Annotated in this window: 46 protein-coding genes and 2 tRNA genes (1 of these 48 running past the window's edge); 12 read left to right on the top strand and 36 right to left on the bottom strand. The window is 57.6% G+C overall.

Annotated elements, in window-relative coordinates; translation table 11 throughout:
- The 8 genes from ELR57_RS23905 to ELR57_RS23870 form a co-directional block, all read right to left on the bottom strand.
- Positions 1-779, bottom strand: the 5' portion of a protein-coding gene (locus ELR57_RS23905; protein WP_158630145.1) for an MFS transporter. It extends 544 nt beyond the left edge of the window; only the first 779 of its 1,323 coding nucleotides appear in the window; the start codon lies at positions 777-779; its stop codon lies beyond the left edge, outside the window.
- Between the two features lie 54 nt (positions 780-833).
- Complete coding sequence (locus ELR57_RS23900; protein WP_238162668.1) at positions 834-1,625, bottom strand: 2-keto-4-pentenoate hydratase; 792 nt, start codon at positions 1,623-1,625, stop codon at positions 834-836.
- A 23-nt stretch (positions 1,626-1,648) separates the two neighbouring features.
- Positions 1,649-2,500, bottom strand: a complete 852-nt coding sequence (locus tag ELR57_RS23895) for an alpha/beta fold hydrolase (RefSeq protein WP_126961742.1) — start codon at positions 2,498-2,500, stop codon at positions 1,649-1,651.
- Positions 2,501-2,525: 25 nt separating this feature from the next.
- Positions 2,526-3,458, bottom strand: a complete 933-nt coding sequence (locus tag ELR57_RS23890) for a DODA-type extradiol aromatic ring-opening family dioxygenase (protein ID WP_126961740.1) — start codon at positions 3,456-3,458, stop codon at positions 2,526-2,528.
- A gap of 26 nt (positions 3,459-3,484) precedes the next feature.
- On the bottom strand, positions 3,485-4,351 hold the full coding sequence (locus tag ELR57_RS23885) for an FAD synthetase family protein (protein ID WP_126961738.1): 867 nt from the start codon (positions 4,349-4,351) through the stop codon (positions 3,485-3,487).
- Positions 4,352-4,376: 25 nt separating this feature from the next.
- On the bottom strand, positions 4,377-4,850 hold the full coding sequence (locus tag ELR57_RS23880) for a flavin reductase family protein (RefSeq protein ID WP_126961736.1): 474 nt from the start codon (positions 4,848-4,850) through the stop codon (positions 4,377-4,379).
- 25 nt (positions 4,851-4,875) lie between these two features.
- On the bottom strand, positions 4,876-6,060 hold the full coding sequence (locus tag ELR57_RS23875) for an acyl-CoA dehydrogenase family protein (protein WP_126961734.1): 1,185 nt from the start codon (positions 6,058-6,060) through the stop codon (positions 4,876-4,878).
- Between the two features lie 233 nt (positions 6,061-6,293).
- A complete protein-coding gene (locus tag ELR57_RS23870) occupies positions 6,294-8,141 on the bottom strand; it encodes a XylR N-terminal domain-containing protein (RefSeq protein ID WP_126961732.1) in 1,848 nt (615 codons plus the stop codon).
- 211 nt (positions 8,142-8,352) lie between these two features.
- Here ELR57_RS23870 and ELR57_RS23865 point away from each other — a divergent pair, with 211 nt between their 5' ends.
- Genes ELR57_RS23865 through dmpG form a run of 3 tightly spaced genes read left to right on the top strand, consistent with a single transcriptional unit; the run spans position 8,353 to position 11,067 of the window.
- Positions 8,353-9,123 (top strand): IclR family transcriptional regulator, encoded by a 771-nt coding sequence (locus ELR57_RS23865; protein WP_126961731.1) that lies wholly within the window; start codon positions 8,353-8,355, stop codon positions 9,121-9,123.
- A 16-nt stretch (positions 9,124-9,139) separates the two neighbouring features.
- Positions 9,140-10,045 (top strand): acetaldehyde dehydrogenase (acetylating), encoded by a 906-nt coding sequence (locus tag ELR57_RS23860; protein ID WP_126961729.1) that lies wholly within the window; start codon positions 9,140-9,142, stop codon positions 10,043-10,045.
- A 5-nt stretch (positions 10,046-10,050) separates the two neighbouring features.
- Entirely contained in the window at positions 10,051-11,067 is a 1,017-nt protein-coding gene (gene dmpG / locus ELR57_RS23855; protein ID WP_126961727.1) for a 4-hydroxy-2-oxovalerate aldolase, read from the top strand.
- Positions 11,068-11,286: 219 nt separating this feature from the next.
- On the opposite strand, the gene ELR57_RS23850 is transcribed toward dmpG, so the two are convergent.
- The 4 genes from ELR57_RS23850 to ELR57_RS23835 form a co-directional block, all read right to left on the bottom strand.
- Positions 11,287-11,373: transfer RNA gene (locus ELR57_RS23850), tRNA-Leu, on the bottom strand.
- Positions 11,374-11,568: 195 nt separating this feature from the next.
- Positions 11,569-12,360, bottom strand: a complete 792-nt coding sequence (locus ELR57_RS23845; protein ID WP_126961725.1) for an ABC transporter permease — start codon at positions 12,358-12,360, stop codon at positions 11,569-11,571.
- A 34-nt stretch (positions 12,361-12,394) separates the two neighbouring features.
- Positions 12,395-13,183: an ABC transporter permease gene (locus tag ELR57_RS23840; protein ID WP_126961723.1), complete on the bottom strand. Its 789-nt coding sequence runs from the start codon at positions 13,181-13,183 to the stop codon at positions 12,395-12,397.
- Between the two features lie 2 nt (positions 13,184-13,185).
- Positions 13,186-14,178, bottom strand: coding sequence for an ABC transporter ATP-binding protein (locus tag ELR57_RS23835; protein WP_126961721.1), 993 nt, complete (start codon positions 14,176-14,178; stop codon positions 13,186-13,188).
- 738 nt (positions 14,179-14,916) lie between these two features.
- Here ELR57_RS23835 and ELR57_RS23830 point away from each other — a divergent pair.
- On the top strand, positions 14,917-15,567 hold the full coding sequence (locus ELR57_RS23830; protein WP_126961719.1) for a transcriptional regulator: 651 nt from the start codon (positions 14,917-14,919) through the stop codon (positions 15,565-15,567).
- A gap of 290 nt (positions 15,568-15,857) precedes the next feature.
- Here ELR57_RS23830 and ELR57_RS23825 read toward each other — a convergent pair whose 3' ends face one another.
- From ELR57_RS23825 to ELR57_RS23800, 6 genes are all read right to left on the bottom strand, one after another.
- Positions 15,858-18,143, bottom strand: coding sequence for a beta-glucosidase family protein (locus ELR57_RS23825; RefSeq protein ID WP_126961717.1), 2,286 nt, complete (start codon positions 18,141-18,143; stop codon positions 15,858-15,860).
- Between the two features lie 393 nt (positions 18,144-18,536).
- Positions 18,537-20,141 carry an alpha-L-rhamnosidase-related protein gene (locus ELR57_RS23820; RefSeq protein ID WP_126961715.1) on the bottom strand — a complete coding sequence of 535 codons (1,605 nt, stop codon included), beginning with the start codon at positions 20,139-20,141 and terminating at the stop codon, positions 18,537-18,539.
- Positions 20,142-20,164: 23 nt separating this feature from the next.
- Positions 20,165-21,031: a carbohydrate ABC transporter permease gene (locus tag ELR57_RS23815; protein ID WP_238162667.1), complete on the bottom strand. Its 867-nt coding sequence runs from the start codon at positions 21,029-21,031 to the stop codon at positions 20,165-20,167.
- Positions 21,028-21,909, bottom strand: coding sequence for a carbohydrate ABC transporter permease (locus ELR57_RS23810; protein ID WP_126961713.1), 882 nt, complete (start codon positions 21,907-21,909; stop codon positions 21,028-21,030). Before ELR57_RS23810 ends, ELR57_RS23815 begins: the two co-directional genes overlap by 4 nt.
- Before the next feature lie 100 nt (positions 21,910-22,009).
- Positions 22,010-23,383 (bottom strand): ABC transporter substrate-binding protein, encoded by a 1,374-nt coding sequence (locus ELR57_RS23805; protein ID WP_126961711.1) that lies wholly within the window; start codon positions 23,381-23,383, stop codon positions 22,010-22,012.
- A gap of 385 nt (positions 23,384-23,768) precedes the next feature.
- Complete coding sequence (locus ELR57_RS23800) at positions 23,769-24,002, bottom strand: hypothetical protein (protein ID WP_126961709.1); 234 nt, start codon at positions 24,000-24,002, stop codon at positions 23,769-23,771.
- Between ELR57_RS23800 and ELR57_RS23795 the strand changes: the two genes are divergently transcribed.
- Positions 23,993-25,624 (top strand): S-layer homology domain-containing protein, encoded by a 1,632-nt coding sequence (locus tag ELR57_RS23795; protein ID WP_126961707.1) that lies wholly within the window; start codon positions 23,993-23,995, stop codon positions 25,622-25,624. The genes ELR57_RS23800 and ELR57_RS23795 overlap by 10 nt on opposite strands.
- Positions 25,625-25,688: 64 nt before the next feature.
- Here ELR57_RS23795 and ELR57_RS23790 read toward each other — a convergent pair whose 3' ends face one another.
- Entirely contained in the window at positions 25,689-26,693 is a 1,005-nt protein-coding gene (locus tag ELR57_RS23790) for an oxidoreductase (protein ID WP_126961705.1), read from the bottom strand.
- A 144-nt stretch (positions 26,694-26,837) separates the two neighbouring features.
- Here ELR57_RS23790 and ELR57_RS23785 point away from each other — a divergent pair, with 144 nt between their 5' ends.
- The gene (locus ELR57_RS23785; RefSeq protein WP_126961703.1) at positions 26,838-27,284 is read left to right on the top strand and encodes an Lrp/AsnC family transcriptional regulator; all 447 of its coding nucleotides are present in this window, start codon (positions 26,838-26,840) and stop codon (positions 27,282-27,284) included.
- Here ELR57_RS23785 and ELR57_RS23780 read toward each other — a convergent pair.
- The 5 genes from ELR57_RS23780 to ELR57_RS23760 all read right to left on the bottom strand — a co-directional run bounded on the left by ELR57_RS23780 (position 27,281) and on the right by ELR57_RS23760 (position 34,634).
- Positions 27,281-28,510, bottom strand: a complete 1,230-nt coding sequence (locus ELR57_RS23780) for a M20 metallopeptidase family protein (RefSeq protein WP_126961701.1) — start codon at positions 28,508-28,510, stop codon at positions 27,281-27,283. The two genes, ELR57_RS23785 and ELR57_RS23780, sit on opposite strands and share 4 nt — an antisense overlap.
- Positions 28,507-29,838, bottom strand: a complete 1,332-nt coding sequence (locus ELR57_RS23775; RefSeq protein ID WP_126961699.1) for an LLM class flavin-dependent oxidoreductase — start codon at positions 29,836-29,838, stop codon at positions 28,507-28,509. Before ELR57_RS23775 ends, ELR57_RS23780 begins: the two co-directional genes overlap by 4 nt.
- 212 nt (positions 29,839-30,050) lie before the next feature.
- Positions 30,051-31,343 (bottom strand): ABC transporter substrate-binding protein, encoded by a 1,293-nt coding sequence (locus ELR57_RS23770; protein ID WP_158630144.1) that lies wholly within the window; start codon positions 31,341-31,343, stop codon positions 30,051-30,053.
- Positions 31,344-31,378: 35 nt separating this feature from the next.
- A complete protein-coding gene (locus tag ELR57_RS23765) occupies positions 31,379-32,857 on the bottom strand; it encodes a response regulator (RefSeq protein WP_126961835.1) in 1,479 nt (492 codons plus the stop codon).
- Positions 32,850-34,634, bottom strand: coding sequence for a sensor histidine kinase (locus ELR57_RS23760; RefSeq protein WP_126961695.1), 1,785 nt, complete (start codon positions 34,632-34,634; stop codon positions 32,850-32,852). The genes ELR57_RS23765 and ELR57_RS23760 overlap by 8 nt, the downstream gene beginning before the upstream one ends.
- 280 nt (positions 34,635-34,914) lie before the next feature.
- Between ELR57_RS23760 and ELR57_RS23755 the strand changes: the two genes are divergently transcribed.
- On the top strand, positions 34,915-36,414 hold the full coding sequence (locus ELR57_RS23755) for a hypothetical protein (protein ID WP_126961693.1): 1,500 nt from the start codon (positions 34,915-34,917) through the stop codon (positions 36,412-36,414).
- Entirely contained in the window at positions 36,411-38,354 is a 1,944-nt protein-coding gene (locus tag ELR57_RS23750; protein ID WP_126961691.1) for a TOMM precursor leader peptide-binding protein, read from the top strand. The genes ELR57_RS23755 and ELR57_RS23750 overlap by 4 nt, the downstream gene beginning before the upstream one ends.
- A gap of 93 nt (positions 38,355-38,447) precedes the next feature.
- Here ELR57_RS23750 and ELR57_RS23745 read toward each other — a convergent pair whose 3' ends face one another.
- From ELR57_RS23745 to ELR57_RS23710, 8 genes are all read right to left on the bottom strand, one after another.
- Positions 38,448-38,579 carry a sporulation protein YjcZ gene (locus ELR57_RS23745; protein ID WP_126961689.1) on the bottom strand — a complete coding sequence of 44 codons (132 nt, stop codon included), beginning with the start codon at positions 38,577-38,579 and terminating at the stop codon, positions 38,448-38,450.
- A gap of 273 nt (positions 38,580-38,852) precedes the next feature.
- Entirely contained in the window at positions 38,853-40,673 is a 1,821-nt protein-coding gene (locus ELR57_RS23740) for a multicopper oxidase domain-containing protein (protein WP_126961687.1), read from the bottom strand.
- A 62-nt stretch (positions 40,674-40,735) separates the two neighbouring features.
- A complete protein-coding gene (locus ELR57_RS23735) occupies positions 40,736-41,962 on the bottom strand; it encodes a stalk domain-containing protein (RefSeq protein WP_126961685.1) in 1,227 nt (408 codons plus the stop codon).
- Positions 41,963-42,106: 144 nt separating this feature from the next.
- Entirely contained in the window at positions 42,107-44,197 is a 2,091-nt protein-coding gene (locus ELR57_RS23730; protein ID WP_126961683.1) for an ATP-binding protein, read from the bottom strand.
- Between the two features lie 209 nt (positions 44,198-44,406).
- A tRNA-Leu gene (locus ELR57_RS23725) sits at positions 44,407-44,494 on the bottom strand.
- 136 nt (positions 44,495-44,630) lie between these two features.
- The gene (locus ELR57_RS23720; protein ID WP_126961681.1) at positions 44,631-44,843 is read right to left on the bottom strand and encodes a hypothetical protein; all 213 of its coding nucleotides are present in this window, start codon (positions 44,841-44,843) and stop codon (positions 44,631-44,633) included.
- Between the two features lie 89 nt (positions 44,844-44,932).
- Positions 44,933-45,262, bottom strand: coding sequence for a hypothetical protein (locus ELR57_RS23715; protein WP_126961679.1), 330 nt, complete (start codon positions 45,260-45,262; stop codon positions 44,933-44,935).
- Positions 45,263-45,376: 114 nt separating this feature from the next.
- Positions 45,377-45,946 carry a xanthine phosphoribosyltransferase gene (locus ELR57_RS23710; protein ID WP_126961677.1) on the bottom strand — a complete coding sequence of 190 codons (570 nt, stop codon included), beginning with the start codon at positions 45,944-45,946 and terminating at the stop codon, positions 45,377-45,379.
- A 417-nt stretch (positions 45,947-46,363) separates the two neighbouring features.
- Between ELR57_RS23710 and ELR57_RS23705 the strand changes: the two genes are divergently transcribed.
- Positions 46,364-47,158: a hypothetical protein gene (locus ELR57_RS23705; RefSeq protein ID WP_126961675.1), complete on the top strand. Its 795-nt coding sequence runs from the start codon at positions 46,364-46,366 to the stop codon at positions 47,156-47,158.
- A gap of 14 nt (positions 47,159-47,172) precedes the next feature.
- Here the strand turns inward: ELR57_RS23705 and ELR57_RS23700 are convergent, their stop codons facing one another.
- Complete coding sequence (locus ELR57_RS23700) at positions 47,173-48,477, bottom strand: ArsB/NhaD family transporter (RefSeq protein ID WP_126961673.1); 1,305 nt, start codon at positions 48,475-48,477, stop codon at positions 47,173-47,175.
- Positions 48,478-48,778: 301 nt separating this feature from the next.
- Between ELR57_RS23700 and ELR57_RS23695 the strand changes: the two genes are divergently transcribed.
- Entirely contained in the window at positions 48,779-49,840 is a 1,062-nt protein-coding gene (locus tag ELR57_RS23695; protein WP_126961671.1) for a YkvI family membrane protein, read from the top strand.
- Here the strand turns inward: ELR57_RS23695 and ELR57_RS23690 are convergent.
- The 3 genes from ELR57_RS23690 to ELR57_RS23680 are packed head-to-tail and all read right to left on the bottom strand — an operon-like array spanning position 49,785 to position 55,696.
- On the bottom strand, positions 49,785-53,192 hold the full coding sequence (locus ELR57_RS23690) for an AAA family ATPase (RefSeq protein ID WP_126961669.1): 3,408 nt from the start codon (positions 53,190-53,192) through the stop codon (positions 49,785-49,787). The two genes, ELR57_RS23695 and ELR57_RS23690, sit on opposite strands and share 56 nt — an antisense overlap.
- A 41-nt stretch (positions 53,193-53,233) precedes the next feature.
- Complete coding sequence (locus ELR57_RS23685) at positions 53,234-54,511, bottom strand: metallophosphoesterase family protein (protein WP_126961667.1); 1,278 nt, start codon at positions 54,509-54,511, stop codon at positions 53,234-53,236.
- A complete protein-coding gene (locus ELR57_RS23680; protein WP_126961665.1) occupies positions 54,512-55,696 on the bottom strand; it encodes a glycosyltransferase family 4 protein in 1,185 nt (394 codons plus the stop codon).
- A 90-nt stretch (positions 55,697-55,786) separates the two neighbouring features.
- Between ELR57_RS23680 and ELR57_RS23675 the strand changes: the two genes are divergently transcribed.
- Both ELR57_RS23675 and ELR57_RS23670 read left to right on the top strand, forming a co-directional pair.
- Positions 55,787-56,953, top strand: a complete 1,167-nt coding sequence (locus tag ELR57_RS23675) for a GGDEF domain-containing protein (protein ID WP_126961663.1) — start codon at positions 55,787-55,789, stop codon at positions 56,951-56,953.
- Between the two features lie 529 nt (positions 56,954-57,482).
- Positions 57,483-57,671 (top strand): transposase (locus tag ELR57_RS23670; protein ID WP_148125561.1); only part of this gene is annotated, 189 nt, incomplete at its 3' end.

Genomic DNA, 57,671 nt, shown 5'->3' with positions numbered 1-57,671 from the left:
CTAAGATGCCGTACCTTGGCGAAATAATTCGGAAGCCAGACGAGTCCGACCGTATACGACCAGTACGTCGCGAAGCCGCACAACGCGACGAGCAGGAAGCTTCGCGAGAACACGATCTTGAGGAACTTCGAATCTTCGGCCGGATGGCGGGCTTCTACGGCCGCCGACGAGAGATTGTCGGGGGATGCCGGGCGATCCTTCGCGAACAGAAGCCAGAGAACGACCCAAACGACGCCGATGATGCCCGTTGCCAAGAAAGCGGAGCGCCAGCCGTGAGACGAGATCAATTGAATGAGCGGAGGAGCGGACATGGCGACTCCGAGCGGACCGCCGATGGAGACGAGAGTGAGGCCGAAGCCGAGCTTGCCGCGAGGAAGCCACTTCGCCGCGGTCGTCATCGCGAGCGAATAAGACGGCCCTTCGCCGGCACCGAGAATCAACCGGGTGATCAGCAGGAACGCGAAGCTATGGACGAAGAGGGTCGAGAATTGAACGGCGGCCCACACGAGGGCCATGATCGTGATGGCGAGCTTCGTGCCCATTTTGTCCGAGAAGATCCCCATCAAGACGGCCGACACGGCGTACAGCCAGAAGAACACGCTGCCGACGAGCCCCCACTGTGTCGCGTTCAGGCCCAATTCGTCCATGATCTTCACGGAAGCGAACCCGATTACTGCCTTGTCGGTATTGCTGATGACGGTCAGTACGAACAAGAAGGCGATCATCATCCACACGGTACCTGTCATGCGAGAATTTGAATGCGCTTTCAATTTTTCCATGAGCATCGCTCCACTCTCTTGGATGTCTGTTCCGGGGCACAGCTATAGCAATGTTTAGACAAAGCTGACTTCGACGTCTCCGAGCTCCGTGAAGGAAGCCGTGAATCGATCTCCCTTCTCCGCGTTGACGGCGGCCGACAAGGCTCCCGACAGAATAACCTCGCCCGCCCGAAGGATAACGCCGTATTCGTGCAGCTTGTTCGCCAGCCAAGCCACGCACGTTGCCGGGTGGCCAAGCACGGCGGAGCCATAGCCGGTGTTCATATGCACGCCGTTGCGGAACAGCTTCATCTCCAGCTTCGTCAGATCGAAGTCCGATGGCGAGAACCGTTGCTCCCCCAAGACGAACAAGCCGCTTGAGGCATTATCCGCCACGGTATCCTCCAGCTTGATGCGCCAATCCGTGATTCGGCTGTCCACGATCTCGATCGCGGGGACGATGAATTCGGTTGCGTCCATGACATCCTCGAGCGTTACCGACGGGCCGGACAGATCTTGGCGAAGAATAAAAGCGATCTCCGCTTCCGCCTTCGGCTGGAACAGTCGGCTCATGGGGACGCTCCCGCGGCTCTGTACCTCCATCGTTCCGAGCAGATGCCCGTAATCCGGCTGGTCGACGCCGAGCATCTCCTGCATGGGAAGGGACGTCAAGCCGATTTTTTTGCCGACGATGCGATCTCCTTGCTCCACCTTGCGGGCGATAGCCGTTAATTGCGCTTGGTAAGCTTCGTCGATCGTAAAGCCCGGGAACCGCTCGGTGAGGGGAGCGACCGAACGCCGCTCCTCCTCCGCAGCCAGAAGATGCTCGTATGCGAGTTGAATCCGTTTAGGAGCTTCTGCGTTCAAGGTAATTTCCTCCTTCGTCTGGATCAGCTTGAATGACGCTTCATGAAGGTAATCATGACTTCGTTGAACTCTTCCGGCTTCTCCCATTGAGGCCAATGACCGGCATCCTGGATGACCGTCAGCTCGCTGCCCGGGATCATATCCTTGATCGGCTGCGCTTCCTCGACGGTCGACGTCGGATCATGGTCCGTCCACGCCAGCAGCGTCGGAGCGCCAATTCGGCCGCACCAGGAAGGATCCCAGCTGTATTGCTTTCTGGCCTCGATGTCTTGGAGGTAGACGATATGATGGACGGCGTTCCGGTAGGAAGGCTGCGTATAGATGTTGTAGCGCGCTTCGATCAGCTCTTCGGTCACCTGGCTCTTATCGTACATGAGCCATTCCAACCGGGTCTTGACGTTCTCGTAGCTCGCTTCGACGACCGCCTTGACCGTCGACTCCTTCAGGCGCTGCATAACCTCCGGCTTGTTGTTCACATTGCCGGGGGTATTGAGCACGAGCGCTTTCACGTACTCGGGATGATAAGCGCCGAACCATGCGGCGACCCAGCCGCCCAGCGATTCTCCGGAGAGGAATACCTGTTTCAGACCGAGAGCTTGAATGACCCCGAGCAGATGGTCGCTGTAATAATCGATGCCGTACGGGCGATCCGGCTTGTCCGTATACCCGTGTCCGACCATGTCGATGCAGATGACCCGGAAGTGCTCGCTCAGTCCTTTGATGTTCCGGGCGTACGCTTCGATATGCCCTCCCGTGCCGTGCAGCAGGATAAGCGGATCTCCCGTTCCGGCCTCCAGCACCCGGGTGCGGATTCCGTTCGCGTTGACATAGTGAAGCTTGAATTCGAGATTCGCCAGTTCGGTCCAGATCGACATGAGTTTCTCTCCTTTAATGAAGTAATTAAGCGGTGAATTGGACGACGGCCATTCCCGTGACCCATTCCGGAATCGGCTCATAGCAGACAACCTTCGGTTCGAAGCTCTGAAGAGCTCCCAGCAGCACGAGCCAATTGTGAATTTCCTGGCCGCCGTTGCCGAATTTCTCCTCGATCAGCTCCGCGCTCCAGCCTCTCAGCGCCGCGTAATCCTTCGACACGATCAGCTCCAGCATTTTGCGGTCCCACTCTTCGTTAACCGGTCCGGACTTCAGATTCGTGACGCGAGTCTCGCGGTTCTTGAGATAGGCGTCGAGCTCTTCGATCTCTTCCCGGCCTTTCTTCAGCACTTGGATCAGCTTCTGATCCTCCGGCTTCTCGCTGTCGATCTTCGGAATCGGCACCCAGTGGGACAAGCCGCCCGATGCGACGATCGCCACCTTCAAGTCTTCGTCCCAGGATTCGATGGCGCCTCGCAGCATCTCGCCGACTTTGAAGCAGCGATCCATGGTCGGCAGCGGCGGCGCGGACGTGTTGACTGCGATCGGCACGACAGGAATGTCCAGGTCCGGGTTAAGGAAGTAGATCCCTTGCGTATGGCCGTGGTCAACCTTCATCGACAGCGTGAAGGCGAAGTCCACGTGGTGGTCGAGGCCGGTCTCGAGAATATGCTTGGCCAAGCTCTGCTGCACGGGAATCTTGTACTTCGGCAGCTGCCAGTCCCCCCAGCCCTCGCACTCCCCGATTCCGATCGTGAAGGAAGGCATATGGTTATAGAAGTAACTGTTGAAGTGGTCGTCCGAGACGAGCACGAGCACATCGGCCCCGACTTGCTTCAGCCAGTCCTTCATCTCGGCCGCGCTAGCCAAGAAGCGCTGCCCTCTCTCTCCCCCGCCTGCTTCGTTAGTCATGATCATCGGGCTGTGCGACATGGCGACTCCCGCAATAATCTGTGCCATCTTCGTTCCATCTCCCCTTCGGATTGTTAGGCAAAGAGATAATTCAAACGATAAGAGCCCGAACCGGCGAACTCTCCATCAAGCTCATTCTCCGGCTCCTCGATTCGGCGAAGCCATTCGACGGCGGCTTTCCCTAGCGGAACAGGTCCGCGGTCGACCTTGCACGATACCGATTGGCCTTCCCTCGTCTCCGTCACTCTGATCTCGGAATTTACCGCTTGCCATGCGTTCTTCAGACGAACCTCATAGCAGCCGGCCGCCGGGACTGTGTATCCGGGTTCCGGGAGGAAGCTCCGTCCTTCGAACCGTCCTCTTATCTCGTAGTTCCGGCCGAGGAAAGGCGGCAGCTGTTCCACCTCTCCGCCGAGCAGCCTCGTCCGGATGGCGGTCGAGCTGATTTTCTCCCCCCGATAATCGACTTCCGCCACCTTCGTCGCTTCAAGAAGCCCGTTCGAATCGCTCGCCAGCCGGTCCATATGACCCGCGCCGCGGCTGCCGTACTTGAAGTCGAATCCGGCAACCGCGTGAACGGCGCCGAGTCCGGCCACATAATCGACGGCGAACTGCTCCGGCGCCAGAGCGGCGAATTCCTTCGTGAACTCCACGAGGTAGAAGAAGTCCACCCCCAGCTTGCGAAGCTCGTCCTCCTTCTCCTCTAGCGGCATCAAGCGAGGAACCTTCACCTTGCCGTCCGACAGCACCGTTCTAGGATGAGGCGAGAAGCTCATGACCGATAGCCCGATTCGTCTCCTCTTCGCAATCTGCCGCGCGATGCGTATGACTTGACGATGCCCCAGGTGGAGCCCGTCGAAGCAGCCGATCGCCATTACATTCGGCATCACGGCTAGCTGTCGATCCCGAAGCGTATCGGTATTCACTAGGATGGTTCTCATGGCTGTCACCTCATCTTTCTGGTCGTTAAACGGTCGGCTCGGCCGTCAGCGAACGGTATCGCCCGCTGTAGAAGATCAAAGGCTCGCCTTCCTCCAAGCGGATATCCGTTACCCTGCCGATAAAGAGAGTATGATCTCCCTCTACGTATTCCGCGGCTACTTCGCATGCGATCTGGGCCAAGGCGCCCGGAATGGCCGGTTTGCCGTCCAACCGATCGAACTCGACCTCTTTCGGTTCCTTGATCTGTCCCGCGAACACCATCGAGAGCTCCTTCTGATGATCGGCAAGGAAATTAACCGTAAAAATGCCGCTTTGTTTGATTTTTGGCAATATTCGCGCTTTTTGTCCGATCGAGATGACGACCAGCTTCGGATCAAGCGAGACCGACATGAACGCATTCGCCGTCATGCCGTGAACCGTTCCTTCCTCTTCCGTCGCGATTACCGTGACTCCGGTCGCGAACCTGCCCATTGCCGTGCGAAATTGACGATCATCCATGTTTTGTTTTCCCCTCTCGTCGTGTTTATCCCCGAACTCCACCGTCGAACCCGAACAATTCTTTGCCGTAGGCGGCGACGGAATCTTCATACAACGACGTCTTGTGCGTGGCGACCGACAGAATGTCCCGGATGAACAATTCGATCACTCCGCCTTTATATAGAGCCCCGCCCCCGAGCGTCAACAGCGCTCTTACGGCGATATCGGTGCAGATCTTGATGATCTTGGTCCGGATGGAGAAGAACTCCGCCCGCGATGTCTTCCGGCCGTCCCGTTCGTAATTCTCGAGGAGCTGGATATACTTCATCATCAAGCCTTCCGCGACGTGGAAGTCCGTCGTCATCTCCGCCAGCACCCGTTGGCTTCGCGGCGATTCGCTCTCCCGGATCCCGTCGACCAAGCGGACGCGCTTCTCGGTCAGCTTCTTGAACTCGGAGAGAATTCGTTCGGCTCCGCCCATCGCGACGTTCGGGAACCCTAGATAGAAAGCGGGATAGAAGGGTACATTATAGAAGATATAATCTTTGTCGTAGTCTTCCTCGGGAGGCTTGCCCGTCTCGTCGACATCTCCAAGCCTAAGGATACGCTCCATCGGAACGTACACGTTGTCCGCGACAACCTGATTGCTTCCGGTGCCGCGAAGCCCGAACGTATCCCAATTCTTGTTGACGGTTACTTCGGATAGGCGAAGAATCGGCATGAACATCTCGGGCTTCGAACGGCCCGGCAGCTCTCCGACGACGCCGAGGCCGATCCAGTCCGAATAAAGGACTCCGCTCGCGAAATCCCACTTGCCGCTTATCCGGTACCCGTCTCCATCCCGCACCGCCGTGCCGACGGCCGCGAAGACATCGCAGATGAGGCCGCCCTGATGAACGATCTCGTCTCTTCCTTTGGGCGGCAGGAAGGAGGGCAGCGTATTATGGAGCGGATACAAGTAGGTCAGCCAGGCGGCGGAGATATTGTGGTAAGCAACCTTGCGGATGATTTGCGCGAACGTGCTCAAGTCGACCTGCGGACCGCCGTATTGACGGGGCAGCAGCAGCTTGGCGATGCGGGTCTCTCGTATCAAGTTCACGACATTCTCGGAGATGGTCGCGTTCGCCTCGGCCGTCTTCGCTTCCTGTTCGGCTAGTAGTCCGATCTTCTCGGCACCGTCCAGCAGCTGCTTGATCACATCGTTGTTCTCTTGAATGGCAACGTTCTCCATCAGGGTCACCTCGTTTGGTTAGCGTTAATTAACGATTCGGCTTAACTTCATGCGGTTAATGAACGATTCTCGACAACGGAGGCGAAGGCGATTCGTTTTGCAACCGCTTTCATCTCTCGCAACTAGTGTACTAAGCTTAGCCGCCTTCGAACTAGAGCATCTTTTGTCCATTAATTCGCGCTAACTTAGATAACTTTTGTCCTTCCGCCTGACTAGAAGCCTGGCAGGAACGGCTATTCGACCTGTAATTCCCCGACGGCGATCAGATAGTTCAGGATCAGCCACAGCTGGTGCATCTCGGTCGGGTTGCGCAGATCCTTCTGCAGCTTCTCTTCGATTCTCGCGATCCGATGCCGGAGCCCGCTCATCGACAGGGACAGGTCGCTCATGGTCTGTTCCAGCTTGCCCCCGTTCAGCAAGTAGCTGTGCAGGGTCAGCAGGAGCTCGACCGATTTGGGATCTTGAAGGTTATAGAGCGAGCCGAGCTCCCGCTTCACGATCATGCCGATCTCTCTCTCGTTCCGGTTATCGATGAGCAGGCCGAAGATGCCCAGCGAGCGAAACGGCACGATGGCTTTGCGCCTGGCCAGCCTTAGAGCGACCGACGCCTCCTCGTAACGCTTGCTCGCGCTGCCGATATCGTCGCCGACGCCGCTGATTCCGAATCGGTAATCTCCTTGCGGGTATAGCCGGGCAAGCTCCTGCTGGAATGGCTTCAGGAGCTCGGCGGAAGATTGCTGGTCAGCCCCCAGCGTAAACAATAGGACCATGCGGCCGTTGCGATGCCCGATCAGAACGGAACGATGCTTGCTCTTGAAGTAACGGACGGCCGCTTCGTAGAGAAGCTCCTGTTGGCGGAATTCCTCTTCGAGGGTCAGCTTGGCCTTGGCATAGTCCATGACGACGATCTCGTACGGGAGCCTCAGGTCCAGTCCGGCATAGGCTCCTCTCTGAACGATCTCGCTCTCCGGAAGCTTGCCGTCCAGCAGCTGGTCCAGAAAATTCCCCTTCATCCGCTCGAACGAATCGAACCTCGTTTTCTCGTTCAGAAGAATAAGAGAGGCTGCGCTGACGAAACGGTCGAGCAAGAGATCGTCCTCCGAGCGCTTGCTCCGGATGCCGTCTTCGTACAAGAAAGCGCAGTACCCCATTATCTCCTTCTGCACGGGAATCGAAGCGATGAGCAGCTCCTTGCCGTCCGTCGTCCGGATTGCTTTTCTTCCGAAGGGGCTATGCTCTTTGACGGCTTGCCGAAGCTGCTTCTCCAGCTCGGCTACGGCCTCGTCGGGCAAGCCGGATGACGCGACGATCCGCTTGCCGAAGCCGTCCGTCATCGCGACAGGAATGCCCAGCATGCGATAGACCCGCTCGACCATTGCCGCCAGGTCGATGCCGCCGATGACCGCTTCCGTAAGCTTGTGGTGAAAATCGGCCATGCGGGTAACGATGTTTTTCTGCTCGAGCAGCTGGTCGTAGGTATACTCCAGTTCTTTGACGATTGGCGTATGCGCGTACTCCAGCCGTTCCTCGCGGATCTCCTGCTCCGCCCATTCCCGCTCCAGCTTGATGACCCAGCGGCATTCCGCGTCTCCCTTGCCGACGCAGGAGATCTCTCTGGCCAGCAGCGGCTGCCCGAAGATCGTCGTCATGAAGCCGCTCGAATACCCGATCAGCGTATGGCAGACCGGCGCAGTCGAGACGCCATGCCGCTTCAGGTGCTCGGCCGCTTCGTAGGAATCCAGCCAAACGCCTTGCCCCAATACGGACACGAGCCGGCCCTCTTCCTCCCGCACGACCGAGCATTCATGCTTGAACCCGCGAATCTGCCCGCTCTTGGCATGCAGAATCGGCCCGTACTTGATGAGTTCGTCCAACGGCATTCCGGACTGCATCGCTTCTTTGGCGTCGTTGACGCCCATCTCCCAGCCGAAGTGAAAAAGAAATCCTCGAATGCGGTCTATTCCGATATTTTCCAAAAGTTGCTCTCTCAAAATGCCGAAAGCGGAGGATGAGGTCTGGATGCGGCGGTGTTCCCGTTCGGCTTCGTTGCTCAAGCCTTCTTCGGAGATATGGATACGCATGGCGGATCAACGTCCTTTTGTCGTCGTATTTGTCGAAAAATAGGATGGCGCTCACTCTAATCATAAGCATGATGCTCCTTAAGTCCAAGTCTTCCCGACAACGAAAAAAAGAATAGCTATTGACAGCCGAAGATAGAGCTCGTTAAGATTAGGGCAATCTTGATCCTATATTTACGAATGGCGTTCGATATTATCGAACAATGGAGGGGACATGACCGAGAAATCGATTCAATCCGTGGATAGGGCGCTGGCGATTCTGGAGCTGTTTCTCGGTTCTTCGCCGGAACTAAGCGTCAAAGAAATCAGCCTCGCGACAGGCTTGTCCAAGAGCACGGCTCACGGAATCATCCGGACGCTGGAGCGCGGCGGTTACCTGCAGCAGAACCCGGCCGACCTGAAGTACAAGCTCGGAATGAAGCTGTTCCGTCTGGGCAACGCGTTCGCCGGTTCGCTTGAGATCGGGGGCATCGCACGCCCGATTCTTCGGGATCTGGCCGACCGGCTTAAGGAGACCGTTCATCTGGTCGTACGGCAGCAGGACGAAGCGATCTACGTTGACAAAGTGGAAGGCCCTCAATCCCTTCGGATTTACTCGCACGTCGGCAAGAGAGCTCCATGGCATTGCACCGGCGTCGCCAAGGCGATCCTTGCGTACCAAGACGAAGACACCGTCGACCGACTTCTTGCGCAAGCGGAATTGCAACCGTTTACAAAATTCACGATTACCGACGTCGACCAGTTGCGGGAGCAGATGCGGCACATTCGGGAGAACGGCTTCGCGCTCGACAACGAGGAGATCGAGCTCGGGCTCAGATGCGTGGCCGCCCCTATCTTCGACCATCAAGGACAGGCCGTCGCCTCCGTCAGCTGCTCGATTCCTTCCTTGCGGCTGGACGAGACGAAGCTGCCGGAAGTCGTTCGGACGATCACTCGCGCGGCTGCGGGCATCTCCCGCGGCATGGGCTACCTAGAGCAACCATAACAAGGAGGAGAACGCGATGTCGAAAGTGAAAGTCGCCATACTGGGCTCGGGCAATATCGGCACGGATCTCATGATCAAATTAGGCCGCTCCAGCGTGCTGGAGCTGACGACGATGATAGGAATCGATCCCGAATCGGACGGCTTGCGCCGCGCCCGCGATCTCGGCTACGTAACGGTCGATTCGGGACTCAAAGGGTTCCTGGAGCAGCATCCGGATTTAGCGGATATCGTGTTCGACGCCACATCGGCGAAGGCTCACGTGAGGCACGCCAAGATGCTGAGGGAAGCCGGCAAGAAAGCGATCGACATGACTCCGGCGGCGATCGGCCCCCTCATCGTTCCGGCGGTCAACCTGGACGCCAACCTGGACGTCGACAACATCAATCTGATCACCTGCGGCGGCCAGGCGACGATTCCCATGGTCCATGCGATCAACCGGGTCAGCCCGGTGGCCTATGCCGAGATCGTCGCGACGATCTCCAGCCGAAGCGCGGGTCCCGGAACCCGGGCGAACGTGGACGAATTCACCCAGACGACGGCGCGGGCCATCGAGGAAGTGGGCGGAGCCAAGAAAGGAAGAGCCCTAATCCTGCTGAATCCCGCGGAACCACCGATCCTGATGAGGGATACGGTCTACGCACTCGTCGAAGACGGAACGATGGACGAGGCAGCCATCGCGCGCTCGATCCGGGAGATGGCCGCGGTGGTCCAGGCTTACGTGCCGGGGTATCGACTGCGCTCGGAGCCTCAGTTCGAAGGCAACAAAGTCACGGTATTTCTGGAAGTGGAAGGCGCCGGGGATTATCTTCCGACCTATTCGGGCAATCTCGACATCATGACGGCCGCCGGGGTCAAGGTCGCCGAAGAGTTCGCCAAGAATCTGCTATCTAGAACGAACGCGCAAGGCGCAGACAGGAGCTGATGAAGATGACAACCCCTAACGTCTTGATTACGGAGGTCGCGCTGCGCGATGGAAGCCATGCGGTCGCCCATCAGTATACGGTCGAACAAGTGCTGAAGGTGGCCAAAGCGCTGAACGACGCCCGCGTGCCGTACATCGAAGTCTCGCATGGCGACGGCCTCGCCGGATCGACGCTGCAATTCGGCCTGTCTCGAACCGATGAGTTCGAGCTGATCGAAGCGGCCGTCTCCGTCTCGGACGTCTCCAAGATCGCCGTGCTTCTCATCCCCGGCATCGGAACGGTGAAGGAACTGAAGCAGGCGGCCAAGCTCGGAGCGAAGATGGCGCGGGTCGCGACCCATGTGACGGAAGCGGACGTCGCCACGCAGCATATCGCCGCCGCGAAGGACCTTGGCATGGAGACGGTCGGCTTCCTGATGATGTCGCATATGGCCGATGTCGCCACCTTGGTTGAGCAAGCGCGCAAAATGGAGAGCTACGGAGCCGACACCGTCTATGTCGTCGATTCCGCCGGCACCCTTCTTCCGCACCAGGTGCGCCAGCGCATTCGCGCCTTAAGGGAGCATATCGGCGCGAACGTCGGCTTCCATGCCCACAACAATCTGTCGCTGGCGATGGCGAATACCCTGGTCGCCATCGAGGAAGGCGCGACCCGCATCGACGGCAGCGTGCGCTGCCTCGGCGCAGGCGCAGGCAACACCCAGACGGAGGTGCTCGTGGCCGTGCTCGAGCGACTGGGCATCCCGACCGGCATCGATCTGTACCGGATGATGGATCTCGCCGAGGACATCGTCGCTCCTATCCTACCGACGCCTCAGGAGATAACGAAGGACAGCCTGGTGCTCGGCTACGCGGGCGTGTATTCGAGCTTCGCGCTTCATGCGAAGCGCGCCGCGGCCAAGTTCGGCGTCGACTCCCGGGATATCCTGATCGAGCTGGGCAAGCGCAAGGTCGTCGGCGGCCAGGAGGACATGATACTCGACGTCGCCGCGGAGCTGGCGAGAGCTGCGACGAGCCGTTAATTGAAGAGTCGCGCGGCAGCGAGCTGAAGCAAGAGTCGGACTTTTTCTGCAGATGGACCTCTTCTCCCTCTACTAGCGGAGATGGAGGTCTTTTTTTATCGTGCATGGGGAGTCGGATCAGGGGCAGGCTGATATTTCCCTTAGAGCTTCGTTCGGGGGATCTCCATAGCGAAAACAAAAAGAAGCCTTGAATCTCAAGGCTTCTCGGGTTTAAGTAGGTGGTGCGGTCGAGAGGACTCGAACCTCCACGGTATTGCTACCACTGGAACCTGAATCCAGCGCGTCTGCCAATTCCGCCACGACCGCATGTGTCTCGCTTCAAGGCCGAAGCCTCTCGAAGACGACAAGGCTTATTATAGATCGTCATCGGCGCCGTGTAAAGCGATTCTTGCTTTTGCTTACTTTTGTCCTAATACGGTTGCGCGCTTAGAATCGAGCCTTCGTTCATCCATGGGCCGGAAGCCGAGCTCTTAAGCCCTCTTCACCGCTTCCGCCAGCCGATCAATTCCCCGTACTGGAGAAAGAGCTAAGGCCCCTCTTCCAGAATAGATAGGCAATCGTTAAGCTGGCGGCGGCGACGGCCGGCGACCATGCCGCGATGCTTCTATCTCCGGAGCCTTCCATGAACAGCGTGGCGGGATAGTAAGCGGTGAACCCGTACGGAATAAGCCATGTCAGCACGTAACGAATTCCTTTGCCGTAAATGTTCATCGGATACCTCGCAAAGTCGCTCGTCCCCTGCACCGTCGCCATGATCGGCAGGCTGTCGACCATCCAGAAGGAGAAGGCCGCGAAGAAGAGATTGACCGCCAGGAAGATCGCCGCGCTGGAAGCAATCATCAAGAGCAGAAGCATCACTTCCGCCGCACCCCAGCTTATATCCAGTCGAGGCGCCGACGTGAAGAGCACGACCAGTCCGACCAACAGGCTGCCGAAGCCGTCCTGCTGCACCCGGTCGGCAATCAAGTGGAACAGCGGATTGACGGGACGTATCAGCAGCCGATCGAAGTTGCCCGGTCGAATATATTCCATGCCAAGCACCCAGAGATTATCGAAGAAAATGTGCTCGATCGAGCGTCCCAGCATGGCGATCGCATAGATAAACAACAATTGGTGGAAAGTCCAGCCGTGCAGCACGTCGATATGATCGAACACGATCCGGACGAACATGACGGACGTCGCTTGAACCAATAGGACCGAAGCGACCCCGATGAGAAAGTCGACGCGGTATTCCATCATCACCTTCAGCCGAGTCTTGAAGAACTGCCAATACAGCTTGACGTATCGCCTCATGCTTCTCCGCTCACCCCTTTCCCGACAGACGGGCTTATCCCCCGAAAATAACGACTTTGCGTATGGCGAGCTTCCAAGAGAATCGAATGGCGGCGTAGATAAAGACCAGCCAACCCGCTTGGACGAGAATCGCCGTCAGTGCGTCGCCGCCTGCCAATTGGCCGGTATAGATGGCCGCGGGCACATAAACCATCGATTGGAACGGCATGAAGCCGCTCGCCGTCCGGAGCCAATCCGGGAACATCGAGACCGGCGCCAGCGCGCCGGTGAAGAACAGCAGGAACGCGCTTCGGAGCGTGTGCAGACCCCAGATATAATGCAGCCAGAATGCCGCGACGCCGAGCACCAGATCAAGCTGAGTCCCGATCAACACGCCCATGGCGGCGCTTGCGATGCTCAGAGGCAGTGCGGTCCAGGTTGCCGGGGCGTCGATGCCGATGAACAAATAGGCGATCAGCAGCAGCGGAAGTCCTTCTCGTATCGTCCCCGTGATTTTCGTGCCGAGATCGAGCGCCACCAGTTTATCCAGCAGGTTGTAAGGCCGCATCAGCTCGATCGCCACGCTGCCGTCCCGTACCTGGCCGGCCAATTGGACGCCTACTCCCGCAACGTAATTGTTCAGCAGCATCGCCAGCACGACATAGGTGATCATGGCATGCAGCGGCATATCGTTCACGGAGGCGCGATTCTCGTAAACCGCATGCCAGAAAGCATAGACGAGCAGCATCTTAAGCAGCATCGAGACGGTTCCCGCCCAGTACCAGGCCGAGTACGTAGTGTCGATCTTGATCTGCGACTTCATCATTTCCCAGTATTTGCGCATCGTCAGATCCCTCGCTCGTAGAGTTCCTGAACGATGGACTCGATCGTCGGGTCGGCGATGGTCAGATCCCGAACCCGATACGATTGCATCATCGCCGAGATGACGTCGGCCGCCGTGACCGCCTGATTGCTGAACGTCAGGCTGACCCGGCCTTCCTCGCCTACGGCGGACTCGGCGAGCCCGATCAGCGGTTCGGGGAGCTCGAAGGCGAAGCCTCCCTCCGCCTCCAGTTCGAAATGCACGACTCGCTTGTGGCCGAAGCGGTCTTTGATCGATTGAATGCTTCCGTCGTACAGCACCTTGCCTTCGTCGATGATCAGAATCCGCTTGCAGATCTCCTCGATATCCTGCATGTCGTGAGTCGTCAGGATAACCGTCGTCTCGCGAAGCCGGTTCATCTCTTTGATGAACTCGCGGATCCTCGCTTTAACCGCCACATCCAATCCGATCGTCGGCTCGTCGAGGTACACGATCGACGGGTTGTGAAGGAAGGCGGCAGCCAGCTCGCACCGCATTTTCTGCCCGAGCGACAGCTGGCGGGCCGCCATGCCCATCAAGGGCTCCAGCTGCAGCACCTCGGCGAACATCGCGATCGTCTCTTTGAACTCCCGCTCCGGAATCTCGTAAATATGCTTCAGCAGCTCATAGGACTCGCGCACCGCGATGTCCCAGAACAGCTGGGAGCGCTGCCCGAACACGGCGCCGATCTGGCTCGCGTTGCGCTTCCGGTCCCGGTACGGAACAAGCCCGTTGACGGTCACCTCGCCCGAGCTCGGCGTCAGGATGCCGCACAGCATCTTGATCGTCGTCGATTTGCCCGCTCCGTTCGCGCCGATGTAGCCCACCATCTCCCCCTGTTCGATCCGGAAGCTGATGTCGTCGACCGCTCGCTTTATCGTATATTCCCGCGAGAAAAGTCCCTTTACGGCGCCCGTCAGCCCGGGCTCCCTGCTTGCGATCCTGTAATGCTTGGACAAGCCGTTAACGGAGATCATAGAGGGCCCCTTCTTTCGATTGATTCTCTGTCGACTAGCTGGCTTTGGATTGAGTTGCTTTGACTGAGAAGCTTTGATTGAGTAGCTTTGAGTAGCTTTCAGTAGCTTTCAGTAGCTTTCAGTAGCTTTCAGTAGCTTTCAGTAGCTTTCAGTAGCTTTCAGTAGCTTTCAGTAGCTTTGAGTTGCTTTGAGTTGCTTTGAGTTGCTTTGACTAATGCCGCTCGCGCCTTGCGCAAACGTTTGCATAAACAGGCGACAGCCTGCATGAAGGAGCCTTAATGTCTTCATCATTGCAAAATTAGAAAATAATTGCAATATAAATCGCCCGGAATCTCTAACGGAAATTTGAGACGCTTATAAGCGGTTTCCGGTCCTTTTTAAATTCTAACGGATCGTAGAGACCTTATTTATGCTATATCCCCCCATTTAACCGCGATTTCCATCAAATAAGGGCTGTGAGTTCCGTTAAAAATAAAAAGGGATGTTTTAAGGCCAAATAAGGGCCGTGAGTTCCGTTAAATTTCGGGAGAGCAAGTTACACTCCGAGTTAGAGCAAGCTCTGCCCCGGCGCAAGAGGCCGCGGCAAGTTTAGGTGGCTTTCTCGTTCAAATTATGGTAATTTATACCTATTCAATAGGCGTGAAGCACATGCCGCTTGGATCCCTAATCGCTCAGAAGCGAGTGATGTGGATCCAGGCGGCTTTTTGCGCGATCTCCATATAAAAAGGTGGAACGAAGATGCGTCCTTTCGATGATGTCTACGCCCAGTGGCTGGACAAGCAAATTACCGAGGAGAGTAATCCCCGGAGAAAAGAACGGCTGCGGCGAGGACTAACCCACGGTACGGTTGTTTTTCTCCGCGAAATATGGTTTCCGCTCGTCGCCAACCTGGATCATCTCCATGCGGAGTACGAGGTCCGCGATTGGCAGAACGGCTACCGATACTTGGATCTCGTCTTCTCCCCTCTTGGCGCCAAGGGATGCATCGAGATTCAGGATTATCGGTCGCATGCACGGGACATCGAGATCGGCCGCTTCAAGGATCTATGCATGAAGCAGGCATTGCTCGGACTGGATGATTGGTTGTTTCTCCCGATCGCCTACCTGTCCATTCGCGAAGATCCGGGAGTGTGCAAACAACTAACCCTTGCCTTTATCGGCAAGTTCCTGGCGGTCGAGACGCCCCCGGAGCTGAATTGGGCGGAAGCGGAGACCATTCGCTTCGCACGTCGAGCGGTTATCCCGTTCGCTCCAGGCGATCTTGCCGCTCATTTGCGCCTGACGGACCGCCATACACGAAAGCTTCTTCACCGCATGGTAGACAAAAAGCTCCTGGCAGTCGCGAACGGACAGAAGAGATATCGGACCTATCGGCGCGTGGATCAGTAATAAACTTATCCGCTAAGCCGCCGATTGAATGACCAACATGCGGAACGTTAACGTAACTGGTTATTCAGCAAAAATAGGAATTCGCCTGTGGGCGAATCCCTTTCTCAGCAGATAATGTGTTCTTCGTGCATGGCAATTTCTTCGTGCATGGTGATTCTTCTTGCATGGCGTTTCTTCGTGCATGGCGTTTCTTCGTGTATGGCGTTTCTTCGTGCATGGCGTTTCTTCGTGTGGTGTTCTTCGTTCATGATGTTCTTCTTGCAAAGTCCCGCCTATCCTCAATCGCCGTGTTATCCCGCCCGGTTCAACTGAGCGATCAGACCATCCAGCATCTCTTCCGTGAACGCGCCTTGGCTGAAAGAGACCAGGTTGCGCAGCGGCAGATATCTCATCATGGCGGAGAACATGTCGCCCATGCCTTCTCCCCCTGCAGGCTCTCCTTCGGACATTCCCATTCCGGCTTGGAACTGCTGCAGCAGCCCGCCGACTAGCGGCGCGGTTCTCGGATCGTTCAACAGGTCGCCGAGGAGCGAGTTGCGATGAACCGACAGAGGCAAGGCGACCGTCGACTCGACGCGAACGGTCCCTGTCAGAGCGATGTCCTGAGACGAACGGCCGATCAGCAGCTCGAACTCGCCGGATTCGACGTGCCAATCGTTAATCCGGGTATTGTAGTACGCGAACGAACGTTTATCCAGCGTGAACGTGACGGTCTTCTGTTCGCACGGCTGCAGCTCGATCTTGGCGAAGCCCTTCAGCTCTTTGGCAGGCCTGATGACCGTGCTCTCGACATCCCGAACATAGAGCTGAACGATCTCCTTGCCGGGGCGGGTCCCCGCGTTGCGGATGTCGACCTTCACTTCCAACGTATCCGTGTCGAGGATGCTGATCTTGCTGAACTTCAGCCCCGAATAGTCGAATGTCGTGTAGCTGAGCCCGTGACCGAACGGGAACAGCGGCTTCACGTGCTTCGAATCGTAGTACCGGTAGCCGACGAACACGCCTTCCCGGTATTCGACCCTGTCGGCTTCCCCGGGGAAGAACAGGAAAGAAGGATTGTCGCTCAGCTTCACCGGGAAAGTCTCCGCCAGCTTCCCGCTCGGGTTCGCCAAGCCGTACAGCAGGTCCGCGATCGCGCCGCCGACCGCTTGCCCTCCGAGATACGCTTCGAGCACCGAGCGGACTTTGCCGAGCCACGGCATCTCGATCGGGGAGCCGTTCATCAGAACGACGATGACGTTCTTCTGCACGCCGGCGACAGCCTCGATCAGTTCTTCTTGATTGGCCGGCATCCGCAGATGAGTCCGGTCATAGCCCTCGGACTCGTACCGGTCCGGCAGGCCGACGAAGAGGATCGCGGCATCCGCCGAAGCGGCAGCCATCTTTGCTTCATCGATCAGCGCGGCGTCGGAGATATCGCTGTCGATCGAATATCCTTGCGCATAAGCCACGGAGGCCGATGAACTCGCCAGCTTGCGAATCTCCGCGAGCGGCTCATCCAAGCGAGTCGGATGGATATGCGAACTGCCGCCTCCTTGGAACCTCGGCTTCTTCGCGAATGCCCCGATGACCGCAACGTTGTCTCCCGGCGACAGCGGCAGGAGCGAGTTCTCGTTCTTCAGCAGCACCATCGACTCGGCGGCCACCTTGTGGGCCAAGGCATGGTGATCGTCCCGATCATAGCTCGCATTCAGCTTTTTGGCGTTCACGCTCTTGAAGATCAGCTGCAGCAGCCGATAAACTGCGCGATCCAGAGCCTCCTCGGACAGCATTCCGCTCTTGACGGCTTCAACGATCTTCCGGTCGCCGTAGCCCCCGCTGCCCGGCATCTCCAGCTCGTTGCCCGCGGCAAGGCTGTCGACGCGCTCGTTCGTCGCTCCCCAATCGGTCACGACGACGCCCTCGTGCCCCCACTCTTCCTTCAGGATCCGAGTCAACAAGACTTCATTCTCGGAAGCGTAAGTCCCGTTCACTTTATTATAGGAGCTCATGACCGTCCACGGCTGACCCTTCTTCACCGCTCCCTCGAAGCTCGCCAGATAAATCTCTCGCAGCGTTCGTTCGTCGACGACGGCGTCGACCGACATGCGGCGATGCTCCTGATTGTTCACGGCGAAATGCTTCAACGAAGTGCCGACGCCTTGGCTCTGAACCCCGCCGATGTGGCTAGCCGCCATCTCGGACGATAAGTAAGGATCCTCGGAGAAATATTCGAAGTTGCGTCCGCACAGCGGCGAGCGCTTGATGTTCGCGCCGGGTCCGAGCAGGACGGCGACGTCCTCCGCCTGGCACTCCTCGCCGAGAGCAACCCCGACGCTGCCGATGAGTTCGCGGTCCCAAGAGCTCGCCATGCCAGCCGCCGATGGGAAACAGGTAGCGGGAACGCTGTCGAACAGCCCCAAGTGGTCGCTGCTGCCCTGCTGCTTGCGAAGTCCGTGCGGACCGTCGGTGACCATGATCGATGGGATGCCCAGCCGCTCGACTCCCTTCAGCCGCCAGAAGTCCTGCCCGGAGCACAATCCCGCTTTTTCTTCCAATGTCATCCGGGAGAGTAACGCTTGAATATCCCTGCTCATGATAGAGTAGCCTCCTCAACGATTGTAATCGTTTCCTATTCTCATTATCGCACGGTCTTCCCCGCTTCGCATAAGAACTATATTCAGAAGGAGTGGACCGAAGAAGCTAAGAAACTGGTGGCGGATCCTAGGAGCTCGATCTCGGAGAACGGGTTCCGCCTCGGATTCTACGATTACGTCCACTTCGTCAAATCGTTCAAGCGCCGCGATGATTCCGAAGCAGTATCGGGATCGGAGTTTAACATGACAAAAATTGCGGGACAGCTTGCGAATGTAGTGCACCTGGCGCATCACATTGGCGAATTGCGGGGGTGTCTTGCTAAAGTAGTGCACCTGGCGCATCACTTTGGCAGAAAGACCGCCCCAAGGGCGGCCTTTCTCCTGCAAACTCGGTCAAACGAAGTGCTTCCGGATAAAATATGCCGGAGTACAGCTCCAAGCATGGCAGTAGCTGTTGATCAGGTTGCTGCCATAGGGAGAATTGTTCTTGTCCGAAGGGTTATATACCTCCCAGAACGTGTCGGCGCCGTCCCGCGCCATCTCTCCCCAGTACGAGCGCATCTGCTCCAGCGCTTTCTCCCGGCGTCCCGATTCCAGCAGAGCCTCGACGAGGTGGTGGAACATGTAAGGCGTCATCGGGCGAACGGACGGATTCTCCTCGAACAGCCGATCGAGCAGAGCCGCGTTCTCATCGCGTCCCAGCACGCCCGCCAGTACCATCCACACCTGCGAAGCCCAGGAGACCTGCCGGCCCTCTCCGCTCTCGAAGAAGCCCGTCTCGGCATTCCGAAGATGCTTAAGTGCCGCCTCGCTCACCCGGCCAATCTCTCCGCGAAGCCGCTCCGCCTCTGCCTTCGCCGACCTTCTCCTCTCGATCTGCTCCTCCGAGTCGTCGGTCGTCTCCTCCGAGAGCCATTCGGCAAGGGCCAGCGCCTGCTTCATGCCATAGATCAGTACGGCTTGAGCGGAAGCCTGCTTGTTCAGATCGTCATGCCAGTCCGTGAAGCAGTACCAGGAAGGGTCATCCTTGACGATTCCCCTATCGTCCAACCGTTCGAGCGCGAGACGCACCTGCTCCAGAGCGATCGGCCACAGCTCTTCGAGAGTCTCCCGATCCTTGGAGGCCTCGTAATAATCGCGCAAGGTCGCGAGGAAGAACAGCGAGTAATCGTACAGGTAGATATCGTCCGCGGCCGGCTCCGGTTTCTCGTACACGCACGCGCATACTTGTCCTCCAGGCAGCCGAAGTCCCGCGAACAGGTAGAGGCATCGCTTGACGAGATCGAAGTTGCGGAACGTCACGTAGTTCACCTGGGCCTGCAGCCGCAAGTCGCCGATCCAGAGGCGGCGGTCCCGCTTCGGGCCATCCTCGAACACGGTCTGCATGCAATCCTGCAGCGTGCGGATGCCGATGCGGTCCAGCTCGCGCAGATCTTCCGGCACGCTATCCGGCAATGCCGGCACCGCCCCCAATTCCGCCGAGCTGACCGCCGTGACATGCAGGTCGTCGAACGCGACCTTGAATTTGCGGGCCGGCGTCAGCACCTCGACCTTCAGATACCGGAAGCTGTATCGGCGAGGCAGCGTATACGTTCCCGGCACCGTATCGAGATTGACGATCTCGTCTTGCAGCCAAGAGCGATCGAGCCAGCCGTCATACGTATCGAAGCTCTCCCCGATCTCGACAGGCATCTCTCCGAAGATCAGCTTGAGGCGCACCGGCGCATCCGCCCGGGCGTCCTCGGAGCGAACGGTAAACGTTAGATACCCGACCTGGTGGTCGCCGAAATCCACGACGAAGCTGTCTCCTCTGGACAAAGCCCGCTGTCGCAAAGCTTCGACCGTTCCCGTCTCCCGAACCTTCCACCCATGCAGCGAAGTCGGATCGGCCTCCACTTCAATGGTGCGAACCGGCTCTACGCGGCGTTCATGCAGCGTCGGCGTCAGGCGCTCCGCCTTTTCCACGAATGCCTTGTCTACGCTCGATGGTTGAATCATGTTGTCCAGCCTCCCTTTCCCCTTTAGCCCTTAACCGATCCGACCGTCAAGCCCCCGATGAAGTATTTCTGCAGGAACAGGAACGCGGCCACGAGCGGGATGACGCACAGGATGCAGGCGGCGAACAGCACGTTCCATTGCGCCGGGTTCTGCTGGTCCCCGAGGAAGCCGAGCATCGCGACCGGAATCGGCGACTCCGCCGCCTTGGTGATGAACACCATGTTGAAGAAGTAGTCGTTCCAGATCCACACGCCTTGCGTGATCACGACGGAGACCGTCACCGGCAGGATCAATGGGAAAACGATCTGCCAGAAGCGGCGGAACAGCCCGGCTCCGTCCAGATGCGCCGCCTCTTCCATCTCCTCCGGCACGCTGCTGCGAATGAAGCCGGTATAGAGGAAGGTCGAGAACGGCAGGCTGCACGTAATGAACATGAGGATCGGCGTGTATTGGTTCATCGGAATGCCGAGATCCTTGATCATCTGGATGATCGGAATGAGCACCATCTGTCCCGGAACGACCAGCCCCGAGAGGAAGAACAGGTACAGGAACTTGCTCGTTCTGCTGCGGATGCGCGCCATCGGGTAAGCGGCCATGGCCGCCAGAATCACGACGAAGATAACGGAGACCGCCGTCAGAATAACGCTGTTCAGCAGCGCCTGCGGGAAGTGCATCCGATCGAACGCGGTGTGGAAGCTCTTGAAGGAGAATTCATTAAACCAGTTCAGCGGGTTGGTCATGTTGTCGGGCGAACGCAAGGAGCTGGACAGCACGATCAGGAGCGGAGCCAGGTTGACGAAGGCAACGATTATGATAAGCAGATGGGTGAAAATGCTCTTCGAGCGATTCACGGGCTTCATGCGGTTTGCGTGATTAACCGAGCTTGTCATGCGGATACCTCCCTGCGATTGAGCGTAAGAACGAAGACGGCGGTGATGACGATGATGATCGCGAAGGAAATAATGCCGAGCGCGGAGGCTTTGCCGAACAACTGCTCGGTGAACGCCATCTTGTAAATCGCGAAGATGAGCGTATTCGTCGACGTTCCCGGTCCGCCGTTCGTCATGATATACGAGTAGTCGAACGCTTTGAGGCCGTTGATGATGCTTAGCGTCACGTTGATCGTAACCGAGGTGGCGAGCAGGGGAAGCTTGATGAAGCGCACGAGGTTCCAGCGGCCCGCTCCGTCGATCTTGCCCGCTTCGATCAGGTCTTGAGGAACCGTCTGCAGCCCCGCCAGGAAAATGATCGTGCTCGTGCCGATGTTTTTCCAGATGTCGACCGCAATGATGGAATACAGGGCCTTGTCATAGCTCCCCAGGAAGTTGGTGTCGAGGCCGGTCATGCCAAGCTTATTCAAGAGAGAGGCGATCAGTCCTTCGTCGGGCATATAGATGTAGCTCCAGATAAACCCGACGACGATGGCGCTGAACAGCGTGGGAATGTAGAACGCCGAACGGTACAGACCTTTCGCTCGAATATTCGCGTTTAGGAGAAAAGCAAGCGCCAGGGCGATGATGTTCCCGAGAATGACGCTGATAAACGTGTACAGCAGCGTGTTCTTGATCGAGACGCCGAGAATCTCTTCGCGGTACAGGGTCTTGAAGTTGTCGAAGCCGATATAGTTGAACGATTGAACGTATCCGTTATAGTCCGTGACGCTGTACTGGAACAGCTTGAGAATCGGGAAGATCCAGAACAACAGGTAGAAAATAAGCGCGGGAAGGACGAAGAAATACATCGTTTTTTTCATCACGGCGCGATTCATGGCGGGTTCCTCCTAACCTTACTATCCATCCGGGGAATGGAATCAAGGGAGGATGCCCTCCCTTGACGTTCCTTCTCTATTTCGCTTTTATAGGCTCTGATTAGTTCTTGTTCAGCTCGTCGTACTTGGATTGCATTGTCTTGGCAACGTCCTCGGCCGTCGTTTTCTTGCCGCCGATGATCTCGGAGAACTTCGTTTGCATGGCGTCGCTGACGCCGGCAGGCCACATCTGGTTGGAGAAGTAGAACGCATGGCCGGTCGATTGGATGTCGGCCAGAACGTCGTTGAACATGTCGTTGTTCGGCTTCAGGCCGGCATAGACCGGAATGGACGTATTGGATTCCGCCCATGCTTGGAACAGCGGAGATTGCCCGTCGAACATGTACTCGAACACCTGCTTGGCGACATCCAGGTTCTTGGACTTCGCGTTGATCGCGTAGCCTGCCGCCGTCGAAGCCGAAGCGTATACCGGCTGGCCGGCGTCATTGCCCGGAAGCGAGAAGAATCCGCGTTCGAAGTCGACGGCTCCCTTGGCCGTTACGCCCGGCAGGTCCCACGTTCCGGTGAAGGTCATCGCGGCCTTGCCGTCGACGAATTGCTGCATCGCCTGCGCGCTTGCCATGCCGAGGGAGTTCTTGGAGACATAGCCCTTGTCATAAAGCTCCTTGTACTGGTTGATCGTCTTGATCCAGCCCGCATCGGAGAAGTGCGTCTCGCCCGTCTGCAGCTTCGTGTCGAATTCCGGATCGGACGGGTAGACCGAGTTCGCCGCCAGCTGGTACATGCCGAACTGGATGACCCACGGATCCTTGTCGCCCATCGCGATCGGCGTGACGCCCGCCGCCTTCAGCTTCTCGGAAGCCGCCAGGAAGCTCGGCCAATCCTTCGGAATCTCGGTGATGCCCGCCTTGGCGAACAGGTCCTTGTTGTAGTAGGCGCCGAGAATGTCCATTCCGCGGGATACGGCGTACGGCTTGCCTTCGTAGCTCATGTCGTTCTTCGCCGACGGGCTGAAGTTATCCCAGAAGCCGAGGTCGGACAGGTCCGCCGCGTAGCCGGCTTTGGCGACTTCGATCGCGCCCATGTTCGCGAGCTTCGGGAACACGAGGAAGAAGTCCGGACCTTCGCCGGATGCGAGCTTCGCTTTGACCGCCGTGTAGTACTGGTCATCCGGAAGCTTCTGAACTTCCACCGTCACGTTCGGGAACTTCTCCTTCACGAGCTTAGGCAGCGTATCGAGCTCGAAGTCGGGACCGTTCGCCGCTTTGGAGCCGGACAGCAGCATGGTCAGCGTAACCGGCTTGGAGGCGTCCGTTCCTGCGCCGGCGCTTGCCGATGCCGAGGAGCTTGGCGATGCCGCCGGGCTGCCCGAAGCCTCGGAGTTCGAATTGTTGTTGCTTCCGCATGCGCTGAGCGATGCGACGGCAAGGGAGGCCAAAGTGAGACCGGCGACTTTCTTTTTCCAGCTTGTCATTGCAAATCCCCCTATGTTTTGAGTTGATGTGACCTACTTGACAACTCTAATTGTAAGGGGTTGCAAGACCGCTCATAAGCGCATGCTTTTTTGGTTCCGCACCTGATTTTTTGGGTGGATGGGGGCAGCTACTCGCCGATTTGTTGCACCACGTACCGCGCTTCGGATCCGTTCGCCGGCTGCTCGCCGATTTTGTTGCACGAAGACGCTTCCCGTAACTGGCTTTGAAGCCTGACGCTTCTCGCTGCGCTCGCTTTATTCGCTAAAAATCGCCATCCATTAACTTTCGTTAATCGGCAACGGAAGGAGCTTCTGATAGAATAGCATCGCTAGAAATCGGCTTTACATGGAGGCTGCTCAAGATGCTATCGATTCCGTTAAAACGCTATACGGCTATTCTTCTAACCGTTCTTCTTCTCGCAACCCTTGTTCCGATCCACTCGAGAGCGTATGCGGCCTCGAACGAACCGCCCGTTATCTCCGTGGAAGATAACCCCACTATGAAGCTGAATGGCACGGACGCCGCCGCCCAAGCGCAGAACGTTACGACGGCCTTGAATTTGACCTTCGAGCTCTGGGCGAGATCGGAGACCGACACTTGGAACGAGAATGGAACCAACCGGAATCTCCGCCGGACCCGAGGACGAGGCGTCGCAGCAGCTTGCCTTCCTCGTCGGCAATGATCATCATGAGTTGTTCGAAGAGCAGCCTACGGTCGATAGCGACGGCACCCTGCGCTATAAAGCGATGCCCGGCGCAACGGGCAAAGCCGTCGTTACCGTTGCGCTGCAGGACGATGGAGGAACGGCGCTTGGAGGGATCGACACTTCCGCAAGCGTAACGTTCTCCATTACAGTCGTGCCGAGAGTCGCCAGGCTGACGCTCGGCGCTCCGGCGATCGCGGAGTCGAGCGCCAACGACGGCAGCTTCGATGCCGTGCAGACGGTAACCCTCGTGAACGGTACGTTCACGGAGGATGCATCGGCAAGCGTGACGGTAACTCGGCTGCCGGTCGGACTTGGACTTAACGTCACGCGAGACAGCGACACGCAGTTGACGATCGCATTCACCGGCCGCGCGCTCAAGCATGCGAGCGCCAATGACGTGAACAACGCGACCGTCGTTATCGCGCAAGAGGCTATCATCGGGGCGACGGGACCGGTAACCTCCGGCCTGTTCGCGTTCGACTTCGCGAATCCGGAAGGTTCGACCGTCCCGACGAACCCGTCGACTCCAGCCGTGCCGTCAGAGCCGTCGATACCGACCGACCCGACGGAGCTCTCGAATCGGTTTAGCGTTTTCTCCAATCAGCTCTCGGAGTGGTCGCTTCAAGGGCGGGTTAAAGTCGTTGTCCCTGCGGGAGCCGTGAGGCAAGACGGTACCGTGAAGGTAAGCGTGGTCCCTTCGGAGGAGGCTCCCGCGCTGCCGGCCATTCCGCTTATCAGCGATATTCTCGACTTCGCAAGCTCGACGGGCCGAACCTTCCTGAAGCCGATTGAACTCACGTTCGATTACGACTTGAGCTCGAGCCCTAGCGGCAATCGGCCCGCCGTCTATTATTACAATGACGAATCGAAGCGCTGGATCTACCTCGGGGGAATCCTCAACCCGGATGGGACCATTACCGTCAAAGTCAACCATTTCACGAGATTCGCCGTCTTCTATGATCAGATCGCCGGCTTCGACGATCTGACGGGACACTGGGCAGCCGAATCTGCGGACCGCTTGATCGGCATGAAGGTTATCGAGGGATATTCGGATGGGAAGTTCCATCCGGACGACCCTATCACCCGAGCCCAATTCGCCAAAATGATCGCGGGTGCGCTGATGCTTCAAACGAACCCTTCCTCGTCCGAACGAGTCTTCGCAGACGAAAGTACGATTCCGGCGTGGGCGCAAAATTCGGTAGCCGCCGTAACGCAAGCTGGGCTGATGCAAGGAACCCCGGAGAACGGTAATTGGAGCTTCAAGCCTAATGCAGTCTTGAGCCGTGCGGAAATGGCCGTCATTGCGGCTAACGCGTTGAAGAACAGACAGGCGGAGACGGCGAATGCGGACGCTCCTTCCGCCTACGCGGATTCCTCGAGCCTACCCGACTGGGCGAGACCCTCGATAGAGGCCGTCCGGCTTGCCGGCATCATGAGAGGCGACGATAAGAACCTGTTCCGTCCATTCGGACAGGCTACCCGCGCGGAGGCGGCCTCGACTCTCTATAAGCTAGTAGAATCGTTGTACCTCTAACGTTCTCGCCCAAATCAATAGAAACGGCAGCCGATCTTCTGGTCGGCTGCCGTTTCTATTGGATTCAACTTTGCCCGCTTAGCTCGCGCTCCCGGGGAACCAAGAGTCCTTCCGCGTAGTCCGGGTCTTCCAGCAGCGGCGATCCGACGGCAATGCAATCGGCCAAGCGATCTTGAAGGATTCGATCCGCGAGACTTCGTCGGTGAATCTTGCCGACGGCGATAACCGGTATCTTGAAATGCTGCTTGATCGCCGTTGCATGCGGCAGTTGGTAGGCCGAGTATACATCGCTGGGCTTAACGGGGAGAAGCCCTCCGCTGGAGACGTGGATGGCATCCAACTCGGATTCTAGAAGCTTCAGCATGCGTACCCATTCCTCGGGATGGAGCCCCCCTTCGCTGTAATCGGTAGCGGATATACGGACGATAACCGGGTAATCCCTGCCAACCTCCTCCCGCACCGCCGCGACGATCTCCTGCAAGAACCTCGCCCGATTCTCGGAGCTGCCGCCGTAAGCATCTTCCCTGGCATTGGAGAGCGGGGATGCGAATTGATGAATAAGGAACCCATGAGCCGCATGAAGCTCGATTCCGTCGAACCCCGCTTGGATGCTCCGAATAGCGGCCAGCCGATATTCATCGATTACGTTGGTTATCCCCTTCTGCGTGAGCTCTTGCGGAGTGCCGTAATGATCGTCGAAGGCAATGGCGCTCGGGGCGACCAAAGAGCTCGTTACAAGCGGAGAGGATTTGCGGCCTCCATGGGACAGTTGGATAAAGACGGGAGTCCCCTGCTCGTGAACGGCATCCGTAATCCTCTTTAAGGGTTCGACGTGGCTGTCGGTATAGATTCCGATGTCGTTCTCCCACAATCTCCCGTTCGGAGACACGGCGGTAGATTCCAGAATGATGAGCCCCACATGCCGCGCCCGCCGCCTATAATGCTCGGTATGATGGCTTATGGCGAATGCCTCCGGCGTCCCTTTGTATTGCTGCATAGGCGCCATGATCAAGCGGTTCTTAATCGTTAATCCGCCCAATGAGATCGGATCGTTTATGGTTATAGCCATGCGCAGCCCCCCCTTTGCTTGATGACATCATTTTATAATGGAAAATTTGACATTTACATATTATTATCAAGTTGTATTGGCATTATCTGTTTTGTATTAACGGAATTTACGCTGCATTCGCCTTTATAATTAAGGAGGTTCACTATGGATGAGATCGATGTACGGATTCTAGGCTTGCTGCATGAGAACGCGCGTCTCCCGATCGCCGAGATGAGCAGACAGATCTCCTTGTCGCAGCCGGCTGTCACCGAGAGGCTGCGCAAGCTGGAGGATCGGGGCATCGTCGCCGGCTATCGCGCCCAGCTCTCTCCTTCCAAGCTAGGCAAGCATTCCACGGCCTTCATTCTGTTTCGAACGAACCGCTGCACCGACTTTACGGCCTTCTGCGGGACTTCTTCCGAGATTATCGATCTGTATCGGATCAGCGGCGAGAATAACTTCTTGCTGAAGGTCGTGACCGAATCCACGGAATCGTTGACCGTCTTCCTCGATTCCTGCAACGCATACGGTTTCTCGACGGTCCTGATCGTTCTCTCGACCGAATTCGAAGACAGAAATCTTGCCGCCCAATCGAACAACGTCAACGGTTAATAGAGGAGTCGCCCTTCGTATCCAAGGGCTTCCAAGGCAAACGAAACGTGCAGGTTAGCTCCGATCTTGAGAGCCCGCTCATCCACCTCGAAGCTTGGGTGGTGCAACGGATGAACGATCCCCTCCCTTTCGTTGCGGATGCCCAAGAAAGCGAAGGCGCAAGGAATTCTCTCCGCATAGAGAGCAAAATCCTCGCCGGCCAGGCTCGGCGACTCCAGCCAGCGAACCTCCGATTCGCCTTCCTCGGCTGCCTTGGCTGCGAGCTTCACGACGTCCGAGTCGTTCTTCAGCGCTGTACCCAAGCGATAGCTTGAGGTGTAGGTTCCGTTGAACGAGCTTGCCGCGGATTCGGCTCGCTGATCGAGCAAGCTCTTTATTCGGAGAACGGAATCGCGGCCGAACGTGCGATAGGTTCCGCTCACCTTGCCTCGGTCGGCGATCGCGTTCGCTACCGTTCCTGCCTGCATTGCTCCGAAAGCGAGCACCGCCGGCACGAGAGGATCCCATTGGGAAGCGATGGCCGCCTTGGCTTCGATGACGAATTGGGCGGTCATCATCAGAGCATCCGCCGCCAGGTGCGGAGCGGCATGATGCCCCGATAAGCCGTTAAATTCATAGGTAAAGTGAGAGGAAGCCGCCATTGCGTATCCGTGCTTGAGGCCGATTGTGCCCGTTGGCAGATCCGGCCACACATGCAAGGCGAAGCCTGCTTCAACCGACTCCAACACCCCGTCGTCGATAAGATCCCGGCTGCCGCTCACGAGGCTGCCGTCGATCGGACAAGGGCGGGCTCCTTCCTCGGCAGGCTGGAACACGAAGCGAATCGTACCGGGCAGGCTTTCCCTCTCGCGGCTAAGGGCATAGGCAGCCGCTAGCAGCATGGCCGTATGCGCGTCATGCCCGCAGGCATGCATCGCTCCGTCCTTCTGCGAGCGGTAAGGCGCGTTCGTCTGTTCTTGAATGGGAAGGGCGTCCATATCGGCACGCAGCATGATCGTTCGGCCAGGCCGATTGCCCCTAAGGATCCCGACGACTCCCGCTTTGAATCGCTTGCCCGCGCCGCGCTTCACTTCCAATCCCCACTCTTCGAGCAAACGAGCGACTAGCTCTGCCGTTCTCGAGGTTTCGAACATGCACTCCGGATGGCGGTGAAGGTCGCGCCTTACCGCAATCATCTCATTCTCCCAGCGATCCACGTGATTCTTAAGCTGTAGTTGCAGGCTCATTGAATCTCCTCGTACGCTCGAAGCGTATTCCGATTCTCCGGTATCGGAAGACCAAGATTGCCTCGCAGAGTGTCGGCTTCATACTCGGTACGGTAAAGGCCTCTCTGCTGAAGCAGAGGAACGACATGCCGAACGAAATCCTCCAGGGAGGTTGGCGTCACCGATTGAATCAGGAAGCCGTCCGCTGCCTCCTCCTCGAACCAGAGCTGGATCAGATCGGCGATGCGCTCCGGCGTTCCGACGAATTCCCCGGGAGGCGTGACGGCGAGAAACGCGACTTCCCGCAGCGACAGCTTCCTCTCGGCCGCAATGCGCTTGATCCGATCGGTCGTTCCTCGGAAGCCGTTGCTTCCCAAGTCTCCCAGGTCAGGGAACGGGCCGTCCAACGGGTAAAGCGAGAAGTCGTGATGCTCGAAAAATCGGCCAAGATGGTCGAGAGCCGCTTCGATCGTAACGAGCATCGCGATCTCTTCCCGCTTGCGCTCCGCTTCCTCTTGGGTACGGCCCACGATGACGCCGATGCCATGCATGATTTTGATCGCCTCCGCGGATCGTCCATGGGCTCTAGCTCGATTTTTCACGTCGCGGTAGAACGCTTTTGCTTTCTCGAGATCCTCATGCTCCGTCAAGACGGCATCCGCCGACTCGGCTGCCAGCGCTCTCCCGGCTTCAGACGAACCGGCCTGGAAGATGACCGGCTGACCTTGCTTGGAACGGGCGATATTAAGAGGTCCTTGGACTCGGAAGAACTCGCCCGAATGCCGGAGGGCATGAAGCTTCGTTTGGTCGAAGAACGCCCCCGTCTCTTTGTTCCGAACGAAGGCATCGTCCTCCCACGAATCCCACAGCCCTTTTACGACCTCGATATACTCCTCCGCCATGCGGTAGCGTTCGGAATGATCGGGATGCTTCTTGCCGTAATTCAGAGCAGACCCTTCCAAGGGCGAAGTGACGACGTTCCAGCCCGCCCTGCCTCCGCTAATATGATCCAAAGAGGCGAATTGCCGCGAGGCGTTGAATGGCTCGCTGTACGTGGTCGACAACGTCCCGACCAGTCCGATGCGGCTCGTCACGGAAGCAAGCGCGGAGAGTATCGTGATCGGCTCGAAGCGGTTCAAGAAGTGGGGAATGGACTGAGCGGTAATGTAAAGCCCGTCGGCAATGAACGCAAGATCGAACTTGCCGGCTTCGGCGATTTGAGCCTGCCGTCGATAGAACGCCAGACTGACGCTTGCATCCGACGGCAGATCCGGATGCCTCCATAAGCCGACATGAGCCCCTACTCCTTGAATGATGGCTCCTAATCGAAGCTTTTTTTGTCCGGTCACCTCGAACCCCACCTTATCTCCATTTATCCCATAGAAACAATAGGATTAACCTTTAATTAGAGATTAGCATTGTCTTTCCCTTCCAGTCCATGAAGAAACAACGGAAATGGCTCGATTTTTCCTTTAAATCCTCCGATAATCAGAAAAGCCCAGGAGCTCCTGGGCTTTAGGACGATAATTGAAGTTCTCCGGATCGCGCTCTTACTCTGCCCCTATTGCCCCGAATCGATCGCCCGCTGCAGCTCCGTCATATACCGCGTCGGCGTATACGCGGGATTCGTGACCAGCAGTTGGGCATTGTTCCACGCGAGCAGCTGAGCCTTCGTGCCGAACTTCGCTTCGAACCAGCCCGACGCTTTCTTGACGCGGTTGATCTTGTCCTGGACCATTCGGGTCAGAGGAGGCACGTTCTCCGGCACGCTCTCCACGTTGAAGCCCGTCACCATGCCGAGCTCGCTCATCGCGCGGTCCCCATAGCCTCCGAACACGTACCTCATCCAGTCTCCGACCTCTTCGGTATAAGCCGCCTTGGAGAAGGAAGTCGTCAGCCCCGCGTTCATCGGATATTCGTCCAGACGGCCCTCGCCGCCCTCTACTAGCGGAATGCTGAAGAACCCGATGTTATCCGCGCCGACCTTATTGCGTTCCGGCACGTTGAAGTCCCGCAGCAGCCAGCTTCCCGAATAATAGATCGCCGCTTTGCCTTGAAGGAACAAGTCGGTCGCGGCGTTGACGTCGAGCGTATTCAGCGCCTTTCCCAGGTATCCTTTTAAACCCATGCTTTGTACGACAGCCGCCGCTTCGATGAATCTCGGGTCCGTCAGCTTAAGCTTCCCTTGATCCACCTGCTCCATCGCGTCGACGCCGATCTTGCGGATCGCATAGCCGTTGATCAGCCGGGTAATCTGCCACTTGTCCTTGCCCGCGACGGAGAACGGCTGAACGCCGGCCGCCTTCAGTTTCGCCGCGATCTCCATCATCTCGTCCCAGGTCTGCGGCTCCTTCAGCCCGTACTTGGCGAAGATCTCTTTGTTATACCAGAAGCCCTCGATGTTCATCTCCAGCGGCAAGGCATAAAGTCCCGCTCCGTCCACGTTCGACTTGAGAAGCTCGACCGCCGCCGGATTCAATTGTCCGTAGAGTCCCAGCTCTTTGAACGTCTCCCCCAGATCGAGCACGGAGTCGCTTCGGATCAAGTCCAGCAGCGGCCTGCCCGATTGGTACCGGAACAGCGCCGGCAGATCGTTGCTCGCCGCGAGCAGCGTAATCCGCTGGGACAAGTCTCCCTCCGGAATGGCTTCTATCTTGAAGCGGACATTCGGGTGATCGGCCTCGTATTCCTCGGACAGCTGCCGGATGATCTCGACGCTGGAGCCGACCTCCATATTCGAGATATAGACGATATCCGTCGGCTTCTCCGACCGCGACTCGGTCCCGTTGCCGGCTTTGCCGCAAGACGCGAGCAGCAGGATCGAGAGGATCCCGGCGATCGCTAGCTTCTTCATGATCTTGCTCCTCCCTTCTCCACCCGGCATTCGGCTTAGGAGGGTCTCCCTTGCTGCCGGAACTGCCCGGGCGTCACGCCCGCATATTTCTTGAACACTTCCGAGAAATGCCGCGCGTGCTGGTACCCGACCTTCTCGCTGATCTCCTGGATCGATTCTCCGGCCCCCAGCAGCAGCTTCGCTTTCTCCATTCGAACTTGGGTTAAATATTTGATATAGGAAATGTCCATCTCTTCTTTGAAAAGCAGGCTGAAGTACGTGGCATTCATCTGAACGTGATCCGCGACTTCCTGCTGGGTCAGGTCCCTGCCGTAGTTCTTGCCGATGTACCGGAGCGCTTTCTCGATCGCCGCATGCTTCGAACGATGGCGGACGCCGAGAATCCAATCCATGATCGTCTCCATCTCCTTGCGCAGCCAATCGGCCATCTCGCCGGGCGTATGCAGGTTGCGGATCTCGAGCTGCGGCCAATACCCGGCAGGGTAGATATCCGACGGATTGCCCCCGGTCTCCTTGGCGACGTCGAGCCCGTGCGTCAGAATCTTCAGCAGCTCGACCTCCGCCGCTTCGGGCGTCAGCTTCGCCCCCCGGAACTCCTCGAGATAGCGGTCCAGCTTCTCCATCAGCCCGTCCTTATCGCCGATCCGAAGGTCGAACAGCATCGCTTCCTCCCATTCGGGAAGAAGCGGACTTTCCGCATGGCTCTCTCCCAGGTCCTCGAATCGAACCCAGCCCTTTCCTTCGAGGAATTTGCCGTAACGAAGCGCTCTCTGGGCTTCTTTATAGCTCTTCGGCGCTTCCGCAACGGAAGAATACGTACGGCCGGAGCCGATCAGCTCTTGCGTCCAAGCGGCGAGCGGACTTGTCCACTCTTCCGAAGAGGGGCGGAAGTGGAATACGACTCCGATGGATTCGCCGCCGCGACTGACCCGAACGAGTCGATACTCCTCGCTGTCCGGCACAACCGGCGCTTCGTTTTTGCTGACCAGGACGGTTACGCCTTCGACTTTTGCCGCGTCCGGGCCGAAGGATTCGGCCCACTCCTCCGCTGCCGACGGCCCGCCCTCCAGAAGCTGAAGCACGGATTTCTCCAGGAGGCCCTGCTGCCATTTGCGCTTCAGGGAAGAATAGTCGTTCAGCTCCTCGATCCGGGCGACCGCCTTCGAGATCCCTTCCCGAATCTTCTCGATATTGACCGGCTTCTCCAGGTAATCGACGACGCCCAGCTTGATGGCGCTCCTCACGTATTCGAATTCGTTGTACCCGCTGAACACGATGCACATCGTGTCCGGAGCTTCCGCGCGGATCGTCTCGATCAGCGTCAAGCCGTCCATGCCCGGCATGCGAATGTCCGTCAGGATGATGTCCGGCTTCATCTCCCGGAACAGCCGCAGCGCCGACAGGCCGTCCGCGGCCGTGCCCGCCAGCTCGATTCCGTATTCCGGCCAATCGATCAGCTTCTCCAGCCCTCTCAGCACGATATACTCGTCGTCGAACACGAGCGCCTTAAGCATGATGCTCACCTCCGTTATCTCCATGCGGGAACCGAAGCGTTATTCGGGTTCCTTCCCCCGGTTTGCTCTCGATGGAGAAAGAACTCGCGGGTCCGTAATACAACGCCAACCGTTCTTTGACGTTGCGAATTCCATAGCCTTGCTCCGTTCGGCGAATATCCTCCATGCCGACGCCGTCGTCCTCTACCGTGAAGACGAGATCGTTCCCTTCCTTGCGTCCGGCAAGCCGGATCGTCCCCCTGCCGACCTTCGGCTCCAGCCCGTGGTAGATCGAGTTCTCGACTAACGGCTGCAGCAGGAGCTTCATGATCTCGTGGCCCATGATGTCCGGCTCGACGTCCGCGATATATTCGAAGCGATTGTCGTACCGCAGATTCTGAATGATCAAGTAGTGCTCGATATGCTTCAATTCCTTGAAGACGGGAATCGTCTCCCTGCCCTTGTTCAAGCTCAGCTTGAAGCTCTCCGACAAGGAAAGCGCCATCTGCGCGATATCGTGCTTCTCTTCCAGAAGCGACATCCAGTAGATCGAGTCCAGCGTGTTGTATAGAAAATGCGGCTTGATCTGAGCCTGGAGGCTGCGCAACTCCGCTTCGCGTTCCTTCAACTGCGACTGAAGAAGCTTCTCTCCAAGCTGCTGGTATTCCGTTGTCACCCGCTTGAACGTCTCGCCGATCACCCCGACCTCGTCCGCGACGAAGGCCGTCTCGTGGCTGTCGCCTGCCGGATGCCCTTTCGCCCAATCCACGATCATCTTCTTGACTTGCAGCAGCGGACGGGTGATCGATCCGGAGACGACATAAGCCAAGAACAGCGCGATCACGGCCATGAAGGCGGCTATCAGCATGGTGAACGTCCGGATGCGGTCCGACTGCTTCAGAAGCGTCTGTCTTTTGACATAGTGAACGAAGTCCCACCCGCTGGTCGCATTCGAATATTCGCTGTACAGATAGCCCGAGTCTTGGAGAGCGGCCAGCGGATCCGGCGACACCCGTCCGATCCCGGCGCCAGCGGTCAGCTCGGGATGGTGGTCGTAAATTATAAGCGGCGAAGAGCGGTTCGTATCAAGGACGAGGAAGCCGCTGTCCTCGCCTTCGTTGACCGTCTGGCTGAATATCGTCTTGCGGATGTTGATCACGAGAAAACCGATGTTCTCGCCGCTCAGCCAGTTGGGATCGCGAAGCACCTTAACGCTGGAGAACGAATCGCCGGACGGATCCTCCTCCAGCACGTTGTAGCCGAAGAACACTTCCTTGCCCTTGGCGTCCAGGCTTTGCCGGTACCAGTCCGTACCCGCGATGAGCCCGCGCGTGACCTCCGAGCCGTATGGCCCCGCCAGCTCCGAACGGCCATAGCAGGAGGATCGGAATTGACGGTCGAACACGCAGATCGATTGGATATATTGCGTATCGAAGAGGTTCGTCACGACGATGTTCTGAAGGCGGTTGGCGGTCGTCACGTCGATGACGTCCGTCGCCGAATCGTCCGCCTCTCCGCTCTTGTAGAGCTGCTGCCTCAGCTCGTCGCTGGACAGGATAATGCGGTTCATATCGATGATATTCTTGAACAGAAGGTCGGCCATCTCGCTCGATGTCTTGAGGTGCCCTTGAATCGTCTGAATGTGGTTCTCCACCAGCGTATCCTTGGCGATATGAATGGAGACGTAACCGAGGACGAACAACGGCGGCAGGGAAACCAAGATCATGGCGGTCAGAAAACGGCTGCGGATTCTCTGCGATCGGATGGTCCTTAGCCAAGACCCTATCCTCTTTATCATGGGAATCGTCCTTTGGCATGCGAATAGGCGGAAGACAGAAAATCCCCGGCCAACCGAAACGCCTAATCGGAGGCCAGGGTCATAGGAAGGCGAATAAATACACCCTTTTATTGTAACCAACCTGATCCCTTTTAGGAAATCCGCATTTTTCGGATCGAACTCCGTATTTTTATGTCGAGCTTGCTCCCCGCATAAACGAAGACCTCCGATCATAAAAGGAAGTATCCGTTAGCCGGCCGGCGTTCCAGCCGTGAAGCCGGCGAGGAAGGAGGACTGCGCCATGGGAGCAAGCGAATGCGAGGGGGCCGATTCGGAGACGGGTGGGTTGTCCGTTCTCGTTGTCGGATCGGGACCGCTTCTGGCGGCATTGGAAAAGGAGCTGCGAGGATTGGGAGATGGGATCGAGGTTAAGAGCGTCGGGATCGTCTCATCTCCAGGAGATACTTATGCCGCTTGGGGTCCTTTTATAGAGGAAGCCGATTGGGTGCTGTTCGGCTCCGGGGAGGAGCACGGGAGCGAGCTCCGCGCCCTGGAGAAGGCTTGCCGACAAGCGCGCAAGCCGCTGCTTCCCGCCGTCATCGCGCGGGGCAAAGGCGTGGCCGGCCCGCTCTCCGGCCCGGATTCCGAGCGGAGCTGGGATGCAGCTTGGAGACGCCTGCGTCCATCCGCATTAGGAGACGGCGAGCCGGCCCGCATCGATCCCGTTTCTGTCGCCATGCTAGCTAATCTAGCCATTACGGAATGGGCCAAAGAACGTTCTCAGCCCGGCTCGTCCCTGCTCGGAGACCGAATCTACCTGCTCGATCTGAGGACGGTCGAAGGCGCCTTCCATTCCTTTCTGCCTCATCCGTTATCCCCGGACCGGCTGCCCTCCCCGCGGCGGTTCGAGCGAGAGGACTGCCTGCCGGGAACCGTCGAACCCGGTGAATCCGGTAAGCCTGACGAGCGCGACGGCTTGGCGGTGCTCAGCCAGTTGACCTCTCCCGTTGCCGGCATCCTGCACTTCTGGGAAGAGGGAGATTTAAAGCAGCTTCCCCTCGCTCAATGCCGGGCTCAAGCGGCGGATCCTCGGTCAACCGACGGCGCTTCCCTTCTGCCGGAGGCGATAGGCGCGGGGCTTACGCATCGGGAGGCCCGCTTGGAAGCCGGCCTTGCCGGGATCGAAGCTTACGCGAGCCGTTTGGCGGGGACGGCGCACGGGCTCTGGGTCGGCGCCGGCTTCAGCATGCCGGAAGCGTTGAACCGGGCGCTGCGCCATGGCTTGGAGCGGTACGCCGGTCTAGCCGGCATCGGAACACTAGCAGAGCTTCGAGTCAGAACAATCGGAACGATCGAGGACGTCTTCTGCCGATATGGCCTGCAAGCGCTCGCCATCGAGGAGGGGGCTTCTCCCCTTGTCGCGGCAGGAGAAGAATGCATCGGATTCCCGACCATGTGGGTTCAAGCCGGGGGCCGCTGGTACGGCGGCGCCGGTCCGAATCGGACGCTGGCTCTGCGTTCGGCGATTCGACAAGCCCTCTTGCGCGAGGATAGGCGCCTGTCGGGTCCTGCAGCGGCGTCGGAACGCGGGTTTCGAATCGTGGAGGCTCTTGATGGCGCTCCTCCGCTTCCCATTCCGCCGACGGAGGAGATGAATTCCTTCCGGCTGTGGGAGCATTCCTTGAATACGATGAGAGCGAACGGACATCGGCTGTCGATTTACGACTTGGCCGCCGAACCCTTCCTGAAGGAACGTTTCGCGGGGGTGCTCGGCCTGCTGATGGAGGAGGTCTCGGAATGAGCAGGATTGCGATCGTAGGAGAAGGACAGTTGGCGGATCGCGTAGCCGATCTTCTGGAAGAACACGGCCCCCTAACCCGTCTAGTCGGCTTGGAAGCTGGCGTTCCGGTTGAAGCGGAGCTGATTCTGGCGCTTCGCGACGATTGGAATCCCGATGAGGCGGAAGCCGTTGAACGACGGCTGCGGAATGCGGGTTCGTCTTGGCTCGGCGCTTATGTCTCCTTCGACGAGGGCATCATCGGGCCGTTCGTAGACCCTAAGAAGCCGGGATGCTCCGAATGCGCCAATGCCAGGCGGCTTATCGGAGGACATGACTTCCGCGGCAATCTGGAACCGTTGATGAGCCTTGTCACGCAAGGCTTCGTTCCGCGGGATCCCGGAATATCGGACCGCGCCGTCGTCCAGATGAGCTTAATCGTCGCGAGAGAAGCTTTGTCCGTGCTGAACGGAGGTTCAACGCGCACCGTCAACGGAATCTACGTTCTCGATCTCAAGTCGCTGGAGTGCTCGCTTCATCCTTTTCTGCCGAATCCCCTCTGTCCTTATTGCGGCCGTACGCCGCCCGATACCTCCGAAGCGGCTCGAATCGAGCTGAAGCCAAGTCCTAAAGAAGACGCCGAATCGAATCGCGCCCGCAAGCTCACCCGCTCGGTCGGCGAGGCGTTGATCAAGCGTTATGTAGACAAGCGCACGGGACTGCTGCGGGAGATGTGGACGGAGGAGGAGCCGCCATTCGCCATGGTCGGCGTTACTCAGCATACCCCGCTCGGCGCCGAACACTCGGGAGGGCGCGGCCATTCTTACTTGCGATGCGGCTTTACCGCTGTTCTGGAAGGGCTGGAACGGTATTGCGGCATGACGGCACGAGCCAAACGGATCTCCGTCACCGGAAGCTACCGCGAGCTGGCCGATCGGGCGCTCGATCCCAGGTCCGTAGGGTTGTACGATAAAGATCGTTACGATTCCCCCGATTTCGAATTTGTGCCTTTCGATGACGACCTCGTTTTGAATTGGGTATGGGGATATTCCCTCGTGCGTAATGCCCCGGTACTGGTACCGGAATCGCTCGCTTATTACAACCCCAGCGACGCGACTCGATTCGTGTCCGAAGGCTCCAACGGCTGCGCCTTGGGGGGAAGCCTGGAAGAAGCCATTTTGCATGGAATCCTAGAAGTTACGGAACGCGATTCCTTCCTCATGGCCTGGCATGCCCGTCTCCCCCTGCCGCGGCTCGATCCGGACTCCGCCCGCGATCGCGAGCTGTCTCACATGATTAACCGCCTGCGCGAGTTAGAAGGTTACGAAGTTCTGCTTTACAACTCGACCTTGGAGAACCGAATTCCGAGCCTGATCGCGATTCTGAAGAACGCGAAGCAGTCGGGAGCCAACCTGATCTGCGCGGCCGGGGCCGATCTGGACCCGGTAAGAGCCGCCAAATCCGCCGTACTCGAAGCGGCCGGCCATATTCGATTCCTAAGCGCCAGGCTTGAGCAAGACCGGGAGGACATCGAACCGATGTTGACGGACCCTGAGCGAGTCGTTCAGATGGAAGACCACCCTTTGCTCTACAGCCTCCCCCAAGCGGAAGATCGGCTTGCGTTCCTGCTGGATTCGTCCCGGAAGCCGCGGAGATTCGATGAGGAATTCGAACCGGTTGTCCGAAGCGCCGATTTGACGGAGGATTTGGAGCGGCTTCTAGGCGTCTTCCGCGAGCTTGGATTGGATGTCGTCGCGGTCGATCAGACGGCCCCGGAGCTGACGGACGAAGGGCTGTTCGTCGTCAAGACGATCATTCCCGGGATGCTCCCGATGACGTTCGGCCATTCGTTCCGGCGCAGAGTTGGCTTGGAGCGGTTATTCCGGATCCCGATGGAGCTCGGCTACTCGGACCGTTCGTTAACCGTCGATCGATTGAACCCGCATCCCCATCCTTTTTTCTGACGGAAAAGGCTAAAAAATAAAGAAGCTGCCGTCCGATAAACAGACGGCAGCTTCTCGCCATGAAGGCAGCTTTGGGTTCAGGCAGCGCCGATCTTAATAGATCGCGAAGCCCGCGCGAAGAATGATGACCAGGAGAATGAACAGAACCAGCGCGAACGCTGCCGTTCCCAAACCGCCGTAGCCAGCGCAGCTACCAACGCCAACTCCTCCAACTGGGTATCCCATACCTATCACCACCTGTCCGTCAAAGATCGGATTGTTCGCGACGTCTGCAACGGAAGAGAAAGAATGTCTGCGTGAGCACGGCTGCGACTCAGGCTTTGTCGAATGCGGCGATATTGAAGGCAAGGAATTCAGGGGAGGATGTTCCCCCATTCCTAGGTTTAAGGTATGGCCGGGAGATCGAAACGGTATGTTCGATTGCCTATTGACTCGTGAAATTCGTTTATAATTGTCCGTGCATTCAGAAGAAGAGCTCCGGAGGCAGGCATCCTTATGCTATTCGACAGTGACGCTTCCCTGCATCGACGGGTGAACGGCGCAATAATAGGTGTAGGATCCGATTTCGTTAAACGCGAAGCTCCAGCTGCCGGAAGCCAAGATGGTTTTGCTGTCGAAATGATCGTTCAGATCCGTGACCGTATGAGCGACATCGTCTTGATTGACCCAAGTCACCGTCGTTCCCGCCTTAATCGTCAACTCTTTAACAGAGAAGGTCGAAGAGTCAATGTTGACGGTGACCGCCTCCCCCTTAACGGTCGCGCCGCTCCCCCCTGTCGTTTCGCTCGGCGCATCCGATTCGCCGTGGCCTTCATGCGATGGAGAAGATGACGCTGCCGGTTCGGTCCCAACGGCTGCCATCTCCGGGTCGGCGACAGTGGACGGAGATGGCTTCAGCATCGGCAGCGTGACCGTCCACTCTCCGGAAGAACCCTTATCAAGCTTCGCGCCCATATAAGATATCGCCATCCGCATCGGAATAAGAACCGATCCTTTCATGGCAATCGGCGGCGCGGACAGGTTCACGGAATTGCCATTGTATACGGCTTGCTTCTGCCCAGCCATTAGCTTCAACTCATTTGCTTTCATCGTAAGGACAACAGCGCCGGTACCTGCTTCGACGCTCATCTTCATTTGCGCAGCCTCCAGCAGCGGCCGAAGGGGGACGTACAGCTGTCCGTTCTGAATGAGCGGAGCATTCGCCCATTCCTGGCGTCTTCCATTCACCCAGGCTTCTTGCTTCCCTGCCGTGAGCTTAATGGAAACATCGCTCAACGCCGGCAGCACCTTCATCATCGTATGCATCCCGCCGGGGTACTCACCGTTGTTCGTATTGTCCGTAATGTTGTGGCTATGGATCGGATAATCGCCTACTTGATAGAGCTTCATCAGAATATCGTATCGTTCGCCGGGCCCGATCTGGATCGTATCCTTCTCGATCGGGCTCGGCAGCGGCCTGCCGTCGGTGGCGATAATTTGGACATGCTGCCCGTGAAAGTGGATGTTGTGCGATTCGTAACCCGAGTTAAGCAGCCGGACGAGAATCGTATCGCCTACCCGCCCTTCGATCATGCTCGCAGGGTCGTTCTCCGTATCGGGAAACGACTTGCCGTTGATCGTCCAATACCTCGGGTGGTAATCGGTTCGGTCATAGGCAGCTCCATCTTCCACCGCTTGATGCCAAACCGGGTCGATCTCGTTCAACTGAAGCAAATACGCTTTGTCATATCTCGGTCCGCCCGTCCAGGCTTCCGGGAGCCCGCCTTTCGCTTTGACGATGAACGCCCCGTGCATTCCCATCTGCATATGCTCGATCGTATCGACGTGGCAATGATAGAAATAAGTTCCCGCGTGCGCAGCTACGAAACGATAGGTAAAGCTTTCTCCAACTAAGATCGCATGCGAGGTATGAGGAACTCCATCGTTCTCTTGATCGGTGTCCAACCCGTGGAAATGGATCGTATGCGCGACCTTCTTCGCCCCTTCCAGCTTCGGTCCGATGTTCGTTAACGTAACCTCTACGACATCTCCCTCGTTCACGGTAATGGTTGGGGAGGGGAACTCCGCCGAGCCAGGCTCGTTCTTCAAGCTATAACCCCAGATATAGACTTCGTCCTTCCCGTTCGGCAATAGCATCCTGCCATCGGTCGCATACAGATGAATTTGCCTGACCGGAGCCGGGTTCTCGGCAGATTCCGCCTCGGCCGCCCCCCATAATGCAGGCAGCTTCAAGCCGATCACGACCGTTGCGACTAACAATCCCGCCGACGCGATCAGCAATCGGGCCGACCAAACCTTCAGTTCTTCCAACCTTATCATCGAAGTCCCTCCAGGATAAAGAGGGAGGCGACACTCCGCCTCCCCCCGTATGGACCGTAAGTCTATTTGGTTGTAATCGTGAAGGTTTTGGCCGTTTGGTCCCAACTATAAGAATGGCCCAAGAGTTGGGCGACCGAGTCGGCCGCAACATAAGCGGTTCCGTTCTTGAAATACGGAGCGGCATCGCTGCCGGCGACGAGCTTCTTGCCGTTGATCGTAACCTGCTTTTTGCCGTCTACGGCAAATTTGATTCCAAGAGCATTCCCGAGTCCTCTGAGCGGAACGAAGACATGGCCATTCTTGACTACGGTATCTACGACAACGGCTTTGCCATTCACGACCAGCTTCGTGGCGCCTTTGGGAGCGACGACGATTTTGCCGCTGAAGCCCCAGAGATTATCGTCCACCGTATACGTTCCCGGAGCAGTGAACGTAATGCTGCCGCTCGTCTTAAGACCATATAGTTCAGGTCCAATTATACCGGTTGTGGCCATGCCCTTGCCGTCATAGATCGGGTTCGAAGGCTTAGCAACCGCTTCATTCAAGCCATTCTCTGTAAAGAACGGCGTGCCCTTCGGCATATTAATGACGGCCAGGTGAGCTTCCCCGCCCAAATTCGTCCACTCGACGGTGTCCCCGGCGTTAATGTAAAGCTCGCCCGGCAGGAAGGCATTTACCATCACCTGCGAGTTCGATAGGGACGCATTCACTTTGTAGGTCAGAGCCCCTTTGGCATCTTTGGTGTATTGCGGGGTAGTGTAATAGGCAATCCTTTCTTCCGTCAGCTTCATGATTTCATTGAGATATGCCTTCTCATGCGCTGCCTGTTCTACTTTGTTCGGGATTGGCTGGCCTTTGGGGACAACGACGACAACTCCTGTCATCGAGGGATGAATATCACAGTAAAACGAGAAGGCGCCGCTCTTCGTGAAGATAACAGAGAAAGTACCTCCCGGATTCATTTCCTCGGAATTGAGAATGGTGGTACCATCCCACTTCGAACCGCTCGGAGTGACGGGGATCTCATCCTCCGGACGCGGATTTCCCGCTAGAAAAGTGACGATATGCGGGGCGAGCACATCCTTATTCGTGAAGACAACCGTATCGCCTTCATGAATATAAATAGTGCCCGGTTGCATGGAGAACATCTCGGTGTCGTGGTTCATCATCAAACCGACGGATACGTCCCAAGTTTCTGCGGTATCGGTACTATCGGCAGCATAGGCGCCGGACACCCCGACTGTTGCTAAAACTAACGCTAGCAGAATCAGTCTTAATCTTCGTCTCATTTATCGTTTCCTCCCAATTGGAATGATCTATTGCATAATAAATAACATTCACTCTCAGTTTCACTACCATTTCACTCTCAATTCGCTCTTAACGCGAAGAAGGGAACCTCGGCCATCGGGACGATGACCGGGTTCCCTTCTTTGTCAAACAAATGGCAGGCTGGAGAAAGGAAATAACTCCTCCGCCAACCGGCTGAACGCTTTCTTCAAATACCGGTAATAGGTCGACATGGGAAGCCCTAAGCGAGATGCGACATTCTCGTGGGAGCCGATTCGTTCGATGTAAAATAGCCGCAAGATCCGCTCCTGCATTTGTTCCTGACTTTTGCCATCTGTCCATTCTTTGAGAATCTTCGCGATCCGGTTCCCGATGTGGGCCGACAACGCTTCATTCGATTGGTCGTGCCGTCCGTGAATCAGACGGCCTACCGTCTCAAGAAGAGACGACTCTCGGTTCAAACCATGGTAACGTTCCAACATTTGCTTAACCAGTTGAACGCGAGCTTCCGGAAGAATAGTGCTCTGTTCGTTCGAATCGACATTAGGAATCCGATAGAAGTAATCGTCTCTTCTCAGATCGATCCGCGCTGCCTTCCACAGAAGTCCTCCGGGCGATTTGTAATCCGCCCACGATATGCGCTCGAATCCTAGTCGGCAGATCGACTCGACTGGCCCTTCGAGGGGGGTCAGGACCGTTACCCGCTTGCCCGTTATTTGACGCGCTAGAAGGTCCTGTACCGTGGCGGAACTGAACTCCGGTTCGTACTCGCGCTGAACGCCAAGGATCCAAACCAGATAGTCTTTGTCGTCCGGCGGAGTTTCCTTGATATAAGCGGAGTAGACGCAATTCTCCGCAAATAAGGGCCGCGTCTTCTCATGGATCGGCACAAAGGTAAACACTCCGGCAACCTTGTCTTCGCAGTAAACGACTCGAAAGGAAGAAGGCTCCGCTTCCCATAAATCGTCGATAAGGGCAATTTGTTCGGTGTCGTCTGACATGAATGGGGGAAAGCTAAGATAATAGGGATGAAAGAGCTCGGCTAGAATAGACAAGTGCTCTTGGCTCGCAGCCCGAATCTCAAAGTTCGGCCTGTCTCCGGAGAAGTAAAAGCCCTTCATAAAGTCATCGGACAGAAGAAATACCTTCTCAAGCCGAAGCTTCTGCTTGCGTTCCTCATTGCCCGGTGCCGTATTCATCCATCGGCGTTCAATTGCGCCAATAGCCCGCTGCTTGTATCTCGCATGAGTTTCAGGCGAACGTTGCTCCATCTCGGCATTCGTCCACTTGCGAACGGCATTCAGGATACCGTAACCGCCTTGCTGGAACCGCTTGACATAGGGAAGATTGCAGAAATCGTTGAACGTATCCGCAGGGACATCCTCGCCTAGAATCCACTGCAGCATGTCTTGATCGAATCTCCACAGCAGCGAAGCGGCAGAAAGCAACCGTTTAAACGGAGTAGGCATCTTTCCGTCTTGGAACAAGGCGCGATCCATCGAGGCGATAATGGCTTGGGTTTGTCCCCCTTCCAGGAACGAACGCGCCCCGTGCATGATCACCTTTTCACACGCCAGTGACAGAGCTAGAGGAATCCCTCCTGAGAAACTTTCGATCGAATAGCTCATTTCGGGGTCGGCGATGCCGCAAGCGATCGTATACCGTTCGATCTCTCTTCTATTGAACGGATTCAGTCTTATGTTTCGATATACTCCGCACCATTCGGTAGCAGACAGCATGCCTTCGTCCAATGGATATCTTCCCGCCGTACACACTTTGACTCTCACCGTCAACAAAGGCAGCCACTTCTCCCGCAGCCATGGCTCAACCGTTCCCCAGCGATCCATGCTATCCAACAGCAGAACGATTCCTCTGCACCGATCCGCTATTCCATTCAAGAGTTCGGCTTCCGCTTCCCCTATTCGCGACTCATCCGCCGTATCTGTGCGAGAGAATCCTGCCTCCGACAATTGGATTCGAATGGCTTCGATAAAATGAGTCGGATATAAAAAAGAACGGCCATCCACATATAAGATGAGCCGCTCTTGCGCTGTTCGTTGAAAAGCCCGGAGCAGAGCGCTTTTGCCGATGCCGCCCGGACCGTGTATATGTAGGAGACACCAATCGTCATTGATCCCGCACAGTTCTTGCAGCATGACGGCTAGTTCTTTCTCCCGCCCGACAAATCGTTTCTGCTGCAGATCATTCAACACCTGACGAACTATTTTCATCGCCATCTCATCGCTCCCGCTAAGCGAAGCATACTTTCATCCACTAACAAAATAATAATCCCTTTGGAGTTAAAAAGCTGTCGAACGCAACTTACCTCTAAGTTAAAATTATGTTAAAGAAAGCTCGATTGAACAATCCTTGAACAGGATCATGCCGGCTTGCCGCCAATAAAAAAAGAAGCCTTTCACATCAAGGCTTCTCGTGATTACGTGTATGGTGCGGACGAGAGGACTCGAACCTCCACGGGGGGTTAGCCCACTGGAACCTGAATCCAGCGCGTCTGCCAATTCCGCCACGTCCGCATGAGTATTGCACCGTTGCGCTCGTCATCGCCATCGGCTTGTCCGCAGCAGCAACGAGATTTATAATAGCACGCGCCCGTCAGCCAAGTCAAGCCGATATCGGAAGTTCTAATTTTCAGTTAACGGCCGCTTGCCATTAGAGGTTAAATTCCGGTCTCGGCTCGCTAGCCGGCTGCATGAGATACTCGCGGCTGAGCTTCACGACTCTCCTGTTGCGCCTGCGAATCAGCACGCTCTCGTCATCCCAAGCGACGACGATGCCGACGACGTCATTCTGCTGCAGCGCGTCCCGCACGACTCGAACCTGTAACCCTTCGATCCGGAACTTGTCCAATTGTTCTTCCGTCATTCCCTGTCCCTCCTATGGATGGAAAAATCCGCCCCAAGCGCCGTCGAAGGAGCTGAAGCGGATTCCCAATGGCATTGTCTAGCGGATCCTCAACCGACATGCTCTCGCGATTCGTTCGTCTCGTACCAGCAATCCAGCACCTTGCTGGACATGACCCGGCTTCGGACGTATTCGACTTGACGCTCCGTGAAGCTGTTCTCCCAGGAGATTCCGAGCTTGTCGCATACATTAACTATAGTCAGCAGCTCCGACCAAGCTACATATCTCTTATACCAGAAAAATTGCGGATGCTCGATCATGTACGGATACAGATCGTCAAACTCGGTGTGCTTGCAGTCGAGCGCGCGCTCGAAATGGATCTTGGCATCGTTCAGCTGTTCCGAGAAAAATTCGGCCGACAAATTGAGGTTATCTCCCATATCCTGCTCGCCTCCCCTCTGCAACTTTCCCTTATTATAATCGATGATCCCGGAATCGGAAAGCCGCTGGAGCCCATTTTGCAAACGGGATTCGCTTCCAAAAAGCGATCGCGCTTACTCGAAGGTGATCGTCTCTCCTTCGAGCGAAGAGATTCGGACCAGAGTCTCTACTTGGTGTCCAAGCTCTCTTAGCGCTTTGCCGCCGGCTTGGAACGACTTCTCGACCACGATGCCGATTCCGGCGACCGTCGCTCCCGCTTGCTCGACGATTCGAAGCAGCCCTCTGGCCGCATCCCCGTTCGCGATAATATCGTCGATGAACAGCACGGAATCTTCCGCGTTCAGCAAGTGCCTGGAGACGATCAGATCCGTGACGATTCCCTTCGTAAACGAAGGTACGCGCTCCACGTAAGCGTCGGCGTCTCCCAGCAAAGTCTTCTTGCGCCGGGCGAAGACTAGGGGAACGCCCAGCGTAAAGGCCGTGGCGAAAGCGACCGGGATCCCGGAGGATTCCACGGTAATGACTTTCGTTATCTTTCTGCCCTCGAACCTTCTGGCGAATTCCTTGCCCATCTCCATCGTGAGCACGGGGTCGACTCCGTGGTTGAGCAGCGAATCCAGCTTCACCACGCCCGCATTCATGACCGTTGCTTCTTGGAGAATACGCTCCTTCAAGATGTCCATTCCGCTCTCACCGTCCATTCTTAGCCGTATAACGTAACCTTCAAGCTTTAATTAGGTATTCCCATTTATCAACAAAGGCATGATAGCTAGGAATGGCAAGCTTAGGCCACTTTGGTTTTCATTAGATTATAACCCCTTGGTATTTGTTTGCAACAATTATTTGCACAAAGTTCCTATTCGTCTGCTATTTTTTTGCTCTTAAATATTTTCGTAACCCTTATTTGCAGACTGTGGCCGAACGACTCATCCTAACGCCGTTCTTCTGGTACAAAAGAACTTTTTTTTGCTTCTGCGCAAGAGAATCGAAACTTTTGTCGAGTGATAAATGTCATACTAGATAGAGGCATAGATAGAGGCATAGATAGAGGCATAGATAGAGGCATAGATAGAGGCAACCGACAAGGGAGGAATTTCGAGATGAGCAGGAAGATCAAAGCGATGGCCGCCGTCCTTCATGCAAGCCTGTTAGCCGCGCTTCTGAGCGCCTGCAGCCATTCCTCCGGCGACAACGCGAAAGTGCCGGTCGCTTCGCCAGCCAATTCTCCTAAGACGGAACTGGCGATGGGGACAGATGCTCCTCCTTCCGCCTCCCGGCAGCCTGACGGCATTGCCTCGGAAGAAATTCTTTCTCCGCCGCTCCTTTCCCCTTCTCCTGTAGAAGAAGATAAAGACAAGAACGTTGCCCCAACCCAGCCCGCTATTGACGCCCCGAAGAAAAACCGGCCGTCGGAAGGCGATTCCGAAGCTTTGTCTTCCTCGGCGTCCGCAGCTTCGCAGCCTTCGTCAGACGGCGAACAAGCGCCGAAGCCGATCCCCGAGAGCGAGCTGGATACGGAGAATCCTCAGCTGGCCGGAATTCGTCTTGGCGCTTCCGAAGCGGACGTGAAGAAGCGGCTCGGAGCCGTTCGCGCGGAATATGATCTGCCGGATGGCGGAACCGTCATTCACATGAAGGATTATGCCGGAGTCACCGTCGGCTTCTCGGGCAATGGCTATGCGGTGTACATCGAGCTGACCGATAGCGCGGCATCGTCCGGCCTGAAGGGAATCGGGCTCGGCGCGAGCGGCCAGGAAGCCGCGGATGCGTTAGGCTTGCCGCTCGATCCGGACGCTCTTCTTCTCCTGCTCGAAGTGTCGGGCGGCCAATACAAGATCGATCTCGATCCCGACACACGCGAGACGCTCTCCGTGAAGCTGATCGGCCTGCCTTAACAAGGGAAATCCTTTTAACCAAGGCCCAGCTTCGTCTGCAACCAAAGCGCCCCTAGCGAGAGCAGCAGAACCGGAACGGCAAGTACCGCGCCTACCTTCATATATTGCCCCCACGAGACCTGAATCCCGTCTCTTCTCAGCAGCCCGATCCACAGCAGCGTCGCCAGAGAACCGATCGGCGTCAGCTTCGCTCCTATCGTTAAGCCCAACAAGCCCGCGAACGGCAGCAAACCCTCTCCGCCAATTTGCGTAATCGATAAAGAGGAAATCAGCACCGCCGGAAGATTGTTCAGGATCGCGGCCAGAAGCGACACGAGGATGCCCGTTCCGAAGATGGCGGAGGCCGGCCCTTCCGCGGCCAACGGCTCCAGCAGCTCCGGGAACCAATCGGTCGCCCCGTGCAGATGGAGGCTGTAGACGACCAGATTCATGGCGAACGCGAATACCACGATTAGCCACGGCGTCCGCAGCGCGATGCGCTTGGAATCTACGCCTCTGCGCAAGCCGGCGACGATCCAGAGCATGGCCGCTCCTCCGCAAGCGATGACCGAGACCGGGATGCCAAGCCTGCTCGCGGTTAAATACCCGGCAAGGATCAAGGCAAGGACAAGCCAAGAGATTCGGAACAGCCAGCGGTCCGCGATCGCGCTCATCGGCACCGGGAAGGCGTTAGCGTCGGTAACCGCTTCGCTTCCCTGCTCCTTGCGCAGCGACTTGCGGAACGCAACGAACAGAACGGCGATGGTCGACAGCGCCGCCGTCAAGCCCGGGAACAGCATATGGCGGGCATAGTCCCCGAAGGAGATTCCGAAGTAATCGGCGGTCAGAATGTTCGTCAGATTGCTGACGAGCAGCGTCGCGCTAGCCGTGTCCGCCATCAGCCCGACCGCGAGCAGGAAAGCCAATCGTCCGCGGAGACTCATGCCAAGCAGCGCGGTCGCTTCCAGCACGATCGGCGTCATGATCAGGATCGTTCCATCGTTATTGAAGAAGGTCGAGACGAGGCAAGACAGTCCGGCGAAGCCAAGAAGCAGCAGCATCGGCCGATGGCGGAATCTCCGGACGATATGAAGCGCCGCCCAGCGGAAGAACCCGATGTCGTCGAGCACCGCCGTCAGAACCATAATGCCGATAAGCGAGAGCGTCGCGTTCCAGATCAGCTGCCAGATGTACGACGCGTCCCCCAGGCCCAGGTTCCCGAGCGTAAGCAGAAGGAGCGCCGCGGGAACGGCGAATACCGCTTCATGCCATTGCCGCGGCTTGCGAATGATCAAGAATAAGGTGGCGAAAAAGATCGTCAACGAGCTGGTTAAGGCCATTTTGCGTTAGCTCCAATATGCGAGGATTGAAAGATAGAAAAAGGAACTCGAATGTTGCGGGCAGTAGCCTCGTTCGGCGCGTTCGGCGACGCCTGCGGGCCTGTAACCCGATTTCGTCGGGTTGCAGCCTCGTTCGGAGCATTCGGCGAGCATGTAACCCGATTTCGTCGGATTAGGGCTTCGTTCGGCGCGTTCCCAAGCTCGCTCCCCCCCTCTCCGCCCCCTCTCTGTCATGCCCGTCCATTTTCGCTCATAGAATCAGAGAAGGACAAGGACTCGGGTGGCATGGGAGGTACCTCGGATGAAGCGTTGGGGGCTCAGCTTGCAGGTCGCATTCACATTTATCGGGACGGTCGTCGGCGCGGGCTTCGCCACCGGCCGCGAGGTCATGCAATTTTTTACCCGGTTCGGCCATTGGGGCGCCCCGATGATTCTCGCATCGACCGTCCTGTTTATCTGGCTCGGCTCCAAAATGATGCAGATCGCCGCCGAGATCAAAGCCAAGTCCTACGAAGACATGAACAAGCATCTGTTCGGCGATCGAGCCGGTCAATGGGTCAGCCATCTCATGCTGATCATCATGATGGGAGTGAACTCGGTCATGCTGGCCGGGGCCGGGTCGGTCTTCTCCGAGCATCTGAACCTCGGCTATCAGACCGGCCTTCTGGTCACGATGTTCGCCTGCTTCTTCCTTCTGCGCAAAGGAATGTCCGCGATTCTGACCATCAACTCGATCGTCGTTCCTCTCATGCTGATTTTTACGACGACTCTCGTCATTCATGCCTTAAACGGCCCAAGCTCCGATCGATGGCTGACTTTGACGACCGATCATTCCCCGTGGGCGGCCTGGATGTCGCCTTTGCTTTACGCCGCTTTCAACCTGTCCATGGCGCAGGCCGTTCTCGTTCCGCTCGGGCATTCCATCTCCGACCCGGTCGTTCTTCGCAGAGGAGCCTGGCTGGGAGGCATCGGCATCGGCGCCATGCTGCTGGCCGGGCACCTCACGTTGTCCTCCAGAATGCCGGGCGTGCTCCAATACGACATCCCGATGGGCGGCATCGCGCGCGAGGTCGGCCCTTGGATTCATTGGATCTTCGTGCTCCTGATCTTCCTGGAGATCTTCACCACGCTCGTGGCCGATATCTACGGGCTTACGCTGCAGATGCAGGAGAGAATCCGCGTGGACAAAATGTGGCTGACGTTAGCGGTGCTGCTTATCTGCTATGCGGCGGGCCAATTCGGGTTCGGCACTCTTCTGACGACCCTGTATCCGATGTTCGGCATGCTCAGCCTGGGCTGGCTTCTTCTTATGGGGAAGGATAACCGGCTTCGGCCAAGGCCGCCTTCCACTCCTTCATCCTGACGAGCGCCGCATCCGGCACTCCGCGGGCGATAATCTCGGCCGTGCGCTCATGACAGGTGAACAGAATGATCTGTCTCTCGGCGCTTACCTCCGCCAAGACGGACGCCGCATGGCGCAGACGAGTCTCGTCGAAGTGGACGAACAAGTCGTCCAGGAGCAGTGGCAGCTCCTGCTCGGGCGACGTCGCCTCGGCCAAAGCGAAGCGGAGCGCGAGGTACAGCTGCTCTCTCGTCCCCCTGCTCAAGAAGGAACTGTCGACCGCCCGCCGGTCTTTCGTCTCGGCCAGCAGCACGGGGGAATCCCCCGGAGCTATGATGCGCGCATACGCCCCTGCCGTCAGAATCGAGAAGTAGCGCGACGCCTTGTGCAGAACATGCGGCTGCTTGTCCTCCTCGAATACCGTCTTCGTGCGCCGAATGAGCTCGCCGCAGATCGCCAGCACGGCGTACCTCTCGGCGAGCCGGTCGATCTCGGCATTGCATTCCTCGATCGCCAGCACGCGATCGTCGGTCTCCGCCTCCGCCCGCAGCCGTTCCAAGTGCTGCAGGAGTCGCCCGCGCCGCTCCAGAAGCTCGGAGCGGCGCTGCTCTTGCTCGCGCAGAGCTTGCCGCGCCTGCGCGAGCTCCACCGCCAGCGCGGCCTCGTCGGCCCGCGCCAGCGTTGCTTGCAGCTCGGCGAGGCCGGACGCATCGCGGCCGGCGGCGAGCCGAAGCTCCGCCTCGCGGCGTTCGCGCCGGATCGCGCGCCGCCGCTCGTCCACGCGAAGCCGCCGCTCATAGGCGGCTTCGTCCGCGTCTCCGGCGGCTTCCCATGCCGCGCGGATCGCCGCCTCCGACGCTTCGGCCGCCTCGCGCGCCGCTTCGCTCGCCGCGAGCGCCCGCCTTAGCCGCTCGTCCAACCGGCTCGCCTCGGCCGCGATCTCCCGCTGGCGCAGCGCCTCCGCGTGCAGAAGCTTCACCGCGAGCAGCGGATCGCCGCTAGCCGCGGGAGGAGGCGGGCATGCCGCGAACAGCTCGGCGGCCGACGCCTCGAATGCCGATACGCCGCCTAGCAATTGGGCGGCTCGCTCCTGCATTCGCGCGCGCTGCCGATACGCCTGGAGCGCTTGTTCCGCTAATTGGAACAGCTCCGGCAGCAGCTCGGGAGGGAGCCCTTGGCCAAGCTTCCGTTCGTCCAGCCAAGCCAGCCAGCCCGCCCTCTTCCGCTCATATCGGAATTGGGCTTCGGCCTTCTCCTGTTCCAAGCGTTCGCGCTCTCTCGCTATTCCAGCCCTCTTGCGTTCCCGCTCACTCGAAGCCTCCCGCTCACGGGCCTCCTGCTCGAACCGCCCCAAACGTTCTTGAACCGCCGTCCGCAGGCGCTGCCAGTTAACGTCTTCCACGATTGAACGGGCCGAAGCCGGTCGAGCCATCAGCTTCGCCGCCGCTTCGGACAATCGATGCTCGCAGTCCCGCAGACGCTGACTGGCTTCCGCCAGCCTTCGTTGCCGTTCCGGTTCGCCCGAACCGCCCGCCGTCGGACTTCCCGGCGAGACGGAAGTACCGGAGCCTTGCGGCCAAACGTTAAGCGCGGCGAACGCGGTCAACCCCGCTCCCAGCAAATAATAGCCGAACGCTTCGCCGGCAGGCTTCCCGGAAGCTATCGGCACTGCTATCGCCGCAACCGCGAAAGCGCCGGCAATGGCGCTTAGCCATCGCGGTCCAAAGCGCCCGCGCAACCCATCGGCCGACCGTTTGCCGGACGAACGGCCTCTGCCTCCCGAACGGGACAACCCCGTACCTAAGACAGAATCAGCGTCTTTGCTCCTGCCGTTGCCTATGCCATGCCCCGACTCCGCGTCATTGCTCCTGCCGTTCCCTGCGTCTTGCCCCGACTCCGCGTCACTGCCCGCTCCATGCCCCCACGATGCGATCGCTTCCGCAGCAAGCTTCTCCTCCCAGGAGGCGCGTTCCCAACCGTTTCTCGCATCCTCCAGCTCATTCCAGGCGGCGAGCAATTCTTCCTTCGCCGCAGGAAGAAGAGTCTCCTCGGATGCTTGTCCCTGTCGCCGCTTCCCCGCGGCCTCTTCAAGCTCCCGTTCCTCTTCCTCTTGAATCGCCTGCTGTCGCTCGAGACGGCGAAGCTCGTCCAGCGTCTGCTCCAGCTTGCGCTCCGCTTCCTGCATCGCGGCCAGAAGCTGCCTGGAACGCTCCCGCTCCGGAAGCGAGGCGAACGCCTGCAGATCGGCCTCCTTCCACTCGGAAGACAAACGTCCGAGCATCGACGCGATATTCTCGTCCATCAGCCGAATGTCGGCCGCCAGCTCCGCCCGTTCGTCCCTTCGAGCCGCTACCGATTCCCTTCGGGCCTCCAACGCTTCCAGCTCGGGAAGATGACTCACAAGCTCGTCCTGCCAGCTCAATCCGCGCAGAGCGGCAGCGATGCCCTCTCTTTCCTGCTCGGCCGCGGCAAGCCGTTCCCGATCCTCCGTCCGCCTGGCCAGAAGCGACTCCCACTTGGCTTCGGCGTGCTCCGGCAGCGGCTCCGCTCCCGGATCCGGCAGAGACAACGCCAGATCTTCCTCTTCCAGGCGCAGCGATTCGGTCCGCAGCCACTCTTCTCTGGCGTTCGCGGCGCTTTGTGCCAAGGCCGCTTGGCGCTGCCTCTCGGGCAGTCCGTCTTCAACCGCGCGCAATTCCTTCTCCACTGCCCGAAGCTCCATGACCGCTTCGTTGTAAGGACCTGCGCCCTTCCGGCTGGCCTTGAGGGCCGCCTCCGCTTCCTTCAACTCGGCCAGCAGCTTATTCAGCTCCGGCTGCTCGCCTCTCGGCTTATATAGCTTCTCCATCTCGGCGGTCAGCGACTTGATCGCCGAAGTCAGCGATGCCCCTCCGGCCATGCCCGAATGATAGAGATAGTTGCCTACCTCTTCGCCTTGCAAGGATCGCAGCTCGTGAAGCTCCTCCAGCGTAACCGCGAACAATTGACGGAACATTCTCTCCGATACTCCTCCGAGCCACAGCCGTTCCAGCTCGGCCTGGCCGACCGGCCTCTCGGCTCCGTCCGCATCCCGAAGGACGGCCACCGGACCGCCGCGGCGCGTCGGCACGTCTCCATGCCGTTCGAGGGTATAATCCCGAACGCCGTCCGTGAGCAGCAGACGGCCTCCGTGCCGCCCCCCGTGGATGGGCTCGCCGCGTTCCGCCGGCTGGCCGCGGTTCGCGAAGCCGTACAGCATGCTTCGAATGAAGCGGTGAAGCGTGCTTTTGCCGGCTTCGTTCGGCCCCACGACGACGGTGACCGGAGCGTCCAACAGGACGTTCACCCCGTTCAAGGCGGCGAAGCCGTCAATCTGCAGCTCTTTTATACGCATGTGCGGCTCCCTCCCGTCTTCGCCCGATTATTTTCCGACTTCTATTCTCGCTCCTTTAGCAATAACGCAGCGAGCTCCGAAGCTTGCTCGATGAGCCGGGCTCTCCGCTCCTCGTCCAGCCTCGCAGCCCACTCCCTCAGCCGCGGCTGGCGAAGGGACGGCGCGATCGCCTCCTCTAGCAATCGCCGGCTTCGCAGCTTGTCCATCCCAGCTTCGCTAGCTTGCCGAAGCAATTCGGCGAGAAAACCGTCTCCATCGGAGGAGTCGGTTCCGCTCCTTAACGGCCTTGTCCGAATGTCCAGGCTGTCCAGCCAGACCCAGTGATCCTGCTCCTCCGGCGCTCCGTGCCATTCGCGCACGCTCTCCAGCCACTCGCCGGCGATCGTTCCGCTCTGGAGGCTCTCGTGCAGGCTGCCCGAGCCTTCCAAGCGCAGCCGAAGCACGACCGGGCGTTCTCCGGCTTCCTCCGCCGCGTCCTTCATCGCAAGCTCCAGACGGTTCTTCAACTCCTGCTCGCTCTCGATTCCTTCTATGGACACCGGATACTCCGACCATAGAACATCCGCCGTATCCCGGAACGACAACGAAACGTCTCCGGAATCGGACACGCTGACGATATAAGCCCCTTTGGGGCCGGTCTCCCGGATGCTGCGGCCCTGAATGTTGCCCGGGTAAACGACGTGAGGATATTCGCGCAGCACTCGGCGGCGATGGACATGGCCGAGCGCCCAGTAATCGAACCCTTTGACCGACAGCTCGCCAAGGCGGCAAGGAGCATAATTGTCGTGAGCCGAATCGCCGTCGACGTTCGCATGAAGAACCGCCAGGTGGAACGGGGCTCCCGGAACCGGCTCGAAGCCGGCGGCGAGATTCTCCCTGACCGCCGCCTCCGCGAACGATACTCCATAGACATAAGCGGCGACCTCGCCGTTTCTCGTATAGGCGGGACGATGCTCTACCCGGCGAGATCCGAAGAAGACCACCTGCTCCGGCCAGTCCAGCTTCGCTTGCCAGCCGCTCTCCGGGTCATGGTTGCCGTGCACGATAAACGTCTGGATGCCGTCCTCCGCCAGCTCGGTCAGCAGCTTCTGCATTCTCAGCTGGGCTCTCAGCGAACGATCCGCCGCGTCATAGAGATCGCCGGACAGCACGACAAAATCGACCTTCTCCCGCCTTGCGAGAGCAACAAGCTTCTCGAACGACGCGAAGGTCGATTCCTTCAATCTCTCCCGGACGGCCTTGGGCACGCGGGATAGCCCTCGAAAGGGGCTATCCAGATGAAGATCCGCCGCGTGCAAGAAGGTGAAGGGAACGGCCACTTATTCTTCCTCCTTGCTTTGCTCTTCCTGCTCCCATTCTTCGGACGCCGCCAGCTCGCTCGCGCCCAGATCGAGATACACCTTCTTGAGCTCCGAGATGACGCGGTTCAGGGAATAAGCCTTCTTCGCCTTGTTCGATGCGGCTCTGGCCAGCTCATACCGATAATGGGGATCCTGAATAAGAGTCTCCAGGGCTTCCGCGAGCGCCGCCGGGTTCTCCGGCGGAACCAGCAGCCCGTTCACTCCGTTCTCGATCTGCTCCGGAATGCCGCCGACGTCGGTGCCGACCAGAGACAGCAAGCAGAGAGCGGCTTCCGCGAATACGGAGCCGAACGATTCCGCGCGGGAAGGCAGCACGAAGACGTCGAAGAAAGGCATCAGCTCTTCCGGATGCAACATATACCCGTAGAAAATCGTATTCTCATAGATGCCCAATTGCTGTGCGAGAGTCTCCAGCTCTTCCCGGATCGGGCCGTCTCCGATGATGTGCAGCACGAACTTATGGCCGCTTCGCTGCAGCTCCGCGCATGCCCGAAGCAGAATGTCGATGCCCTTCGCCGGAACAAGCCGGCAGATCGTCACGAGCTGCGTGACTTCGTTCTCGTGGGCGATCGGCTTGAAGCGCCTCTCGTCGTAGCCGTTCGGAATGACTCCCACCGCTTCCGGAACCTGTAAATAGGAAGACAAATAACGGGAGAACGAATGCGACACGGTCAACAGACGATCGACTTTCCTCTCCAGCTCGCCGTAGATCGACCTAAGAAAACGATGCTCCGGCCCGTTCTCTTGGATTTTCCCATTGAGGATCAGTTCCCGTTCGTAGCTCGAGTGGATCGTCATGACGACCGGCGTATCCGGGAAAATCCGCTTCATCGCCAGAGCGGCGATCGGATGGTGAGCGTGGATGATGTCGAACTTATTGCCTTTGAGACGGAGGTTGGTCCACCAGATGTAATCCTTGAGCGTCTGAATATATTTATCGACAATGGCGTTGCCCGCAAAGGGCTGCCAATCGAACGTGTCGAATTCAATCGTGTCCTGGCCTTTGTTGCGAATGCGTTTCGGCAGAGAGAACAGTTCCATCTCCCAGCCAAGCTTGCGGAATCGTTCCCTAATGTAAGGAACCATGGAGGATACGCCTCCAGGTTGCTCCGGGGGGAAGAATAGCGCCTGCAATACGTTCATGGGCGACTCCTCCTATTATCCTACTTTCTAGGAATATCTTAATTATGATATATTAGAACATATGTTTCTGTAAAGAATCGAGGAGGCTCTATGAAGCTCACTACGGACCTGCCCATTACACTAGAACAGCTTCCTTCCTTTACTTCCGGGATCGTCGTTATCCTGCTCGGCTTGATGCTTTTTATGGCCTATCGGCTCTACGTACATAACCGGCGCGGAACGTACCGCAAGCTCATTCTGTCCCTCGGGCTGTGCTTCCTGCAGCAGATGCTCGAATTGGGGCTGGCTCTCAAGATCGTTCCGAGCAACGCCGTGATGAACTTCGCGAGCGACACGCTTTATGTGCTTAGCTTTATCCTGCTTAACTTCTCCATATTTGAACTGTATCACAAAACCAGGCCCCGCACACGCGCATGGTACTATTCTTTGATCGGAATTTGCCTGGCGATCTCGGTCAGCGCGATCTTCACGGGATCGTCGAGCTTCGAGCACATCTGGGAAAAGCAGGAGCTGTTCTCCCCGGTGCTGGACGGCTACATGCTCGCGCTCAGTCCGCTGTTCGCGCTCATGTTCGCTCCGCATATCGGGCAGCCGAGAAGGTACATGATGACGCTCACCGTATCGTTTGCCCTGCAGGTGTTCGTGCTGCTCGGGCATTTCGAGGGGAGCGATACTTCATTTTATGAGACGATGCGCTCGCTTTTGCCAATTGTTTACTATCTCTTGTTCTTTATGCTGTTATTCGAGCGGGTCGTCGAATTGCTCTCCACGGCCTACCGTTCTTCGATCACGGACGGCCTGACGAACTTGTACAACCGGCGTTTCTTCACCGGCCAGATGGAACGGGCGATCCGCTCGGGCAAGCCGGTCGGCGCCATCTTCTGCGACATCGACAACTTCAAGAAGCTGAACGACACGCAGGGGCACCATCAAGCGGACATCGTCCTGAAGCAGGCCGCGCAGATCATGATGGAGGAGACCGACCAGATCGGGCTAGCCGGCCGCTACGGCGGCGAGGAGCTTGTCGCGTTCGTCGACACTACCAAGCTATCGGCGGCCAAGCTCGCGGAGAACATCCGGGCTCGCATCGAGAAGGAGACGATCGTGACCGTGAGCGTCGGCTATTGCCTCGGCTCGAAGGAGTTGTCGGCGGAGAAACTGATGAAGATGGCGGACGAAGCGATGTACCACTCCAAGAAATCCGGCAAAAACCGGGTGACGGACTTCGCCGCACTGGCGCACTCGAGCGCAATATGAGAGAGTTACGAGCCGTTCAGACGGAAGCCCGCCCAGGTAGGCGGCCCGTTTGAACGGTTTTCTTGTTTGGGGACGCTATCTCCCTCCTCTTAAGCCCGTTGGGCGCTCCGGTAGTCGATTTTTTCGACTATCTCCTTCCTCTGCAGCCCGTTTGGCGCTCCGATAGTCGATTTTTTCGACTATCTACCTCCTCTACAGCCCGTTCGGCGCTCCGGTAGTCGATTTATTCGACTATCTCCTTCCTCTGCAGCCCGTTTGGCGCTCCGATAGTCGATTTTTTCGACTATCTCCCTCTCCGTGCGCTACATATGTGAGTTATTGAACTTTGTTCAATAACGCCCCCGTTTCCCCCTCCTTCTTGACCGAGTTATTGAACTTTGTTCAATAACGCCCCCGTTTCCCGCTCCTCTTTGACTGAGTTATTGAACTTTGTTCAATAACGGCACGCCTTCTGGATGTAGTCTAGAAAGTAGACACGCTGTAACAGCGACCTGCTACAATAAAATCACTAAAAAGGTCGAGGTGTGTCATGGGCGATATCCGTCAGCATTTTGATGATGAGTTTAAGCGTCAAACGATTAAACACATGCAAGAGAACGGTAAAACACCAGCTGAAGTTTCTAAAGAGCTGGACATTCCCGTAAGCAGCATTCGTGCATGGAGAAAAAAGTTTGCTAATGCCGGAGAAAAATCGCAGGTGTTTGTTGATTATGAAAAG

It is taken from the genome of Cohnella sp. AR92 (genome assembly GCF_003990975.1).
Taxonomy (GTDB): Bacteria; Bacillota; Bacilli; order Paenibacillales; family Paenibacillaceae; genus Cohnella.
The sequence above is the reverse complement of the archived record's forward strand: the minus strand, read 5'-3'. Positions and strand labels throughout refer to the sequence as shown.

Coding starts and splice junctions, on each gene's coding strand:
- ELR57_RS23680 (WP_126961665.1), bottom strand. CDS start 55,696: ATGAACGTATTGCAGGCGCTATTCTTCCCCCCGGAGCAACCTGGAGGC.
- ELR57_RS23875 (WP_126961734.1), bottom strand. CDS start 6,060: ATGGAGAACGTTGCCATTCAAGAGAACAACGATGTGATCAAGCAGCTG.
- ELR57_RS23840 (WP_126961723.1), bottom strand. CDS start 13,183: ATGCGCAAATACTGGGAAATGATGAAGTCGCAGATCAAGATCGACACT.
- ELR57_RS23750 (WP_126961691.1), top strand. CDS start 36,411: ATGAGCAGGATTGCGATCGTAGGAGAAGGACAGTTGGCGGATCGCGTA.
- ELR57_RS23860 (WP_126961729.1), top strand. CDS start 9,140: ATGTCGAAAGTGAAAGTCGCCATACTGGGCTCGGGCAATATCGGCACG.
- ELR57_RS23895 (WP_126961742.1), bottom strand. CDS start 2,500: ATGTCGATCTGGACCGAACTGGCGAATCTCGAATTCAAGCTTCACTAT.
- ELR57_RS23745 (WP_126961689.1), bottom strand. CDS start 38,579: ATGGGATACCCAGTTGGAGGAGTTGGCGTTGGTAGCTGCGCTGGCTAC.
- ELR57_RS23695 (WP_126961671.1), top strand. CDS start 48,779: ATGAAGCGTTGGGGGCTCAGCTTGCAGGTCGCATTCACATTTATCGGG.
- ELR57_RS23780 (WP_126961701.1), bottom strand. CDS start 28,510: ATGAGCCTGCAACTACAGCTTAAGAATCACGTGGATCGCTGGGAGAAT.
- ELR57_RS23870 (WP_126961732.1), bottom strand. CDS start 8,141: ATGCGTATCCATATCTCCGAAGAAGGCTTGAGCAACGAAGCCGAACGG.
- ELR57_RS23885 (WP_126961738.1), bottom strand. CDS start 4,351: ATGAGAACCATCCTAGTGAATACCGATACGCTTCGGGATCGACAGCTA.
- ELR57_RS23735 (WP_126961685.1), bottom strand. CDS start 41,962: ATGAGACGAAGATTAAGACTGATTCTGCTAGCGTTAGTTTTAGCAACA.
- ELR57_RS23835 (WP_126961721.1), bottom strand. CDS start 14,178: ATGATCTCCGTTAACGGCTTGTCCAAGCATTACAGGATCGCAAGCAGG.
- ELR57_RS23880 (WP_126961736.1), bottom strand. CDS start 4,850: ATGGATGATCGTCAATTTCGCACGGCAATGGGCAGGTTCGCGACCGGA.
- ELR57_RS23710 (WP_126961677.1), bottom strand. CDS start 45,946: ATGGACATCTTGAAGGAGCGTATTCTCCAAGAAGCAACGGTCATGAAT.
- ELR57_RS23760 (WP_126961695.1), bottom strand. CDS start 34,634: ATGATAAAGAGGATAGGGTCTTGGCTAAGGACCATCCGATCGCAGAGA.
- ELR57_RS23815 (WP_238162667.1), bottom strand. CDS start 21,031: ATGACAAGCTCGGTTAATCACGCAAACCGCATGAAGCCCGTGAATCGC.
- ELR57_RS23805 (WP_126961711.1), bottom strand. CDS start 23,383: ATGACAAGCTGGAAAAAGAAAGTCGCCGGTCTCACTTTGGCCTCCCTT.
- ELR57_RS23700 (WP_126961673.1), bottom strand. CDS start 48,477: ATGGCCTTAACCAGCTCGTTGACGATCTTTTTCGCCACCTTATTCTTG.
- ELR57_RS23845 (WP_126961725.1), bottom strand. CDS start 12,360: ATGAGGCGATACGTCAAGCTGTATTGGCAGTTCTTCAAGACTCGGCTG.
- ELR57_RS23890 (WP_126961740.1), bottom strand. CDS start 3,458: ATGGCACAGATTATTGCGGGAGTCGCCATGTCGCACAGCCCGATGATC.
- ELR57_RS23785 (WP_126961703.1), top strand. CDS start 26,838: ATGGATGAGATCGATGTACGGATTCTAGGCTTGCTGCATGAGAACGCG.
- ELR57_RS23690 (WP_126961669.1), bottom strand. CDS start 53,192: ATGCGTATAAAAGAGCTGCAGATTGACGGCTTCGCCGCCTTGAACGGG.
- ELR57_RS23720 (WP_126961681.1), bottom strand. CDS start 44,843: ATGACGGAAGAACAATTGGACAAGTTCCGGATCGAAGGGTTACAGGTT.
- ELR57_RS23705 (WP_126961675.1), top strand. CDS start 46,364: ATGAGCAGGAAGATCAAAGCGATGGCCGCCGTCCTTCATGCAAGCCTG.
- ELR57_RS23675 (WP_126961663.1), top strand. CDS start 55,787: ATGAAGCTCACTACGGACCTGCCCATTACACTAGAACAGCTTCCTTCC.
- ELR57_RS23740 (WP_126961687.1), bottom strand. CDS start 40,673: ATGATAAGGTTGGAAGAACTGAAGGTTTGGTCGGCCCGATTGCTGATC.
- ELR57_RS23825 (WP_126961717.1), bottom strand. CDS start 18,143: ATGAGCAGGGATATTCAAGCGTTACTCTCCCGGATGACATTGGAAGAA.
- ELR57_RS23755 (WP_126961693.1), top strand. CDS start 34,915: ATGGGAGCAAGCGAATGCGAGGGGGCCGATTCGGAGACGGGTGGGTTG.
- dmpG (WP_126961727.1), top strand. CDS start 10,051: ATGACAACCCCTAACGTCTTGATTACGGAGGTCGCGCTGCGCGATGGA.
- ELR57_RS23865 (WP_126961731.1), top strand. CDS start 8,353: ATGACCGAGAAATCGATTCAATCCGTGGATAGGGCGCTGGCGATTCTG.
- ELR57_RS23830 (WP_126961719.1), top strand. CDS start 14,917: ATGCGTCCTTTCGATGATGTCTACGCCCAGTGGCTGGACAAGCAAATT.
- ELR57_RS23765 (WP_126961835.1), bottom strand. CDS start 32,857: ATGCTTAAGGCGCTCGTGTTCGACGACGAGTATATCGTGCTGAGAGGG.
- ELR57_RS23790 (WP_126961705.1), bottom strand. CDS start 26,693: ATGGCTATAACCATAAACGATCCGATCTCATTGGGCGGATTAACGATT.
- ELR57_RS23770 (WP_158630144.1), bottom strand. CDS start 31,343: ATGAAGAAGCTAGCGATCGCCGGGATCCTCTCGATCCTGCTGCTCGCG.
- ELR57_RS23715 (WP_126961679.1), bottom strand. CDS start 45,262: ATGGGAGATAACCTCAATTTGTCGGCCGAATTTTTCTCGGAACAGCTG.
- ELR57_RS23810 (WP_126961713.1), bottom strand. CDS start 21,909: ATGAATCGCGCCGTGATGAAAAAAACGATGTATTTCTTCGTCCTTCCC.
- ELR57_RS23795 (WP_126961707.1), top strand. CDS start 23,993: ATGGAACCAACCGGAATCTCCGCCGGACCCGAGGACGAGGCGTCGCAG.
- ELR57_RS23820 (WP_126961715.1), bottom strand. CDS start 20,141: ATGATTCAACCATCGAGCGTAGACAAGGCATTCGTGGAAAAGGCGGAG.
- ELR57_RS23730 (WP_126961683.1), bottom strand. CDS start 44,197: ATGGCGATGAAAATAGTTCGTCAGGTGTTGAATGATCTGCAGCAGAAA.